The organism is Nitrosomonas sp. Nm58, from assembly GCF_900107335.1.
GTDB lineage: Bacteria > Pseudomonadota > Gammaproteobacteria > Burkholderiales > Nitrosomonadaceae > Nitrosomonas.
Window position 1 is genome coordinate 1 of sequence record NZ_FNPQ01000024.1, and the last position, 45,332, is coordinate 45,332.

General features: G+C 45.4%; 42 protein-coding genes and 2 pseudogenes. 21 read left to right on the forward strand and 23 right to left on the reverse strand.

Annotated features, from left to right (window positions below):
- A pseudogene (locus BLW34_RS15625) lies at positions 1-83 on the reverse strand (IS5/IS1182 family transposase); the annotation flags it as partial.
- Between the two features lie 139 nt (positions 84-222).
- Here BLW34_RS15625 and BLW34_RS09940 point away from each other — a divergent pair.
- Positions 223-540 carry a hypothetical protein gene (locus BLW34_RS09940; protein ID WP_090578953.1) on the forward strand — a complete coding sequence of 106 codons (318 nt, stop codon included), beginning with the start codon at positions 223-225 and terminating at the stop codon, positions 538-540.
- 45 nt (positions 541-585) lie between these two features.
- Here BLW34_RS09940 and BLW34_RS16135 read toward each other — a convergent pair whose 3' ends face one another.
- Positions 586-741 (reverse strand): PIN domain-containing protein, encoded by a 156-nt coding sequence (locus BLW34_RS16135; protein WP_177166010.1) that lies wholly within the window; start codon positions 739-741, stop codon positions 586-588.
- A gap of 3 nt (positions 742-744) precedes the next feature.
- Positions 745-2,181 carry a DEAD/DEAH box helicase gene (locus tag BLW34_RS09945; protein WP_090579046.1) on the reverse strand — a complete coding sequence of 479 codons (1,437 nt, stop codon included), beginning with the start codon at positions 2,179-2,181 and terminating at the stop codon, positions 745-747.
- A gap of 512 nt (positions 2,182-2,693) precedes the next feature.
- Between BLW34_RS09945 and BLW34_RS09950 the strand changes: the two genes are divergently transcribed.
- Positions 2,694-3,818: a hypothetical protein gene (locus BLW34_RS09950; RefSeq protein WP_090578956.1), complete on the forward strand. Its 1,125-nt coding sequence runs from the start codon at positions 2,694-2,696 to the stop codon at positions 3,816-3,818.
- Between the two features lie 363 nt (positions 3,819-4,181).
- Positions 4,182-6,650 (forward strand): NAD-dependent epimerase/dehydratase family protein, encoded by a 2,469-nt coding sequence (locus tag BLW34_RS09955; protein ID WP_256203731.1) that lies wholly within the window; start codon positions 4,182-4,184, stop codon positions 6,648-6,650.
- A 572-nt stretch (positions 6,651-7,222) separates the two neighbouring features.
- Here the strand turns inward: BLW34_RS09955 and BLW34_RS09965 are convergent.
- From BLW34_RS09965 to BLW34_RS10015, 13 genes and pseudogenes are all read right to left on the reverse strand, one after another.
- Positions 7,223-8,389, reverse strand: coding sequence for an N-acylneuraminate cytidylyltransferase (locus tag BLW34_RS09965; protein WP_090578964.1), 1,167 nt, complete (start codon positions 8,387-8,389; stop codon positions 7,223-7,225).
- Entirely contained in the window at positions 8,389-9,267 is an 879-nt protein-coding gene (locus tag BLW34_RS09970) for an N-acetylneuraminate synthase family protein (RefSeq protein WP_090542811.1), read from the reverse strand. Before BLW34_RS09970 ends, BLW34_RS09965 begins: the two co-directional genes overlap by 1 nt.
- 133 nt (positions 9,268-9,400) lie before the next feature.
- Positions 9,401-10,801 carry a surface carbohydrate biosynthesis protein gene (locus BLW34_RS09975; RefSeq protein WP_090578967.1) on the reverse strand — a complete coding sequence of 467 codons (1,401 nt, stop codon included), beginning with the start codon at positions 10,799-10,801 and terminating at the stop codon, positions 9,401-9,403.
- A 17-nt stretch (positions 10,802-10,818) separates the two neighbouring features.
- Entirely contained in the window at positions 10,819-11,916 is a 1,098-nt protein-coding gene (locus BLW34_RS09980) for a phospholipase D-like domain-containing protein (RefSeq protein WP_090578969.1), read from the reverse strand.
- Complete coding sequence (locus tag BLW34_RS16940; RefSeq protein ID WP_256203732.1) at positions 11,907-12,404, reverse strand: sugar-transfer associated ATP-grasp domain-containing protein; 498 nt, start codon at positions 12,402-12,404, stop codon at positions 11,907-11,909. Before BLW34_RS16940 ends, BLW34_RS09980 begins: the two co-directional genes overlap by 10 nt.
- Positions 12,391-12,846 (reverse strand): hypothetical protein, encoded by a 456-nt coding sequence (locus BLW34_RS16945; RefSeq protein ID WP_256203733.1) that lies wholly within the window; start codon positions 12,844-12,846, stop codon positions 12,391-12,393. Before BLW34_RS16945 ends, BLW34_RS16940 begins: the two co-directional genes overlap by 14 nt.
- Before the next feature lie 11 nt (positions 12,847-12,857).
- On the reverse strand, positions 12,858-13,121 hold the full coding sequence (locus BLW34_RS16950; protein ID WP_256203734.1) for a hypothetical protein: 264 nt from the start codon (positions 13,119-13,121) through the stop codon (positions 12,858-12,860).
- A gap of 673 nt (positions 13,122-13,794) precedes the next feature.
- On the reverse strand, positions 13,795-15,084 hold the full coding sequence (locus BLW34_RS09990) for a hypothetical protein (RefSeq protein WP_090578972.1): 1,290 nt from the start codon (positions 15,082-15,084) through the stop codon (positions 13,795-13,797).
- Between the two features lie 187 nt (positions 15,085-15,271).
- The gene (locus tag BLW34_RS09995; RefSeq protein ID WP_090578975.1) at positions 15,272-15,463 is read right to left on the reverse strand and encodes a transposase; all 192 of its coding nucleotides are present in this window, start codon (positions 15,461-15,463) and stop codon (positions 15,272-15,274) included.
- Positions 15,464-15,550: 87 nt separating this feature from the next.
- Positions 15,551-15,682, reverse strand: a pseudogene (locus tag BLW34_RS17410) (winged helix-turn-helix domain-containing protein); the annotation flags it as partial.
- 76 nt (positions 15,683-15,758) lie between these two features.
- The gene (locus BLW34_RS10005; protein WP_218138827.1) at positions 15,759-16,334 is read right to left on the reverse strand and encodes a nitroreductase family protein; all 576 of its coding nucleotides are present in this window, start codon (positions 16,332-16,334) and stop codon (positions 15,759-15,761) included.
- Between the two features lie 139 nt (positions 16,335-16,473).
- Positions 16,474-17,091, reverse strand: coding sequence for a response regulator transcription factor (locus tag BLW34_RS10010; protein ID WP_090578978.1), 618 nt, complete (start codon positions 17,089-17,091; stop codon positions 16,474-16,476).
- Complete coding sequence (locus BLW34_RS10015; protein ID WP_090578981.1) at positions 17,088-18,599, reverse strand: PAS domain S-box protein; 1,512 nt, start codon at positions 18,597-18,599, stop codon at positions 17,088-17,090. The genes BLW34_RS10010 and BLW34_RS10015 overlap by 4 nt, the downstream gene beginning before the upstream one ends.
- A 488-nt stretch (positions 18,600-19,087) precedes the next feature.
- Between BLW34_RS10015 and BLW34_RS10020 the strand changes: the two genes are divergently transcribed.
- Positions 19,088-19,537 (forward strand): CBS domain-containing protein, encoded by a 450-nt coding sequence (locus BLW34_RS10020; RefSeq protein WP_090542824.1) that lies wholly within the window; start codon positions 19,088-19,090, stop codon positions 19,535-19,537.
- Positions 19,538-19,574: 37 nt separating this feature from the next.
- Positions 19,575-20,123: a ribosome hibernation-promoting factor, HPF/YfiA family gene (hpf, locus tag BLW34_RS10025; RefSeq protein WP_090578984.1), complete on the forward strand. Its 549-nt coding sequence runs from the start codon at positions 19,575-19,577 to the stop codon at positions 20,121-20,123.
- Between the two features lie 256 nt (positions 20,124-20,379).
- Here hpf and BLW34_RS10030 read toward each other — a convergent pair whose 3' ends face one another.
- Positions 20,380-22,695 carry a cation-translocating P-type ATPase gene (locus BLW34_RS10030; protein WP_177166011.1) on the reverse strand — a complete coding sequence of 772 codons (2,316 nt, stop codon included), beginning with the start codon at positions 22,693-22,695 and terminating at the stop codon, positions 20,380-20,382.
- Between the two features lie 251 nt (positions 22,696-22,946).
- On the opposite strand from BLW34_RS10030, the gene BLW34_RS16440 reads away from it, so the two are divergent.
- The 6 genes from BLW34_RS16440 to BLW34_RS10060 all read left to right on the forward strand — a co-directional run bounded on the left by BLW34_RS16440 (position 22,947) and on the right by BLW34_RS10060 (position 27,588).
- Positions 22,947-23,153, forward strand: a complete 207-nt coding sequence (locus BLW34_RS16440) for a DUF2934 domain-containing protein (RefSeq protein ID WP_218138828.1) — start codon at positions 22,947-22,949, stop codon at positions 23,151-23,153.
- Positions 23,150-23,548, forward strand: coding sequence for a nitrogen regulation protein NR(II) (locus BLW34_RS10040; protein WP_090578994.1), 399 nt, complete (start codon positions 23,150-23,152; stop codon positions 23,546-23,548). The genes BLW34_RS16440 and BLW34_RS10040 overlap by 4 nt, the downstream gene beginning before the upstream one ends.
- Positions 23,549-23,587: 39 nt before the next feature.
- Positions 23,588-24,100, forward strand: a complete 513-nt coding sequence (locus BLW34_RS10045; protein ID WP_090578997.1) for an Hsp20/alpha crystallin family protein — start codon at positions 23,588-23,590, stop codon at positions 24,098-24,100.
- Positions 24,101-24,675: 575 nt separating this feature from the next.
- Positions 24,676-25,176 (forward strand): hypothetical protein, encoded by a 501-nt coding sequence (locus tag BLW34_RS10050; protein ID WP_090578999.1) that lies wholly within the window; start codon positions 24,676-24,678, stop codon positions 25,174-25,176.
- 250 nt (positions 25,177-25,426) lie between these two features.
- Positions 25,427-25,873, forward strand: a complete 447-nt coding sequence (locus tag BLW34_RS10055) for a hypothetical protein (protein WP_090579001.1) — start codon at positions 25,427-25,429, stop codon at positions 25,871-25,873.
- A 404-nt stretch (positions 25,874-26,277) separates the two neighbouring features.
- The gene (locus BLW34_RS10060) at positions 26,278-27,588 is read left to right on the forward strand and encodes an MFS transporter (protein ID WP_256203735.1); all 1,311 of its coding nucleotides are present in this window, start codon (positions 26,278-26,280) and stop codon (positions 27,586-27,588) included.
- Between the two features lie 206 nt (positions 27,589-27,794).
- On the opposite strand, the gene BLW34_RS10065 is transcribed toward BLW34_RS10060, so the two are convergent.
- Positions 27,795-28,175, reverse strand: a complete 381-nt coding sequence (locus BLW34_RS10065) for an exosortase system-associated protein, TIGR04073 family (RefSeq protein ID WP_090579004.1) — start codon at positions 28,173-28,175, stop codon at positions 27,795-27,797.
- A 267-nt stretch (positions 28,176-28,442) separates the two neighbouring features.
- On the opposite strand from BLW34_RS10065, the gene BLW34_RS10070 reads away from it, so the two are divergent.
- From BLW34_RS10070 to BLW34_RS10085, 4 genes are all read left to right on the forward strand, one after another.
- Positions 28,443-29,786 carry a hypothetical protein gene (locus BLW34_RS10070; protein WP_090579008.1) on the forward strand — a complete coding sequence of 448 codons (1,344 nt, stop codon included), beginning with the start codon at positions 28,443-28,445 and terminating at the stop codon, positions 29,784-29,786.
- Between the two features lie 214 nt (positions 29,787-30,000).
- Complete coding sequence (locus tag BLW34_RS10075) at positions 30,001-31,032, forward strand: cytochrome-c peroxidase (RefSeq protein WP_090579011.1); 1,032 nt, start codon at positions 30,001-30,003, stop codon at positions 31,030-31,032.
- Between the two features lie 1,081 nt (positions 31,033-32,113).
- Entirely contained in the window at positions 32,114-32,623 is a 510-nt protein-coding gene (locus BLW34_RS10080) for a DUF1269 domain-containing protein (RefSeq protein WP_090579014.1), read from the forward strand.
- Positions 32,624-32,737: 114 nt separating this feature from the next.
- Positions 32,738-33,013, forward strand: a complete 276-nt coding sequence (locus tag BLW34_RS10085; RefSeq protein ID WP_143037905.1) for a hypothetical protein — start codon at positions 32,738-32,740, stop codon at positions 33,011-33,013.
- 399 nt (positions 33,014-33,412) lie between these two features.
- Here BLW34_RS10085 and BLW34_RS10090 read toward each other — a convergent pair whose 3' ends face one another.
- Together BLW34_RS10090 and BLW34_RS10095 are read right to left on the reverse strand one after the other, a co-directional pair.
- Positions 33,413-35,599 carry a primosomal protein N' gene (locus BLW34_RS10090; RefSeq protein WP_090579019.1) on the reverse strand — a complete coding sequence of 729 codons (2,187 nt, stop codon included), beginning with the start codon at positions 35,597-35,599 and terminating at the stop codon, positions 33,413-33,415.
- A 129-nt stretch (positions 35,600-35,728) separates the two neighbouring features.
- Positions 35,729-36,856 (reverse strand): adhesin, encoded by a 1,128-nt coding sequence (locus BLW34_RS10095; protein ID WP_256203736.1) that lies wholly within the window; start codon positions 36,854-36,856, stop codon positions 35,729-35,731.
- A gap of 544 nt (positions 36,857-37,400) precedes the next feature.
- Here BLW34_RS10095 and BLW34_RS10100 point away from each other — a divergent pair.
- The 5 genes from BLW34_RS10100 to BLW34_RS10120 all read left to right on the forward strand — a co-directional run bounded on the left by BLW34_RS10100 (position 37,401) and on the right by BLW34_RS10120 (position 40,736).
- Entirely contained in the window at positions 37,401-38,507 is a 1,107-nt protein-coding gene (locus tag BLW34_RS10100; protein WP_090579024.1) for an aromatic ring-hydroxylating oxygenase subunit alpha, read from the forward strand.
- A gap of 39 nt (positions 38,508-38,546) precedes the next feature.
- Complete coding sequence (locus BLW34_RS10105; RefSeq protein ID WP_090579027.1) at positions 38,547-39,398, forward strand: DMT family transporter; 852 nt, start codon at positions 38,547-38,549, stop codon at positions 39,396-39,398.
- A gap of 67 nt (positions 39,399-39,465) precedes the next feature.
- Entirely contained in the window at positions 39,466-39,813 is a 348-nt protein-coding gene (locus tag BLW34_RS10110) for a SpoIIAA family protein (RefSeq protein ID WP_090543994.1), read from the forward strand.
- 57 nt (positions 39,814-39,870) lie between these two features.
- Entirely contained in the window at positions 39,871-40,356 is a 486-nt protein-coding gene (locus BLW34_RS10115) for a hypothetical protein (RefSeq protein ID WP_090579029.1), read from the forward strand.
- A complete protein-coding gene (locus BLW34_RS10120; protein ID WP_090579032.1) occupies positions 40,356-40,736 on the forward strand; it encodes a SirB2 family protein in 381 nt (126 codons plus the stop codon). Before BLW34_RS10115 ends, BLW34_RS10120 begins: the two co-directional genes overlap by 1 nt.
- Positions 40,737-40,795: 59 nt before the next feature.
- Here the strand turns inward: BLW34_RS10120 and BLW34_RS10125 are convergent, their stop codons facing one another.
- The 3 genes from BLW34_RS10125 to BLW34_RS10135 all read right to left on the reverse strand — a co-directional run bounded on the left by BLW34_RS10125 (position 40,796) and on the right by BLW34_RS10135 (position 43,860).
- Positions 40,796-42,871 (reverse strand): TonB-dependent receptor, encoded by a 2,076-nt coding sequence (locus BLW34_RS10125; protein WP_090579034.1) that lies wholly within the window; start codon positions 42,869-42,871, stop codon positions 40,796-40,798.
- Between the two features lie 146 nt (positions 42,872-43,017).
- On the reverse strand, positions 43,018-43,380 hold the full coding sequence (locus BLW34_RS10130) for a hypothetical protein (protein WP_143037906.1): 363 nt from the start codon (positions 43,378-43,380) through the stop codon (positions 43,018-43,020).
- Between the two features lie 54 nt (positions 43,381-43,434).
- Positions 43,435-43,860 carry a Fur family transcriptional regulator gene (locus tag BLW34_RS10135; protein WP_090579040.1) on the reverse strand — a complete coding sequence of 142 codons (426 nt, stop codon included), beginning with the start codon at positions 43,858-43,860 and terminating at the stop codon, positions 43,435-43,437.
- A 440-nt stretch (positions 43,861-44,300) separates the two neighbouring features.
- Here BLW34_RS10135 and BLW34_RS10140 point away from each other — a divergent pair, with 440 nt between their 5' ends.
- Positions 44,301-45,062: a hypothetical protein gene (locus tag BLW34_RS10140; protein WP_090579043.1), complete on the forward strand. Its 762-nt coding sequence runs from the start codon at positions 44,301-44,303 to the stop codon at positions 45,060-45,062.
- Positions 45,063-45,332: the final 270 nt, after the last annotated feature.

Here is a 45,332-nt window from a genome sequence, read left to right on the forward strand (position 1 = left end):
GTCTTCTTGCGCGCACTTTCCAGCAGTGGGCGGATCTGCTCGAACTGTTCGCGACTGATATCACTTGGATAACTTGTTCTCATCCTGCAAATATCACACTTTTTCTGTCAAACGAAAAGACTTTGAACAGGTTCTAAGAACGGTGGGCTTAGTATAGTTCTGATGAGCTTTGCCGTAATAGAATTAAATACACTTAGTATTTAATTTAATAGGGAGTTGAAAATGGATGACGCGGGATACTACATAGCGCAGCAAAAAGAAGAAGTGCAGTTTAATCAAGCATACGGATACGGAGCATTTAACTGCAATGAAAAATTCTTTCTCTGCTGGGTAGATGGAGTTAAGTATGAAAAAGAAATAGGGGGTTGGGAGTCCCGAAGCAAGCTACTTGAAATTTTTTCCAAGTTCCATAGCAAGGGACAGATCGACAGCGATTACTTTTTGGCCAGGAGTATTCCAATCGAAGATGATGATGATGATGATGATTGGGATGACGAATCTGAATATCTGCCTAAAATTGATAATCTCAAGTGTATTTAGTTTCAATGCGATCTTCTTATCCGTCACATCAAAGCCTATCGGTACCTACAGAGACTCGATGATGTAGAGTGAAGGCGGCAGAACGCGCAGGAGTTTGCTGGTGGCAACCAGCATGGTCACAATCTGTGTGCGTTCTACCGTACAGAACAAAATTTTCTTGATGGCGATGGGGGAAGCATATGCATCTACCCCTCTCTTCATCGATTAGCGCCCGCGATTACCTGAATGGTGACTTGATTTTGGCGAAAACCAGCTTGTCTGTGGCATGGCCTGATGGCGTGCAGCTTCAGACATTTTCTTGGCAGGTTGTTTTTTAGATGAGTTTGGCGCATTGCCTGATAGCTGCTTGCCTGCCGATTTTGATTGGAGTGCACGATTGGGATTGTGTTGTTCTAGGCGCCCATTTTCCGTGCGACCATTTACTGGTGGGGGGGAGCGTTTCCCAGCCTTCCTATCGATCTGGTTTGGTTTCTTGCTTTGGCTAGCGGTGCGGCGTTGTGGTTGTCTGGGCAGTTTTGGCGTTTCGGGTTCTATTTTGATAGGCGCAATAAATCCTTCGACGATTGTTTTGGGAATCTCGCGTCTAATCAAGCGCTCTATGTCACGCAGGTATTTCATTTCTTCGTGATCCACCAGCGATATCGCCGCGCCCGGGCTGCCTGCTCGGCCCGTGCGACCGATGCGATGCACATAATCTTCGGGGATATTTGGCAGCTCGAAATTCACCACTTGCGGCAGTTGGTCGATATCCAGCCCACGTGCGGCGATATCGGTCGCTACCAGCACGCGTACCGATCCCTCCTTGAACTCAGATAATGCTTTGGTGCGGGCTCCCTGGCTCTTGTTGCCATGAATTGCGGCGGCTTTGATGCCATCTTTGATCAGCTTTTCTGCCAGGCGATTGGCGCCATGTTTGGTGCGGGTAAAAACCAGCACCTGTTGCCAGTTATGATGCGTGATCAGATGACTCATCAGATCACGTTTATGACTTTGATCCACTAAATGCACCGTTTGTTCGACCAATTCCGATGCGGTATTGCGGCGTGCGACTTCAACAAAACCCGGGTTATGTAACAGAGCAGTGGCCAGCGCCCTGATTTCGTCAGCGAATGTGGCTGAAAAGAGCAGGCTTTGTCTTTGTTCAGGCAGCAGTGCAAGAATTTTTTTAATATCGTGGATAAAGCCCATATCCAGCATACGATCGGCCTCATCCAGCACGAGGATCTCGATACCGGATAAATCCAGCGTTTTCTGGCCAGCGTGGTCGAGCAAGCGGCCAGGAGTGGCCACCAGGATATCCAGTGGTTTGCACAAGCGCGTGATTTGCGGGTTGATATTGACTCCACCGAATATCACAGCAGAAGTCAGCGGTAGATATTTGCCATAGGTTCTGACTGCTTCTTCTATTTGCGCAGCGAGCTCGCGTGTGGGCGTCAATATTAGACAGCGTGGGCGGCCTTTTGTATTGCTGGCAGCTTTTTTCTGACTCAGTAGTTGCAGAATGGGTAATGTGAAGCCGGCCGTTTTGCCGGTACCCGTTTGTGCGCCAGCAAGCAGATCGCCGCCGCTCAATATTTGTGGGATAGCCTTGACCTGGATAGGCGTGGGTGTGATGTAGCCGGCATCAGCAATGGCGTGCATGATGGGCTGACTTAATCCTAGTGTAGCGAAGTCAGGGGTGGTAAGGGTTGTTTCTAAGGTTTTTAGTTCAACAGACAAGATAATACTCCTGCGACGGCCTGCCACTCATGAGTAGCACCAATCGAGGCAGACGAATAAAAGATCAGTAGTGATCGACACCAGAAGAATATCGAACTGATCGGATGAAAAGAAAGTCGCTGCACTGATTGGTTGGGTGCAGGGATTTCGCATTATAGGGGCTTGCAGGATAAAAAAATGAATATTTATCAGACCAGTTCAATGCGGGAAGACGAGCAGAAGTTTTTTATGGTGGTCAATTCTACAATGATTGCATATTTGTTTCCACTGAGTGGAGAAGGCACAAAATATCCTTGTTTATAAGCATAGGTAAATGGGAGGGATTGATTTGTCGATTCAATTATAAGGTATTGACAAAAGTCAATACTTTCCAGGCATGTTTCTCTTATCCTTAGCGATGCTAAAGTGATCAGCTCAGTGAAAGGGCAAGGAAGATGGGCCATTATCTCAATACTGAAAATTTCCCATGTGCAACAGTGGAAGAGAAGCAAGCGCTGGCCGGCGCTGTGGAAACCATTATCGCCAATGATTTCAAGGGAGAGATGCTTCCCATGCTGGCTGGCTACCGGAAAATTCTGGAAGACAATCGACGACGTGAAGAATGGAATGGCATCCATGAGAAACTGATGACGCTGTTTAAATGTGGAAAAAGTACGCTTCTGGATGGCCCGATGATCGGTGTTCCAATTTCCATTCGTGACAGCGATTATTTCAAGGAGACAGCTAAAAAATACGACCATAGTAGATCTATGCGGTCTCACATCGAGTGGATGGCGACGCTCTGGAATGCTGCTTACGCGAGCACGGGACTTTGGATGGGAAAAACCTTTGAGCCCGTTTCCAGAGAAGTCTTCGCTGCTAAATGTGACAATAATCCGGTGATGATGGAAAGATACGATCCAACCGTCACTAGAATAGGTCGCAATTTTTTCCGTGAACCTCATCAACCCAATTTCCTGCAAAGCTTTGGTTTACCTGTTCTCACGCAGTTCTGGGAGCTGAAGGACCGCCCTCTGGATCCGAGTGCATGGGGTTTCGACAGCCCATTACTCGCGATAAATCTCGATAAGGAAAAAGCTATTCCTTATGTCAAGACAGGAGGAGTTTTCCTGGCGTTACCAGGTAATTCGGTAGTCGAGGAAATGAACGGCAAGGCAGTGTATCAACTGAATTATCGTTGGCCCGAACTCCATCCGGCTTTCCCGATGACCCGGTTGGTCAATGAACTGGTACAGATTGATGAAGGGGTTTACCTGGGTCAACTGGTGATGGCGACGCATCATTACAGCTTGGGAACCTTGCGGTTACCCTTGTCCGGAGAGTCACCTCGAGAATGGGAATTGGGTGAGGCCTATGCTGGAAACACGCAAATCGATTATGGCTATCAGAACAATGGCTTCTTTCTGATGATCGATACTTCTAGGGCCAGGCAGGTATTTGCTGATGAAGCTTTTCCAAACCTGCGGCCACGGCCCGGTGAGATTGGATGGAAGGAATTGGGTTATGACAAGTCGTCCTCTATAAAACTGGTAGTTTCTACCTCTGAAGGTGCGGACTGAAGTTGAGATTTCCATACTTACCAAGAAGAAAGACCGGTCCTTTTATTTTCTGTGCGTGACAGGATAGGAAGTGTTGCTGGCAAAAAACAACATCTTATCCTCTGCGCCCCCATAAGGATAAGCAAAACAAGTGCCGTGAAACTCACTCAAGAGTTAATATTCTAATAAGATAATCTATGTATGATGTGTAAGGATGATTATCGGTACTGAAATCAATGTGGTGAAGAGCGTTGAGAATAAAAGGCAGTCTTCTACGTTTTTTCGTGTTTTTCTTCTGGTCAGAAAGTAAATATTCTGCCTTGTGGAGGTATACAAAATGATTCTGAAAAATAAAAATCCCCATTTTGGGTGAGAATGTTGAACATGGATACTCAACAAAAACAGATTGTTGTTATAACAGGCGCTTCGGGAAATATCGGTAGTGCGCTCTGCGAAGCCTTGAGAAAAAATTATTACGTGGTTGGGCTTGATACCAATTCGTGTGATAAAGCAGATACCAGTATTGCTTGCAATCTGACGTCTGAAGATTCCGTAAAATCAGCATTTAACAAAATACGTATACAGTATGGACAGAAAATCGCTGCTGTTATTCATCTAGCGGCATATTTTGATTTTACTGGCGAACCCAATCCACTTTATCAAAGTGTCACTATTGAAGGTACCCGGCGTTTACTTAAAATTATGCAGGATTTTGAGATCGAGCGTCTCATCTATTCCAGCACAATGCTAGTTCACGAGCCAAGCGTGCCAGGCCAAAAAATCAATGAAGATATGCCCCTTAGACCTAGTTGGGTGTATCCACAATCCAAAGCCGAAGCAGAAAAAATCATCAAGCAACAACACGGCAATATCCCTTTTACTATTTTGCGATTAGCCGGCGTTTATGATAACGATAGCGCGGTACCCACATTATCTCACCAGATTGCCCGAATTTATGAACGCGACCTCAAAAGCCATCTTTATGCGGGTGATCTGATGGCCGGTCAGGCCTTTATCCATAAAGAAGACATGGTGGATCTGTTCACACGTGTAGTGGATCGCCGCAAGAAACTGCCGAAAGCCAATATCCTGCTTGCTGGCGAGAGTGAGGTGATGGGCTATCGGGAATTGCAAAACCGGATTGGTAACCTGATTTTCGGCAAGAAGGAGTGGCAAACGATAGATATTCCGGAATTTGTCGCCAAGTCGGGCGCATGGCTGGAGGAACAAGCCGAGCCCATTATTCCTGATGCCATTGATCAAGGCAAGAAACCTTTTATCAAACCATTCATGATTGACCTGGCTTCCGATCATTACGATCTCGATATCAGCCGGGCGCGAGAATTACTGGATTGGCAGCCGAAGCATAATATTTATGATGGCTTAAAAGATCTCGTTGCCAGTCTGAAGAAAGACCCTGCCAGCTGGTATAAAAGGAACGGCATTCTGCTGCCGGACTGGGTGCAAACAGCGAAAGAAAAACATAGGAACGCTGATCAGATCAGGCGCAAGCATGAAACAGAATACCGCCGCCAGCATAATGAAAATATTTGGGCGCATTTCCTCAATATGGGTCTAGCCTTTTGGCTCATAACCGCCCCGTTTATGATGGAATACGAATCGCAAGCCTTGGTCTGGAGCGATATTATTTCAGGAGGGGTGCTTCTCGTTTTATCATTCATATCCTTATCCTGGCGTTTTGGTCTGGTTCGCTGGCTGTGTGGTGCAGTAGGATTCTGGCTATTGAGTGCGCCATTGATCTTCTGGGCGCCAAGCGCAACGGCTTATCTCAACGACACGATTATTGGTATGCTGGTCATGGGTTTTGCAGTTTTAACTCCTCCGGTACCAGGTGTTTCAGCAGTGGCGGCACAAACCGGACCGACCATACCACCAGGTTGGTCCTACTCGCCTTCTAGCTGGTTTCAGCGCTTGCCGATCATCATATTGGCATTTGTCGGCTTCTTTATATCCCGCTATCTGTGCGCTTATCAGCTTGGTCATATCGATGGTGTATGGGAGCCATTTTTTGCAGGCTCCTTGCAGGATCCACAAAATGGAACCGAAGAAATTATCACTTCATCTATTTCCAAGGCCTGGCCGGTGCCAGATGCCGGGCTGGGGGCAATGACTTATGCACTCGAAATTCTGACAGGTATTATCGGTTCTGCAAGACGTTGGCGCACGATGCCCTGGCTGGTGATATTATTCGGTATCATGATTGTGCCATTGGGCATCGTTTCCATTTTCTTTATCATCATTCAACCTATCCTGATCGGGACATGGTGCACCTTATGTTTGATTGCTGCAGCGGCCATGCTGATACAAATTCCCTATTCCATCGATGAATTGATCGCAACTGGTCAATTTCTTTACCGTAGAAAGAAGCAGGGACGCTCGCTTTTACGCGTTTTCTTCCAGGGAGATACCGATGAGGGAAAATGGGAGTTAATTGAAGAGGATTTTGTACAAAGACCATCAAAAATTCTCAAGGAAATACTGGGGGGGGGCGTGACGTTACCCTGGAATTTGGTGTTGTGTATCCCCATTGGGATTTGGCTGATGTTTACGCGTGCCACGCTGGATGCAGGAACAAGTATGGCCAATGCAGATCATTTAATTGGCTCACTGGTACTGACTGTGGCCATCACTGCTCTGGCCGAGTCGGGTCGTGCCAGCCGATTCTTTATCATACCACTTGGCACCGCTTTATTAGTCACCCCTTTCTTTTATGACACAAGTATGACGTCATTGATTTCCAGTATATTATGTGGATTGCTTTTAATCGCATTCAGTTTGCCGCGTGGGGCAATATACAACCGTTACGGAAAGTGGGACCGGTTCATTGTTTGAGGGGATCGTAGATCACTCCAGGTGCGCGAATTAGAACTATCCCAGATTTTCCATTAGAAAATTTCCCTAATGGAAATGAATACAATACTGGAATCACACCGAATAATGACGGTGCAATGCTAAGCAGGCTCTGATTCTTGTTTTATAGAGCAGAAAAATTAATAGCCTGAATTTATTTTCTTTATCGCTGTTTGTGCTTGCCAAGTAGATCATCAGTATGACTCCAATCAAGCGGTCTTTGTTCAAAAGAGATAAAAAAGGAATGAAACCAGGAAGGCAAAATACCTTCTCCATTTTAGATACGCCGACAAGGGTAGTTTCTCCAAAGAATTCCAAGCGTAAGCACAGTGCATAAAAATAGTATTGCTAGTACCAAAGGCTCTTTAATCATTTGGCCTAGCCTGCTAAAACCGCCATCTAGAACCTACATTAAGGTCAAAAGGATACCGATAAGCAGGCTTAACCATTTGCTCCACATATCATATAAAAGCTTTGCGCCAGATCGGATGAGTTGGCTAGTTTCTCATGCATCTGACCCTCCACACTCGATCTTGAGTCAACCTGCAGAATTGTCATTTTGAAATGATAGTCCTTGGCTTTATTCTGAGAATCAGATCACAGGCTTCACGGACGGCGCCATGCCCACCCGGACGGGTACACACGTAATGAGCTCGCTGCAGAATTTCCGGAACGGCGTCTGCTGGACAAAGGGCAACACCTGCCTGGCTTAGGCACTCTAAATCACAGAGATCGTCTCCCATATAGGCAATATCTTGTAAAGAAATACCCCATAACTTAATCTTGCGCTCGAGTGCTGCCAATTTATTTCTTATTCCAGGATAGTATTCAGCAATATTGAGTTTTTTCATTCTCGCGGCCACAGCAGGGCTGTCTTCAGAGCTGAAGACACAAACCCTGATGCCATTTTCACGTAGCAATTGCAAACCATGCGCATCGCGAGTATTAAACTTTTTTAGCGCCTCGCCATCCGCTCCATAATACATGCCCCCATCGGTCAGAGTACCGTCCACATCCAGTATGAATGCCTTAATCTGTGAAGCACCCATCTGGATTGAGGCCAATTTCTGCCTGAGCAAAAGTTGTTCCACCACAATCCAGTCAGCTTCATCGTCTATCTCGATTGCAGTTTCAGCAGGCATCTCATGAATACCAATGCGTCCCCCTAAACGGCTCCCTGTTTCTTCCAATACTTTTGCTCGAGTCAGATAAAAGGCACCATTTTCCATTAGCCATCCTTCAAAATCCTGCCGTCTTGGACGTTTGGCAGGATGGTAGTTAAGGGGTGTTCCTGATTGAGTCCAGAAAAAACGTTTCGATGATACCGCAGTCAGCAGAGAGTCGAGATTTTCTGCAACAAATTTATGCCTGGCAGCATGGAAATCGTCTGCCTGGGTAAGCGGTGAAGTTGCCTGAATCAGACCTACCACATCAAACGATATTCGTTGTTGAAACTCAAGCAGTGCACTTTCTGTACTGGCTGTGTCTGTGCACGTTTCAGCTGAGCGATCCAGTACCGTCACACCGGAAGAAAATTCATCCAGTACCATTCTGCGGATTCTTGATGAATCAGTGGCAACGTAAATTTCGTTGAAACACTGTGAGACGATTGCCTGTTCCAGACTCCAGGCAAATAACGGCCGGCCTGCGATGGAGCGGATGTTCTTATCAGGAATCGATTTTGAATTCGCGCGCAAGGGCATGAAAGCGACCCAACGCATCAGTTGAAATGAACTCCTTTAAAACGTTTGAGCTTGTTGCGCTGTGGCAGCTCGATTTCCAGTATGGACTGATCCTTAAATGTCAATGCATTGGATACGGCGCGCACATCCCGAACCAGCTTGCGTAATCCATCCGGCTCCAATGAGGCGGCATGATCGGTTCCCTTCCAGGTTCGATCCAGAGTAAAGTGCCGTTCAATCCAGGAGGCGCCCAATGCCACGGCTGCAGAATCAACAGCTATACCGAGATGATGCCCTGAGAAGCCAATTTCCTTAATGCGTGAGCCAAATCGGTCCTGTATCGATCGTAGCTCCAGCAAGCAGACTTGTTCAAAAGGAACAGGGTAGCCTGAAGTACAGGCATACAAGACAACCCGATGGGCGGCGTCAGATGCTTCCATCAAAGCTACAATCTGTTCCAGCTCAGAGGGGGTGGTCATACCTGCGGAGATATGGATGTCACCGCGATAATTGCGAGCAAGAAATTCCAGCATGGTGAAATTGAGATTGCACGCTGACGGTATCTTGATGAATTCTGGACTGAGACTTGCAATTTCCATTGCTGAGGTAATATCCCAGACTGAGGTCGAATAACCAACGCCATATGCTTGGCACCACTGCTTCAACTGTTGATGCTGCTCGATATCAAATTCTAGAAATTCACGATGAGCACCGTAGGTTCTCCCATAGCTATTTTGAGAATTGGGGTGGGGTGCATGGTATTCTTCTGGCGTGAGCAATTCCTTATTCGATCGTTTCTGGAACTTGACGAAATCACATTTAGTGAAGCTCGCAGCGACCCTTATCATCTCCCGAGCAATCTCAATGTCACCTTTATGGTTACAGCCTATTTCAGCAACAACTTTGGGTGTTTTCATAGATAGATAATGTTGAGTGAGTCATTCAATCCTACAGACAAACAAATTTTTATTACAAATTTACTGTACTATATTCCAACTATCAGCCAAATGATATTTTCAATTTAATGGCCCCCTCCAAGAAATAGGAACTTTAGGCGCTAATCCTAAACACATGCTTTGCATAAGGTTCAACTTTGATCGTATTAAAGCGCTTCAATAACTCACCAAAACGTCCAATTTTCTGCTCTATTTCTACCACTGAGAGTTCAGGAAAACGGTGATCATGATATGCCTGCCGGTTAGGACCTGAGCGGCGCATATATAGACTCGTCAAAGCAGCCTTTAGCTTGGCAAATAGCTGCCCTTGAAGATAGGTGCCGAGTGGTTTGGCTGGCGGCTGTTTTTCATTGTAGCCACTGGCTTCCAGAACATCAATAATCCGCTCACAAGCGAATGGCCCGTCTCGTGCAGCCAGATAGTAATCGATGAGATCTTGGCGTTCCTGACTCTCCGCTGCTCCCAGATCACCCCTAAGAATCTGAGACAAAGTCTCCGCCAGCTCTTGAAAATTAAAACATTGATAACTGAGCTTGGTAGGCAAGCCCTGAAAGTCATAGTCATAATATTTGTTCAGTGTCGCTAAATAGGAGATAGCAGGAGCCCCTAGAACATAAGCCTCCAGGCCAGTCGTGCACCCATTGTGTACCATTGCTTTTGCAGCGAGTAACCAGGGAATAACATTGCCCTGATTCGTTATAATGACTCGCGGGCATTTTGCAGCAATCTCGTGGTAAAGCTGATAGCTTTCACTCGGGTGAGGCCGGACAACGATGGTTAGCTCAGGAAAGGCTTGCTCGAGCATGGGAATGAGCTGCTTGAAGTCTCCCAGAATTGCCAGCTTATGATCTCGCAGTCCTTCAGCAAATTCCCTGCTCATTCCCATGCCAGCTTGACCAAGACGTGCCGGCTTCAGGTGATTTTTTGTTGGCAGAAACAAACCCACATGCGGAATATAGGGGTTTACATCGCTAAAGTTGGTGTTGATAAGAATAAAATCTCCATAAAGATTACGCAACCTTTCAACCTCGGTAGCAAAGTAAGGGCGAATTTCTGATCGCAGCATGTCACCGCGCGGATTTCCGGTAATATGGATAGGCAGATTTTCAGGCAGCGCAGGGTACTGCCGAAGCAGATCAACATTTTCCTGACCCCAGGCAAATACATGGGATACATTTTGGATAGTCAGGGGAGACAGGCGGAGAGAAAAATAGGTGGCTGCTGGCGGATGGACCAGTGCCTCTTCTTCCCATGCAATAATCTCATGACCCAGTTGGCGTAGGATCTTAAACATCGAGTTGCTCAGGCTACGCATACTTTTCGCTAAGTAAATGCCCCTTGGAATCGAGGCCGCCTGGAAATGAGTGAAGGCCCGGGAACCGATGATGACCGGAAAACCACGCTCGGCTGCGACACAGGACAAAAGAATTTTCGCATCCAGTTCGCGAACTTGGCTTTCGACAGGGATGATAAGCGTTGAGGCTTGATTTTTCATATGAAATAGCGTCTGAATTAAACAGTCATTGGATAAAGCCGCTTAGTTGTCACGGATGTGATGGCTTTTTCATTCTCCAGCATCCTCCATCGATCGGAAAAAGCGTTGAAAATCTGGGGATTATTTGAAATAGCAATAATTTCGTGATTCAACCAGAAGGAAGGTTTCGTCCAATTAAAACTGCCAAAAATCGACCAGTTCTGACCACGGTCTTCCACTAACACAAACTTAAGATGCATGGGTAGGCCATCAAATTGCCTACACCGCCTAAAATGAATTCCGGCAGCGATCAGACGGTGTTCTACAGTCGGAGTGACACGCCGGAGCGTTGGCTCCGCAATGACTTCCACCATTGCACCGCGGTTAGCAAGCTCGATCATCACACTAGCAGCGCGCTTTGTTCTGATGTGCGATGCCGCGATGCGGACATGCGCACCTTTACCCACCTGCTGCAGGAATTGCATGACTGGATGGGGACGCATGCTGGGTAAAAAATGAATAGTGGTATCAATACCCTTGATGGCATAGTTTGCGTGAGCAGAAAATCGATAAAGTAATCCAGGTGGGGTCTGGTGCAACTGTCGGGCATGCTTTACCAGTTGCTCGACGAGCAGCGGCTCATGAAATCCAATGAGCATATTATGGCCCTGATTCTGATCGCCAATCTCCCGAATGAGATCCGGCCGCTCTTCCAGCCGGTTTCCTGATGGATTAAAAGAGCCGATGAAAGCGACGGGCTCGGGATGCGAAAAGCAGTACAACTTTTCATGTAATTGAGGTCTCCATGACCTCCTTCGAGGGGAAGGTATTCCTGGAAGTGTTATTGTACGAAACCTGTCACCCAGACCTTCTGGTCCCGAAAGCATGGCAATCACATTATCATTGGCATCGGAAACACGAGGTTTGCCTGCCAGGCACACCGTAACCCTGACTCCTCGCCTGTGGGCCTGAATGAGGGCTCTGGCCACCTCTAAATCACGAAAATAATAAGTAACCCAATCGATAGAGCCGCCCGCCGGAACAGCTGCGATATGCTGTGTCAACAGATTACGAAGATAACCTGATGATCGGTCTGGTCCACCAAAATAAACCTCGTAAGCTGATTTCATTTGCATAATGAATGCACCTCCAAGGGAACATACTTGGCAATAACGGTTCGTCTCAGATTAAACGCCAGCAGTTTACCGAGTCGGTCATTACCAACGGGACCGCTCTTGGCACGCTGGACGATATCTAAATCGGGCGCCTTATTGGTCTTGATTAAACAAGGACCCGTGACAAGTATAGCGATATCCCAGCCGATTACCACCTGATCTGAGAAGAGACGACTATGGACATGCTGTACAAAATGGATCAATTCAGGCCAGCACGGAAGCTTGCGGTGCAAGATTGGCACATTCGTCTCAGGATGTCTTTCGTACCCTCCGTCTGTCACTGTTCCCCAGGCCCCACGAGTGCCTCTTCCTGATACACCCGTCTGGATATCGACATTCGCTGCAATTCCTCCGGCATGGTAATTGTCGACGACCGAAGCGGTACTGCGCGCCATACGAAAGACCGCGTTGGTCACTTCATAGTCATCTGACTCATTATGACAGCTCATAACACGGATGGTGGCCAGCGTACCATTGGCAAGATCGATTATTTCTCGGTGGTTTATGAAGCTGTGACTGGACAAGATAGGTCTTGTGCTCTGAGGCTTTCTGCAAGCGTCCAAGTATTTCGTCTCCCGTCATGATCTTGCCATCGCTACATCGAAATTGCCCTGAACCCCAATAATTCCAACGCGAAGTACCTCCTCCACCTTGCTCAGCCAATGATTTCACGAAAAGATCCATTTCAGGCAGATCTTCTGTACCCTGCCCATCGATTTTGATGATTTGCCCTTTCTCAATAATCCAAAGGATAGGTGTTGTTGCAATGCCATTATCATTACAGCGAGTCTTGAGGTGTGCCTTGCCCTTGATGCATCCTGCACTGCGTTCGGCAGGGATAGGAAGCCCTCCATTGTAATATCGCAATAACTTGTAGAGACCCGCTTTCATTTCGAAGTGATTCAGGTATTCACCAGCATGTGCTTTCTTACTGTCATCGTGCAGTTCAAAAATGTAGTGCCGGGTGGTAGGATTGCAAATCGGTTAGCGAGTCCGATTTGCTCGTAGGCTTGCCGGGCAATTCCCTTGCCCGTTTGTTTTTTGATGAAGCGTCCATTGAGCGTAGTGAAGACTGTGGCCAGCAAGGCTGCCACAAATGGTACCAATGGGAGTGCTGCATACATTATGAAGCGATCAACCAAGCCTGGTTTCGTTCCATATTTCACGCTGGAAGTACCGATGGATTGAAGTTGCTACCGTACCATCATCGGGTAGCTCGGAGAAGATCAAGAATGCCCCACTCAAATCAATTTTTTTCATTGCTGTGATTCCTCCCAATTTGCATCAGGCAGATACATGATGAGTTGAATTAGCTTTCCACACTCCCTTATTCCTAATCCAGGAGGCACAGCTCCATCCTGTACTTATTACCAGTTTGAGTTACAAATTATCGTAAAACAGGAGATGAGTGAATACGTGCAAATACGTAGGAATAATCTTCATGTTGCACGAAAGAGATCGGCTATAGAAGTGCTAGCAGGAATATTAAGAGTTGCTGAGAAAGCACAGATAAATGCAGCATGCATCTGCCTTCTCTGGTCGTTCATCGCACTGACAAATTACTTGGAAAGTAATCTGGCTGGGTAATCTTGTGTCGTCGTCTTTTTAAGCGATAGCATCTTTATTTCCAACCTAAACTAAACGCCACGGCCCCAAAGTGTTGGTGAAACACGCAACAGAAGAGGAATGCCGGGCATCATCCATATGCTTGAGACACGCCTGTCTGCACGTCACCAGTCACGAAGGATGATCCTGTTCACCGCACCCAGGCGTAGTGGTTGGCTATTCATCTGCAGGCACAGCAAGGTGGGAGGATACTGGGGGAGTGCCAACTTATTATCAGACTTGATCTTTCTTTGCTGATCTCTGCTGAGCCTGCGCTTCTAGCAAACTCACATAACGTGGCAATACATCTGCATCGGAACCATCAATTATTTCCTTGATAAAGCGCTGCCGATGTTTCTCTCTATACAGAGAATCACAGCCATTGGAAAGAAATTCATTGATTCTTTGATAGACGTCATCACGACAGCGTAGTTCTGTTTCGGGCATGAACTCAGCGACTACAGAGCGACCAGCATGCAGGTAGTCGGCTGCCAGCACCGGTTTTCTTGCTTTGATTGCTTCAAATACGACCGAAGTAGCGAGATCAATAATGATATCCGCCCAGTTCATCAAATGAATCGAGTGAATACCGTCTCCCGCGATGCTCACATTCGACAATCGGTGCAGTGAAGCATCCTTGGTCAAGGATTGTTTCCCGCCGCCACGGGTATGGGGTTTGATCACCAATACTATTCCCGGAAAAGCAGCAATCATTCGCACCACCTCGCTAACCTCTTCCCAGAAAATTGTAAAATCACTCTTTCTCAGGAACATCACGATTTTGAACTGATTGCCGGAGCTTGCCAGCGGTGAAGGGGGTAGCAATTCTTCCAATTTGGCTAACCATTCGTCGCAGTAGCGCGGCGAGCCCAGTACTGTTAGCACCTGATCATCCATAAACGGGCGAAAGCGTTTAGCGCATAGTTCGTTGGGCACGACCAGCTTATCGAATATTCGACCCGCGGAATAGAGGTTATCCGGCTGAAGGCGCCATTCTCCATGCCGTATCAGCTGACTGGCATGAGGACTGTCTCCATGAGGAAGCGATACCGCTCCCAGACCCATGGCGTGCGCCATGGATACAACCATTTCGACCCACTCCAGGGAAACTGGCGAATCTCTTGTGATCCAGTCGAATACCACCACACCATTGCTCAGGTTGACAAAACTATGCATTAGCAGGTGATGGGTCGTGGTTCTCCAGATTCGCTCACGTTTGCCCGCATCGAAAATCCGACTCAAGGCAACAACAAGTGGACCCGTGAGCGAGTGCCGTAAACCCCGGCTCAACAGCAGCGTTTGCAGTCGCCATCCGGCATATTGAAGCACTGGCAACAACTCACGGATATGAGCGACACGTACGCCATCCAGTTTATTCAGATATTGAATACGGTAATCATTCCGAAACTTCGGGTTACCTATCAGAATGATGTCGCAAACATGGTCGGATTCAATCCATTTGGAAATGACCGGAGTAATATGATCGATATCATTATAATGACGAAGAAAGAAAAGCGCTTTCATTCAATTTCTTAGAAAGTATCCATCCAAGATGGAATGGAGAAGTAAATTAGCTCCGGCAAAACTGGGCGGTGTCCTAAATTTTGTGTAAACGGAGTTTAAATTAATGATTAAGTATTCGCTCCTCAAACAAAATCGTAAATCGGTTCAAAACAGCTTCACAAGCGGTGAGGAATTAAACCAGAAGAGATTAAAACTTCATCAATCGTTTCTCAGCATCCCTCATCGTAGCGGTAAGATAGATGGCACGTAGATCAGCAGCGACTGTCTTGCGCAGTTTCCAGCTAACAAAACTCAAGCTATAGCGTATCAGATATACGATACAAAGCTGGAAATTTATATCAGTGTATTTGACCACCAATTCTGCCGCCAGTACAGTCATCCTCGATGGAAAAGCATGTTTATTTAATAGCCTAACACTGAAAACTGGAAACACGTCCACAAAGCGGGCTTCATCCTGAGTGAGCCCGTCTGCTTTGGGATAGCACTTGTCAGGAGCCAGCTTACGCCAGCCATGGCGGTGGAGTAAGTTGTAGGTAGCTGCTGGCGATGTTTTGCGCTTTAACCGTGCATCAAGTGCTTGCTTGATTTCGGCTATGATCGCTCAAATTCGATGAGCTCCTGGATTCATAAGGGAGTAGAGATAGATTACATTAGTCTACAATAAGCCCAATCAGCTAGCTGGTTAGAGTTAGAATAAGAGGTTTCCTTCTCGGACTGGGTGGTGTGTCGCCACTTGGGTAACCCAGGATAATCGGTACAATGATGGAAAATTCTTCCGGAATATTTAATTTGACTTTGATGTTTGGCGTATTCAAAGCAGTCAATGCAGCGCCGATCACACAGCTTCCCAGTTCCATGGCACATGCTGCCAGCATCAGATTTTCAGCTGCTAGCCAGCAATCTGCTGCTACGAAATGCCCTGTTTGTTTCGAGCAAATCAGAACCAGCGTGCTCGCTCCGTAGAAAATGTCGAAATTGGGTTCCGTAAAGCGGCCAGGGGCGCGGCCTGTCCTTTGGAGTTCCTGGACAAACAGGGGTTTGGCGCGATCTGAAATGTCTTTTAATAGCTGCTTATCACGGATAATAGCAAATGCCCATGGCTCCTCATGCAGTGCCGTGGGTGCATGGACAGCTGCTTCAAGTAGTATGTGAATAGCGTTCAGACTGACTGCCTGCGCGGTATAGCTACGAACACATCGTCTGGCCAAAATAGCTTCAAAAACAGTCATCTCAACATGGGTCTCTAGCATAGCAGACTCCTATTTATAGGTTGATTCGTAAGTACTACCGTATCAGGAATCGTTGCGACAGACTATCCGTATAAATACGTATATATCTTCCTGCTTGCTGGAGAGGGGACATTGTGCCTATAAGGAGGCAGGATAATGTTTATGAGCCTAATCCACTTTCATAGGCAATACGTGCAAGATCAAGTAAATTGATTGCACCGGTTTTGTGCATGATATTGGATCGGTGAATTTCTACCGTGCGGAAGCTAATGCCGAGACGGGAGGCGATTTCCTTATTGTGATATCCCTGAATAGCAAGTTCCATAACTTCGCGCTCACGTTTGGTGAGGCTTGTCAGGCGCGATATGGCGTCCTGATTATGTTGGTTCGCTTCTAGCAGTTTTTTATTTTCAAGAAAAGCTGATTGGATAGAGTCAAGGAGTTTTGCGCGGGTAATCGGTTTAGTTAGAAAATTGGCTGCACCAGCCTTGATTGCCCTGACACTCATGGGGATATCACCATGCCCAGTCAGAAAGATAATGGGCATCATACAGTTGCAATGAGACAGTTTTTCCTGAAGCTGCATGCCATCTATTCCAGGCATGCGTACATCAAGGATAATGCAGCCTTTGCAATCAGGTTGATAAGCGCTCAGAAAGGTTTCTGCATTCTCAAAAGTTTGTACACTGATTCCTTCCTGCTTGAGCAGGAGTGTCAAGGAATCCCTTACTGCCGGGTCGTCATCCACGATAAAAACGATGGGCTGTTGAGAAATCATGAGGCAAAAGGTAGCGTGAAGTGAAATGTGGCGCCATTGCTGACATCCGGATCAACCCAGAGTTGCCCGCCATTTGCTTCGATGAGCGCGCGGCTGATCGACAATCCCATGCCAATCCCCGTTTTTTTTGTTGTGAAGAAGGAATCGAAAATATAACTGACTATTTCTTGGTCAATCCCAGGACCAGTATCAAGTACCGATACTATAACCAAGTTTTTTTCTTTCAAGGTTTTTACAGCAATAGTAATCGCTGGAAGCGATACATTCGCTGCGCGCATTGATTCCACGGCATTTCTTAATAGGTTTACAAGGGTTTTCTGTATGTGTAAACGATTGGCAAGTACCACGGGAAGGTTGGGTTCCAATTGCAGTATTTGATGAAAATCGCTATAGCCATCGCTATGTACAATTTTCAAAGCATCCATTACCACTGCATTCAGGTTCAGTTCTTCAGTAACCATTTCGCCCTTTTGCAGAAAGGTAACCAGCTCGTGCAGCCTATGGCCGGCACGTTGAGTTTGTTTAACACAGTTTTCAAGCGCGTGTTTTACTTCGTTAGTGTTGAAAGTGCCACCTTCCATCGCGCATAACACGACTTCACTATAGGCAGAAATTGCAGTAAGCGGTTGATTAAGCTCATGAGCAATGGCGGAAGCCGTATGAATCGCTATTTGCTGCTTAAAAAGTATTTCTGTTTCAGCGCGATGGATTTGAAGTTCTTTTTCGAGCGTTTTGCGCTTGGTAATGTCTCGTACCGTCCCTACAAGTCGGCTTGCGCGCGCACTTTCAAAGTGAACTTGCCCAGCGATGACTACCCAGCGCTCAGTTCCATCAACAGGATTGATGATACGAAACTCTGCATGGTATTCACCATTTCCAGCGGAATTGATAGCACTATTGAAAGCAGCTTGGTGGATTGCGCGGTCACTAGGATGAATTGCAGCGAGGAATTTCTCATGAGTCATGATTTCATCTGGGCTGCTGCCCCAAAGCTCATGCATTCGTTCATCACAGTGAACCATATTGTGTTTGAAATCGAAATCAAGAACACCCAATGCCGCGGCCTGTTTGGCCAGCCACAACCGCTCTTCGCTGGCTAGCAACGCTTTCTCTGCCTGACGACGCCGATCGATGACTGTCAATGTGACCAGAACATAGAGCCCTTTTTCCATAACTATTGGACTCAGAGCAATATCTACCTTTAACTCCTGACCACTGCGATTCAAAATGACAAGATCCCTGCCATTACCCATGGCGCGTTTACGTGGCTTGCTGAAATAAACTTCCCGATAGTGCTGATGATGTTCCTGGTAGCGGGATGGCATGAGTTGTTCGACTTTCATGCCGCGTAACTCATTTTCCACATAGCCAAACAAATTCTGTGCAACTGGATTCGACAACATGACGTGGCCAGCATCATCTATCAAAAGCATGGCTTCTGGTATCGCATGGAACAGTGTTTGTGAGCTTAGGTATGTAAATGAATCAGTCACAGTATGTTTAATCATTAGATTCGTGCTCTGAATATGTTGCAGTCTACGATAAAAAAATAGTCTGCGTCCATTATCTGGCGATAGTCAGTACCAGCCAACGATGTATCCATACGTATCTGTACGTATTTAATCCCTTCTTTTTTTGCGGTAGATTATCATTGGCAGTTGACGTCAAAGGCATAAAGTCACTAAAGTAGAAATATAATATGTGAGTGCAGATTAAATGTGTGATAGCTGCAGCAATCGCGGCTAAATCACTTTTTAGGGGGTTCCATTCGTTATAAAGGAGATTAGAAATGGAATATCCATTTGGTGTGGCGGCCTTTGTATCGCTGGCTTTTACCGTTTGTAGCGACCCAAAGCCAGAGCAACATTTCCCTGGTGATCCAGCAACGCTTCATGTTAAATAAACAGCGTGTATTGGTGTATTGATAAAATAGCCGAAGGGTGACTATTGTACCAATCCAATCTTGACAATTAATTACAGATAGGAGGCAAGTAACATGTCTATCGGTGAAATCTGCAAGCGTGAGGTTGTCATTGTCCAACGTGAGGATGCCGTATTGCAAGCGGCTAAGCTGATGCGTCAGCACCATGTCGGAGATGTGGTCGTCGTCGATGATAGAGACGGGAAGCGGGTGCCGGTCGGTATCGTGACCGATCGTGATTTGGTCGTGGAAGTTATTGCACCGGAACTCAATCCTAACACTATCACGGTGGGCGATATCATGGTGTCTGATTTTGCTACCATAAGGGAAAGTGCCGGTGTGTTTGAATCAATCCAGTATATGCGTATCAAAGGCGTACGCCGTATGCCAGTAGTGGATGATGATAGCAATCTGATCGGCATTGTTACGCTCGATGACTTGCTGGCGTTGTTGTCGGAGGAACTCGATGCGCTCGTTAAGCTCATGGCACACGAACAGCAAAAGGAGGCGGGCACTCGCCGCTAGCATTTAAGGGAAGCACAATAACAGGAGAACCATTATCATGCAAAGCCCACTACAAATCACTATACGCGATATATCTGCATCCGATGCACTGGAAGCGCACATTCGCGACAAAGTGGAAAAGCTCGAAAGCTATTTTGATCGCCTTGTTTCCTGCCATGTCGTAGTAGAAATGCCGCATAAGCACCATCAACAGGGGAAAGAGTTCAATGTGCGTATCAATATCGGCGTGCCCGGTAGCGATATTGTTGTTAACCGTGATCATCACGAAGATCCCTATGTAGCCTTGCGTGATGCTTTCGATGCGGCTAAGCGTCAGCTCGAGGATTATGCACGTCGTATGCAGCTTAAAACCAAGACTCACGTTATTGATCATATTGGACAAGTTACGCGAATCTTTTATGAAGAAGGCTATGGTTTCATCACGGGGCAGGATAGTGTTGAACGTTATTTTCATCGTGACAATGTGATTGATCCAAGCTTTGATCGATTACAGGAAGGTGATGAAGTCAAATTTATCGAGGAAATGGGGGCCGAGGGTCCGCAAGCAAAGCGGGTGAGTGCTGGTAAGCATCATCTGCCAGAATGAGCGCATGAGAACAAATCTGCTGCACACGCTCTGGTGATTGCGTTGGGTGGTGCTCGCGCTTCGTCTATCTGCCTGATTTCTAATTGATTCTGTTCCGGATGGAAAATAGAATGATGGGCGAGGCGACGCAGAGGAAACCACCCATTGCGGCAATTAACCAATCATTCAGATGAAGTGGTTGAAGCGAAAGATAGGAAGCAAGCCAAGGGAGTTGTACCAGCAATACTGAGAATACCAACGTTAAGCATGTAATCAGTCAGGCACTGAAGGTGCGTAGTCCACTTAACAGGGCAGTAGCAGAAGCGCTGGCGCAGCTGAGCGCAATAATCGCCATGGTGCGGGCGTGTTCGATATCCTGACCCGGAAACAGACTGCGGTCATAGCTCCATAGAATGAGGAGTGTGAGCAGTATGTCAATAATTGCAACCAGACTCCATTCAGCACACGAAAAGAAACGAGCAGCTTGACGCTTACGGATGGGTTTCAATGGACCGTGGGTTGGCAATTCCTGAAATACCAGCAGTGCGCTGGGATGAATAATGGTTTCATACCATACGATGTGAATAGGTAAATACAGGATGGGATAACCCATCAATGGAATGAGAATTGCCGTGAGCACCAGAGGAATGTGCATCAGCAGGATATATTGGAAACTGAGCTGGAGATTGTGGAAGAGCTGCCGGCCTTCGGCGATGGCGCGCACGATAATGTTAAAGTTATCCTGAAGCAGAACGATGGAGGCAACCTCCCGTGCGCTGCGAGTACTGCGTTCACCCATAGCGATACCAATATCAGCAGACTGGAGTGCGGGAACGTCGTTTACACCGTCTCCCGTCACGGCGACAATTTCTCCTTTTGCCTTGAGGGCCTGAACTAGCGACAGTTTCTGCATCGGCATCGCGCGTGCCACGACGGATAGCTGTTCAAGAATAGCTGTATTGCCCTGTTCGAGTTGCATAACCAGTTCATCACCTAGCACTACGCCATCTGACTGGTTAATCAAACCGATTTCGCGTGCGACACTCGCGGCTGTGATAGGGTGATCTCCGGTGACCATGATGACTCGAATGCCCGCTTCGCGACATTGGCGTACCGCATCGGTGACTCCCGGCCGAACTGGATCTTCACAGGCAAGCAGACCGACGAAAAAACCACTCTGGTCAGGCTCTCCTCCTGCCCAGAATTCCCCTATATCCCAGCGCAGGCAGGCCAGTACTTTGTGACTTGCTGAAGCCAGTCGGTTAACCTGAGCTAGCCAGACAGATCGCTGGCCAGGAGTGAGGCTGGACATTTCAAGCAGAATTTCGGGAGATCCCTTGCTCACGGCAGTGATATGCTCATTCAAACGGATGATTGTCGTTTCGCGTCGCCGCTGTTCAGTATAGGGATAGGTAGCCAGAACAATTCCCGGTGTAATGGCGCGAGGCTGCTCACTGAAGCGCTCAAGGATAGCCATGTCCATAGGATCACCCGTTTCCTTGCGGGAGGCCAGGCTGACCCAATACAACAGGTCCTGTTCGGCAATGTCTTCAGCAGGAACCAGATGCTCCAATCGCAAGCGCCCCTCGGTGAGCGTGCCAGTCTTGTCTGAACACACGCAAGTAACCCTGCCGATGTTTTCAACCGATACACTACGGCGAACCAATACTTTCTGGCGGGCTAGTCGATATACCCCCACCCCCAGAAAGACCGTGAATACCACTGGAAATTCTTCTGGCAATGCGGCCACTGCCAGCGTGGCTGCACTGATCAACGCATCGATCCAGCCATAACCTTGGTGTAACCGGACTGCAGCAAGGATGAAGCACATAATCCCGGCACTGACCATCAATAAGGCAACCAGGCTGGCAATGGCATGCTGCAGAGGAGTTTTCTCCTGTTTTCCAGTCAGCGTAGCTTGCACAATTTCACCATAGAGTGTCTGTTTGCCGGTAAACGCCACTCTTAGCTCGGTTGTGCCAGTGAGAAGGCGAGTGCCCGCAAGTCCCCAGTGATCGCTCTCAATCCAGATAATGTGCTCATGGCTGTCTGGAATGCTGGGTAGCGCTGACAATGGGCGTTTTATTACCGGCATGGCTTCGCCGGTCAAGGCCGATTCATCTACCTGAAGATCATCTCCCCGCAAAATAAGGCCATCCGCCGGGAATGATTCGCCTGCAGCCACGCGCACCAGATCACCAGGAACCAAGTTAGTAGCACTAATATTTAGCACTACACCGTCTCGCAGCACCCGGGCATTTTGTGCGAGTTGTCTGCTCAGACCTTCAGTTGAGGCCTGGGTCCTGCGATGGAGAAAAGCATCCATACTGATCAGGGGTACGATTGCAATCAGTAATGTGATTGCTTCGGTGTAGCTACCCAGTACGGCATAGATAAGGCCGGTAGCAATAAGAAACCAGATCATCGGATCTTTGCAAGTATTCCTGGCCAATGCAAACCAGAGATTAATCCCGCTCTCGATGATATCGTTCAGACCATATTGCTTCTGACGCTCAAGGTGATCCAGGCGAGTTAATCCCTGATTACTTTCTGGCAGGCTCTTGAAACGGGAAAGAAGAATATCTCGGTGCATCAGAAATAGCTTCTTTAATAGGTATGAAGCATTGTATCTCTTTGCCGGTGATTCCTGATTTATTGTTAGTTTATTTACTGATTGGCAGCTTGTTGTATGGAATATAAGAATAATCACTACGTGTTTGCACGTATTTAATTGCTTTCTGTTTTTCGATAAATTGTCAAATATGGTCAGTAGCATAGTGATGTAAGACCACATTTATCTTTTGTCCAAATAATTGAGTTGTTTTACTAAACAAGGAGGCAGGATTGGAACCTACTAAACTACTTACCAAGGGTACTAGGAGAAAAACATTGGTTACGGGCAGCGGATCTGGATCCAATAGCGAGCAAATGGAGGAGGATCGTTTCTCTCGTGTTGCTGTTTCGGCTTATTACAAAGCACAAGCCAGAGGATTTCAACCGGGACATGAGCTGGATGATTGGCTGGCTGCAGAAGCGGAGGAACAACAATGAGTATGTTGGCCGGTAAAATCCTGGTAAAAAATCATTCCAACTCGAGGGCTAATACCAATGAGGGTGAGTTTGCGGTTCTGATACTTTCTGAGGATGGCTTGATTCGTGATTGCAACGAGGCGGGTGCGAATTTATTGGGTGGTTTACCCAAGAATCTGCCAAGACTACATATCTCCAGGTTATTACCAAAGCTAGCGAAAATCGATCTGATAAAAGGAGAGCGGACTAACCCCTATTTGCGCTTTCTTTCACGCATGGGACACCCTTTTGAAGTAGTGAGTATGAGTGGGGTACATTTTGCAGGAAAAATTTTTTTCAGCGATGTGGAAGATTGCGGTTTGCACCGGCTGATTGTCATGATCCAGCCGATCTATCAAGAAAATACCTTACATTAAAAAATCAGAAGTTTCTTAATTTGAGAAAGGAGAGCTATCATGCCAGAAGAAAATAAAGAAAATGTTCCTGTCACAACGACTAAAGAAGAAGCAAAGACTAAAGTAGCTGCCATCCAACCCATCACTGAAATGGAGCGCGCTTTTGATCGCTTTTTCAGGCGTGGCTGGCCTTCGTTATGGCGATGGGGCGACATGCCGATGCCGGATAATTTGTTTGAATGGGAAGGCCAACGCTCACCAAATTTGGATGTGATTGATCGTGATAACGAAATCCTGGTTCGCGCTGAAATCCCTGGTATAGAGAAGAAAGACCTGAATATCTCTCTCACCGGCAATCTGCTGACGATTAAAGGTCAATCCACCAGTGAAGTGAAAGAAGAAAAAGGTGACTACCACAAGCGCGAGATTTCCAATTTTTCATTCTCTCGTTCAGTAGTGCTGGCCGGCGCAGTAGACACTTCTAAAACGACAGCGTCATTGAAGAAGGGCATTCTGGAAATTACCTTGCCGAAAGTTGAATCTTCAAAGCGGCGCACCATCACCGTGGAGTAATGATTTCGGGATGCTTGCATCCCGAAATATCGGGTGTGAGCTTATACAATTTGCTGCATTGGTATTCTTAAAGGAGTCGATGGTAAAACAAAGAATATAGAATCCATCTGCTGTGATAAGTGTTCTATTTTTCCCTGCTGGATTCTTGATGCTGTGGGTCAATCCAGTCCAATCCCAGGAAAGAATTCGCGCCCAAGACCAAGAACACATCTATGGGGGGGGCAGCTTATGACACAGCAGCAACGTCTTCGCAGAGAGCATCGCAAGCGCATGAAAGCACAGGCAATGGAGCGTAAGCATCAACCTTCCCGATGAGCCTCCTCCTAGAGGGAGTGTGGTATGGGCCCAGGCGGTGGAATGGGGCAAGGAGGTGGGGGGTATGGAGTCGGGTGATGGAGGACACAGGGTTATTGATGCTGGACTTTACTCAAAAGAGTGTACAACGACGGAAAATTGCTCGATCTTCCACAAGAAATAGTGCATGTGTTCGTATTGATATGGTTTTAAACAGCGATAATGTCTATGATAGGCATGCTGTTTATTAGAGTTTTTACTCTTGCTAAAAGGAAAATAGCATGATCCGTAATCCCATTGATGTTGCTACCCGAGTTAGCCCCAATTTGTCCGCGCTGATTGAAAGCCGGCTCAATGATGCAGACATTGATCAGCCTATAACACTTGCTACAATTCGTACTTTTGTCATTGGTTTGTTGCCTGCAGCCTTTACTGAAACAGAGCAGTTGCATCATTTTGATGTCAATGAATCGTTACTTGATGAGTTAGACGGATTAATTGATGAGTTTGGTGAAACAGCCTTGGCTATAGACTTCGTCCAGGATGTCGCCAGTGAACCGCTTTCCCGAGTGATTGAGGCTGTCATGTACGATGAAAACCGGCAGGCTCCACCCACATTGGGTGCTATAAAAGAAGCCATTTTTTCAGGCCTGCTAGCCAGGCTGGTGGGTGAGGGCGCATTGGATGAAGATGAAGACGACGGGCTGCTTGCAGAGATTGATACGTTAATTGAACGATATGGTGAAGAGGCGCTGGCAGAAAATTTCTTACGTTACGAGTAATGAGCAGCTTGAAAATCTGCTACATAGCCGCATTGCAGCGTCGCATTCTTGCTGGTTCCTCGTCTAGCAGCAGGGTATGTCAGAGGATTCGCTGCACGGAGTCTTGTGCTCCAGTCGCTTGCGATAGTGCCTCAAGATACTTTAGCAGATTATTTTCTTTTTATGAGCAACACCTTTTTCAATAAAAAATGAACCTTAGTAAAAATTTCTAATCGGATAATTGATTAGTGACGGTTTATTTTTTCTGAAAATGTATATCGATAAAATTCATTTACTGAAAACAGGTGTTAGTCTTGAGATTTCAACAATAGCCCTGCGTGACCTGGTTAGCGATGTCATGGCCGGCCAGCGAATTCCTGAACTTGCTAAGATTGGCAGTACGATAGATCTTTATGATTATCTTTCCGTTGTCGTTCATAAAGGTGCTGAAGGTTTGATCAGCAGGCGTCATGCTTGGATTGATGAAATCAAGAGTGAGCTGCTTGCGGGACGGCCCGTTTCTTACAGGAGCTTCGATAATCTCTTCTGGCGCAGTCTCGATGAAGAAGATCCTGATGGCGATGAATGGTACCGGCTGACTTCTGGGGAGGAATTTCGCTCTCAAATGATCTGTTTGCTGGGTATCCTACGCTCAGCTAATCGAAGGTTGCATCAGCATGCTGATGTTTTACCGGATCTGAATATCGGGTGGGCCTAGGAGGCTATCGGGTTTGAGATAAGCTATAGCGCAGCGGGAATAGTGGCTCATATTCCCCCCTATTTTTAGTTATCCCGCTATGCGCCTCAAAATCGTGAAAATTTGCTTCCGTTATCCCCCATGGTTTATACGATCGCTCAAATTCGGCAGGCTTACGAAACCTCACCGTTAGCATACCAGCATTTAGCGGGATAGAAGGGGATCAATGTTGATTGGGTCGGCAGAGAATAATCTTCTTAGCTCTTGTTATTCCTGAAGTTTAAAATTTCTAAGGATTCATGCCCGTGCCAAATTTTGCGATAATGCAATAGCGTGCAGGTGAGATTGTCGTCTTGTAATCAATTTTCAGCCGATAATGGGCGCATGCAAAAATTCTTGCAAGAAAAAATCTATATCGTTTTTACATGACTCCGAAAAAAGAATCACAATATCTCGCTGAAGGTGTAAGTCGGCGCGAAGTCTGGTCCTGGGCAATGTTCGACTTTGCTAATTCTGGCTATACCACTGTCGTTATCACTGCTATTTTCAACGCCTATTTTGTGGCGGTTGTGGCGGGTAATCAGAATTGGGGAACATTTGCATGGACAGCGTCATTGGCAGTCTCTTATATCCTCATTATTCTGAGCGCGCCAGCACTAGGCGCATATGCCGATGCTTACGCTACGAAGAAACGCTTGCTTCTCCTGACAACGGTTGGCTGTGTTCTGTTTACAGCATTACTTTACTTTGCTGGACCAGGTGATTTGTGGTTAGCAATCATACTCATTATTCTTACTAACTTTTTCTTTGGTAGTGGTGAAAATCTGATAGCTGCCTTTCTGCCCGAGTTGGCGCAAAGCAAGGCATTGGGGAAAGTATCTGGGTGGGGATGGAGTCTAGGTTATATAGGCGGTTTATTCAGTCTCGGGTGCTCGCTGGCTTATGTGACATGGGCGCAAGATCAAGGACAAGAGGCAAGTCAATTCGTACCGGTCACGATGTTGATAACTGCAGTCATTTTTGCCATGGCTTGTATCCCTACCTTTCTTTACCTGAAAGAACGAGCGTCGCCGCAGCCGCATCTTGTCGGTAATCTTGTCATAAAGGAGGCTTTTGCACGATTGGGCGACACACTCAAACATGTCCACTATTACCAGGATCTGGCGCGCTTTCTGGCCTGCCTCATTTTCTACCAGGCAGGTATTCAGGCAGTGATCGCATTAGCAGCAATCTATGCTCAGCAAGCGATGGGATTTAACACGAGTGACACGATATTGCTAGTCCTATTAATCAACATTACCGCTGCGCTGGGCGCATTTGTCTTTGGCAACCTGCAGGATAAATTAGGTCATATCCCTACTATCGGACTAACACTCATTGGTTGGATTATTATGATTTTGCTGGCTTGGATGGCTGAGAGTTCTGCTATGTTCTGGCTAGCCGCGAATATCGCTGGTTTGTGCCTAGGCGCCTCCCAATCTGCTGGGCGGGCATTGGTCGGATTATTCAGCCCTTCTTCCCGACGCGGGGAATTCTTCGGACTGTGGGGATTGGCGGTAAAGGCATCATCTATCTTGGGCCCAATTACCTATGGCTTAGTCAGTTGGATATCACACGGCGATCATCGTCTCGCTATGCTGATAACAGGTAGCTATTTTCTTATTGGCTTGGTGATTCTAACGCAGGTGAACGTGCAGCGGGGACAAGAGGCTGCATTGCATGGTCCTGAGAAATAGGGAAATAATGATTCTTTAGGGGCTTTTATTTTGGGATCTTGAATAATTGATCAGAATTATTCAAGATTGATAAATGCTTTCATGAGGAGAAGCTGGAAGTATTTTCAATCTTCTATTTTCTCACACATCACAGGTCGTAAAAACGGTCGCGATGGACTTATTCTCTTCGTTTCAACGACCTGTGAAGCTGTTAATCAGCTTGATACTCAGCCATAAGTCGTTTCTCTATCAAAATCTTGCCAGATATAGGGTGGGTAAACGGTTGGGCGCGTAGGAATGAAAAACGTTGCAGCATCCAATGCGCCCAATACTGTACGGCCAACTGTATGTATAAGACCAGTGAGCAGTCCCACCGTTAAACCATAGGGCACACCATCGCGTTGGCTGGTCAGGATCATCGTTTTGGGAAGCTCCACAAAACCAGTCGCTGCATTAACGATACCATTCATGAGTTTTTCACCCGCCATGGTTGGATAACTCTGTTCCATTCTCTCACCATACATGGTATAGCTTTGCGCTATGGCCGATTGAGATGATAGAAAGAATAATGCAGAGAGTAACAGAAGCAGTCTTGCTAATTTTTTCATTGCTTTCTCCTGTGATGTGTGGTGTTAAGTGTGTTGTTAGGGATTCATGCTGATTTTAATTCTTATCAAGAAGATATGTACACTAGAAATGTGCAATCAATCTAGCGTCTTTTCATTACATTGAAAATCTTAACGTAAGTTAAGACTGCTTCTTTACTCGGGCTTCTTATAGAATCTTTGTATAACAATACATTACTGATTGCACCGTATCTGTGTTACTTGCAAAATGCTAAATTTGAGTCGATAGCCACACGCATCACATCATCCATGAAACAGCTAATATGTCGCTTACATTTGTGTGTCTTATTTATTTTTGCACTTTCCGGTTGTTTATCACCCATCACGCTCAACCGCGCGGTGATGGCTTATGATGAAGCTGTTGTCAATACGGATGCCAAGCAGTTACTCGTCAATATTGCCCGCGCCCAGCATCATCAACCTCTCCATTTCACCAGAGTATCGGCTATTGCGGCTACTTTCAATTTCAGTGCAAATGCGGGTGCTACGCCTGCCCTAACAGGGGATAGAGGGGGCATGCTGGTCCCGATATTTGGCGGTAGTATTTCTGAAAACCCTACTTTCAGTATTGATCCAATCTCAGGTGAAGAATTTACTCGACGACTCCTCACTCCATTCGACCAGCACAAACTAACGTTGTTGCTTCGACAACAATTTGATGTGGACATGATGCTGCGGATGATGGCGCAGGAAGTAAGGCTACAGCATCCAGAGCAGCCTATCAATGCTCACGCTACTCACAACAAGAATGCTGAGGAACGACCAGGTTATCGTTACCACTTCCATCGCGATGCAGAGCGTCAGGCTGACTATAACAATACGCCAGCTCCAGATAATAAGGAACAGGAGCGCCGTCTCCGTCTGCGGCAACAAATCACCTATCATAACAACCCGTCGGATCGAGCTGACTACGAGATGTTCCGTCGCGTCGTGCTCCATCTCTCAGCGATTCAGGATCAGAAGCAACTGTATGCGGAACCGTTGATATTTGAGCGTAGCTGGACTATCCCAGCAAGTGCTGTTTCAGCAGAAGGCTTTCAGTCTTTAGAAAAGGAATTTACTGTCCGCTACAGCCAGGAGGAAGGTACTTATACGCTTAGCAAACAAGCGTTGGGGCCTATTCTCATCACTAACTATGATCCTAATACTCTGTGTTGTGAAGAACGTACAGATTTATATGATTTGACCAATCCTTGGGTTGAAAATGATGTTGCTTTTGATATTCGTCCGGGGTACCCAGGAGGAGAGTGGCCGATCAGAGGTGTTTTTCGTTTGAGGAGCTTTCATGCCATTCTCAATTTTCTCAGCCATGCGCTTGGGGAAGAGCCGGAATACCATGTCGAGAAAGATCCGCGCACACCGCTTATTGTTAGGGATGAGAATCCATTCAATACGTTGGAATTAATCATTTCAGGCACGCAGCCTCCCAAAAACGTGCTGTCAGCATACTCGCATGGTCAGTTTTATGCAGTAAACATGGTGGGGCCAAACGCTCACTGGAATATGAATGCTTTCCAGTTACTCTACATTTTATTCCGTATGACAGTTACTGATGCAAAACCCCTTGGCTTACCCATCACCATTGCCAAGTAATTATTTTGATCAGATCTTTTGAACGTGCTTGTTGGAGATGTAAGAAATATGGGTTGGGTATACAATGAAGTGACCAATCTTGCCATTGGATCAAATAAGCAACGGCCAGCTTTCTAATGATTTTCCTGAGATATAAGTTTGCCGCTTACTTATTCGGTAATGATGGCTGGTATTCTATCTACCTACTTACCTACTCATAATAAATGGAGGTTATATGAAACTGATCTTATTTCTGGCACTTGTTTTAAGTACCCATGTATACGCCCAAGGTGGACAGGGTCATCAAGGTAAAATGCACGATGGTAGTCATCATGAAGGAATGCACTATGGCGGTATGCATGGTAATAGCCACGGGTTGGATGCAACCACCCTGAAGCAATTTTTTGAGCCACTGCCTGCCTCGATTATCGACGAGAAAAAGAATGCAACTTTGATCAAACTCGGCAGGATGCTTTACATGGATCCGAGGCTTTCAGTCAATGATAAGATTGCTTGTAACTCTTGTCATCAGCTCAATAAGTTCGGTGTGGATAATGAGCCGACATCGCCAGGTCATGAAGGTAAACGCGGCGGCAGGAATTCTCCAACCACACTTAATGCAGCGCTACATATCGCCCAGTTCTGGGATGGGCGCGCGAAGGATGTCGAAGAACAAGCGCTTGGCCCAATATTGAATCCAGTTGAAATGGGTATGCCGAATGAAGCAGCCGTTATCAACAAATTGAAGAAAATCGATGAATATAAAGATCTCTTTCCACAAGCTTTTAAAGATGAGAAGGATCCCTTCCAGCACAAAAATGTGGGTAAGGCAATTGGGGCCTTTGAGCGAACACTGCTCACGCCTTCCCGGTTTGATGATTTTCTTAAGGGTGACGAAAATGCACTGAAGGAGGATGAGAAAAGAGGTCTGAAAAAGTTCATCCATATGGGGTGTATCAATTGCCACAATGGCGCCGTTATTGGCGGTAACTCATTCAAGAAATTGGGTCTTGTCGAATCTTATGAAACGGCTGATATGGGGCGGTATGAGGTTACCGGGATCGAGAGTGACAAAAAAGTATTTAAAGTGCCCAGCCTTAGAAATATTACTAAAACAGCCCCTTATTTTCATGATGGTTCCATTGAAACACTCGATGAAGTGATTCGATTGATGGCAAAGCATCAACTTGGTCAACAAGTTGGCGATGGGTTTATTAGAGATGTGAAAGCATTTTTAGGATCCTTGACCGATAAAGATAAGGATTAAATCTGGAAAATTGGGTTGGATGATATGCGGAGCAGAAGAGGGGGTATATAGCATGGCTTGTTACAAGGCGCGCTAATTTATGTCAGGTTTTAATAACTGGCAACATCGCTATTTAGCGTAGTAATCGGCCTTCGACCGCAAGGCGTTTGGAAGAAACATGATGAAGTTGGTAAAATGGATAATTTTTATATCTCGTATAATCAGTCACTTACAGTTGTTTCTTGAAAGGACGGTGTTATATACTACTCTTCCTCTGCCAACAAATAGTACGAGAAACTACCCATATAGCTGAAATTACCTGAGCCGTCGCCATATGTCGCTCTTGTTGTCTCCGATAAATTGCAGCGAGGTAGCAGCTCTTTTGCTTTTTCAAAGAAACCTTCCTATTGATCTGGCTAGGCCAGGCTTATTTTTGTTAATCTCTTAAAAGAGTAATAAGCTAGTACTGCCTAAAAGTGACAGCATATTATATTTAAACATGAGCTGGCCATAATGTTTGTTGGCTTTCTCTTGATGCGGAATCTATCCTTAGAGACCTTTGCAAAACCCTATTTTCAAAAATCTAATATTAATAAAAACGATGAATTAGTAACCAAGAAAAGGACTTTTGCAAAGGTCTCCCTTAGATTATTTACTTAACTAATCCTACCATCGATATACAAAAGTCAAATAACCAAAAGTTATCACTTGTAAAACTTTTGATTTCCGAAAAATCGATATTGTGCCTTTCCTCCATTCAATTCTTTCAGATCTTGGTCAAGCAAAAAGAATCGAAGCAGCCGCTTCACATGGGCTGTTTTTTTGATGTTTTTGCCACTGAGAGATAAAAATTGTATGCATTTGCATTATTGCCTGCTTATCTGTTATCTCTTAGCATTCTAATGCAAGGGAGCGGAATTGATTTGATCCTTTGTTTTTGCTCCGCTTCAGATACCGATCAGCTTTGTTTTGCTTATTGAACTGGTCGGGTAAAGATTGAATTAACTATTTGTTATGAATGAAATTATTACCTGAAAGTAGGTGGCGAATAATGCAATTAAACACGAGTAGTATTGATTAACCTAAATTTTAGGAGGTTATCATGCGACGAATCTATTTTCTTGTTCCCAGCATTGGTGTGACTAGGCGTGTCGTTGACGAACTGCTCTTGGCGCGAGTCGAAGAGAAACACATTCATGTAATTGCCAAGCGCGGCACTCCGCTCGAGGAGCTGCCTGAAGCCAGCCTCTTGCAGAAGAGTGATTTTATTCCGGCGGTGCAGCAAGGAATGGCGCTTGGTGGATCGACAGGTGTGCTTGCTGGACTGGTTGCCGTCGTTCTTCCTCCTGCTTCAACAGTGGTTGCAGGTGGTATCTTGCTTGCAACTGCGCTTGCAGGTGCGGGTATTGGTGCATGGGTAAGTGGCTTAGTAGGAATGAGTGTGGGCAACAGACGAATTAAAGAGTTCGAAGACGCGATAGAAGCAGGCCATTTCTTGGTATTAGCTGATGTGCCATCCGATCGAGTGGATGAGATCGAGGAGCGTGTAAAACAACATCTGCCCGAGGTGGAAATCGAAAGTACAGAACCCAAAATACCTGCATTTCCTTAAAGTAATAATCAAGAGGAGCATTATCTGATTGCGAAAATCATCTGAGATCTAATATCAAAGGAGCCAAATAGAGCTTTGATTCCAGTAACGCTTATTGACACATAAAAGGAGGCGATGATGAGTTTGATCAATGATGATCTTAATCATGACGTTAACGATGATTCATCCAATAGTGAGGGCCATAAGGCTTTCCAGCTGGATATTGAAAATGACCAGGTAACTACTGTTTTTGGACTCAATACTGGAGCCACTCTCAAACTTACCGAGATGCTCAGATTTTCTCCCACGAGTGGTGATGATTTTATCGTGGTACGTAAAGGGGAAGATTGCCGTACGAGTGGTGATGATTTTATCATTGTACGGGAAGGGGGAGATTGTCGTGGTGGATAAGAGGAAAATATGTTGTTTTCCATGAAGCTGAACATTTGTGTATTGAAGATTCTAGCTTGCTGGAGGGAGATTTGTTGGTATTCGATATACTGACCTTGGCTTAATGTCAAAGGGGCATCTGGTTAGTTTTATTACAGATATCCTTATTGAAGGTGAGGATTTTGTCATCAACATCAACTTTGGTGCTCAATGTATCGATTACGCTAGCAGGAGGTACAACCTGACCAGATTGGCTGGGATAATGTCAGTGTACTGAGTGAATTAAATGTCAAATTAACAATGAGGGGATGCTTCTATCCTCTCATAATTTTAGAAGGTTTTCTAAGGTTATTGGTCTAGTAATCTTTTCTGATGATCATTTTTAATGATTTGAGTATGTCAAATCGAGCCTGATTTCACTCAAAATTCTGTTGGATCAACATCCAAAGTCCAGCGTACTTTACGGTTGGGGAATTTGCAGAGTTTTATATACCAGTCGCTGAGAAATGCCTGCAATCTCTTGCGAGAGTGGGACTGTATGAGTAGGTGTGCACGCTCTAGCCCTTTTAGCCGTGCCATTTGCGCAGGAACCGGATCGAATATTTCTATTTGCTCCGTAGGTTTGATGAGTGTGATCGCCAGTGTGAGGAAGTCCATGGCGGTGTCAATTTGGGGTGCTTCGGCATTAAGGAGCGCTTGATAGGAATAGGGAGGAAAATGAGTGATTTCCCTTTCTTTTAGCAGTATTTGTGCATGAGCATCGTAATCGTGATGTCTTAGTGCATGGTATAGAGGGTGATCGGGAAACTCGGTCTGAATGAGGACCTCTCCAGCAGTTTCCGCACGGCCTGCTCGTCCGGCAACTTGCATCAGTTGCGCAAACAACCGTTCTTCTGCACGAAAATCGGTGCTATATAAGGAAGCATCAGCATTTAGCACACCTACCAAGGACAGATTAGGAAAATCATGCCCTTTCGCCAGAAGTTGGGTGCCTATCAAAATATCTACCCGTTGTTCATGGATCGCAGCTAATATGGATTGCCAGGCTTCTTTGCGACGGATGTTGTCACGATCGACGCGAAGAATGCGTGCTTCAGGAAAAAATTTTGCCAATGCAGCTTCAATCCGTTGAGTACCATGACCAAACGACATGAGATCCTGGTCACCACATTGAGGGCAGGCGGGTGGAAGGTGTTCCTTATGACCACAGTAATGGCAGCGTAAGCTTTTTTGTGTCAAGTGTACAACGAGACGACTGGAGCAGCGCGAACAGGTCGCAAGCCATGCGCAGGATTTGCATAATAATACCGGTGCATAACCGCGGCGATTGATAAAAACCATGCTTTGCTGTTTTTGGGTTAAGCAGTTTTCCAGTGCAATGAGCAGTGGCTCAGATAGCCCTTCTTTGAGCTGAATAGCGTTGGTATTGATATAACGTATGGTTGGGAGTGTGGCGTTCTTCGCTGCGCGGGTATATAAACGCAACCTGCGATATCGACCGATCATGGCGTTGTAATAGCTTTCCAGTGAAGGTGTGGCAGAGCCCAAGATGACGGGGATATTGGCTTGTTTTGCACGAAAAACCGCGACATCACGTGCTGAGTAGCGTAATCCATCCTGCTGCTTAAATGAATGATCGTGCTCCTCATCTACGATAATTAAACCTAACCTGGGCAATGGCGTAAAGATGGCTAAGCGTGTTCCAAGGATAATGCCTGCTTCACCTCGTTGTGCCTGTAGCCAGCCACTTATGCGCTCGGAAGGATTGAGTTTGCTGTGTAGGCTGACCAGATGCGTAGCGGGGAAGCGTGACCGGAAAATTGCTTCTAGTTGCGGAGTAAGGTTGATCTCAGGAACCAGGATGAGTACCTGCTGTCCTTGTTTTAGCAGCATTGAAGTTACTTGTAGATAAATCTCGGTCTTGCCGCTGCCTGTGGCGCCATGGAGTAACCAGGTGTTGAATGTGCCTATTTCCGCTTGAATAGCATTGATTGCTGTGATTTGTTCGGTTGTGAGCTGGAGAGTAGAAGGAGCATTTAATGTGAATTCCAGTTCCACTAGAACCTTTTCTACCCATCCTTGAACTAAAAATTCTTGCAATAACTTCAAAGCACGCGGAGAGAGCCGCTTTGCTTCTTCACTACCGATGTTGTCCACTTCTTTAAGTCGAGCAAGCAGGCGCTGTTTAATTTTATTTCGGCCAGAGATGCAAGAAAGTGCTGTTGCTTGGCCTGTATCAGTTAAACGGAATAGGAATGATGGCTTGATAGATCGTTGTGGGAGGGGCTTAATGCTGCGCAATCGTGTGGGCAATCCGTTCATGATGACCATTCCGATCGGATGATGGTAATAATGATTACAGAACTCAAATAATTCCATGAGTGCAGCAGGCAAGGGAGGAATATCCCGCAAAATAGCTTCAGCTTGCTTCAGTTTGTCATGCGGAACTTGGGTATCATTGGATAGGGCCATGATGATGCCTATCATGATTTTTTTACCAAAAGGAACGCGCACGCGTAAACCGATATCTTGTTGCGTTGCATCTGGAGCGATGTAATCAAACAGGCTATCGATTGGAATATCGAGTGCGACACGGATGATCATCATTTGATGAATTCCTCAGACATGGGTGATGATGTTGTAGGCCTGAGAAAGCGGCGAGAGTTGCGTTCACACTCTCGCCGACTAATGCAAGTTTTAGAAGTTTGCTTTTCTTTTAAATGGGGGCTTGCGAAATTAGTTTGATGCCCTGTACAAGATCACAGGGGCTTCGCCTTGCGTGGTTAGGGTTGCGGTATTACCATCCGAGCTAATGTCAAATGAAATCGATTTATCAGAACTATCTGAGAAGCCAACGCAACCGTTGGTATCATAAATAAAGCTTGATATTTTCAAGGCTTTCGTGCTGGAATCAAAAGCATACGAAGCAAACTCAACACCTGGCGTTCCGCATTTTGATTCCTCGGATTGATAAGTTTGTCCTGTAGGATCGATTAGCATAAATCTGCTATTAGGAAAGAACAGAAATAATTTTGATTTTACAGTATCTTTGTTCAATCCCCATGCGCCAACAATCCCATTAGTTACATTATCCATTTTGGCATATCGTTTTTCCTTGATCTCAGTTGGAATGGGCTCATCATCTGAGCTGAGCTCGATTGGGCGTGAAATGTGAAAGAGCTCGCCGAAGAGGCCGCTTTGCTGCCTTTCCCTTTGTGCAACTATGATATCCGAAATGATGAGTTCATCACCATTAGTATGGATTCTCCAGGTAGGGCGCGGATGCGATAAACCAGCTCGTAGGTTGGTATCGATTGAAGGTGATCCAGTAAGCTTAAATCCTCTGGTATCGAATTCCTCGGCGCGTGTGATCCCATATTCCACCCCAGCTTTGATAATGGTGCTACCACCACATATGCGATTTTCATCACAAGAGTCATCTGCTGTGGCCTCGCCCTGCAAGTATTCACCACTTCCATTTTCAGCGATATGTATGATGCTTGCGCTTTGATTGTCGTATTTTACCCAGATGTGGCTGCTAAGCAGGGTAACTCCTTGAGAGAGGAAGTATTCACTTGCTTCTTCCACAGATTTAATCTCACCAGGTATACCCGCAGATTCTCGAGCAGCTTGGAGCGTAGCAGTGTCAGCAAATGTGGCTGGATCAGCTTCGAGATTGAGTGTGGACTTAACAGCAGAGGCTGCTTCTGCCGGAATGGAAATTCCATTTGCTGGGTTGTCATCTGAATCGAGGGATTGCAGCAGGATAAGCAGATTTTTTAGTTTGTTCTCATTACCTGCAGCCAGTTCTATAGGCGTAACGATAGCCGATGCTTCAATATCACCGATGACCAGTTCACCCAACTTGAATTTAACATTATCGCCATGATTGTAACGAAAAACACCTTGCGCATCAGTGATACCAGTCGAACCAGAGGAGGCAATATAGGAAACACCTGCAACGGGTGCAGTGTTGGTGAGTATCCCGGTGGTAGGTCCTTTAAGCGTAGTTTTACTTTTGACGTTTACAGATTCCTGGCTGCTATCGCAGGAGGTAAGACTGATAATGAATGCACTTGCTAGAAGCATGCAAGTTTTTTTTGTTTGTTGATTGAATTTCATTGAGATGACTCTTCCAAATTATGTTTAATCAATTCATGCGATTTCCGCATAACCCCAAGATTGTAATCTTATGGAATAAGTGGATAATGTAGATTTAAGTCTCAGAGATGTAAGGCCTTATTACAATCACAATCCTCAAGGCGAAACCTATTAGCGATCCGCCTATTATAGTAGTGTAAGTATAGACGCAATTTTCTGTTTTACTGATTTTTTTGAATTTCTGAGTATTTGATTTGTCAATTGGGCATCAAACTCTGTTTAACGTTACATTAATAAATGATTTCATATGTTTAGTCTAGCGCAAGTATCACAATTGACTGAGAAGCCCCAACAACTTCCTGTTGACTGGTATTTTAGCCCACATATTTTTGAATTGGAAAAACAGCGATTGTTTGATCGAGGTCCTGGTTACATTGGGCATGAATTGATGGTGCCTAATGTTGGGGATTACCATGTTATGGAATGGATGAGTGATGCCAAGGTATTGGTTCGCAATGAGAATGGAATCGAGCTGCTATCAAATGTGTGCCGCCATCGTCAGTCGCTCTTGCTGAAAGGACGTGGGAATGCCAGAAATATTGTTTGTCCTATCCATCGCTGGACTTATGCGATGGATGGCAAGCTGTTGGGAGCGCCGCACTTTAACAAAAATCCTTGTCTTGATTTAGGTAGAACAACCTTGCAAACCTGGAACGGTCTGTTGTTTGCTGGTGAGCGCAATGTTATGCATGATATGACGCATCTAAGTGTACTTAAAGATTTTGATTTTTCCAATCATGTGTTGGATCGCGTACAAATAGATCGTTACACATGTAATTGGAAAACGTTTATTGAAGTTTATTTAGAGGACTATCATGTTGAGCCCTATCATCCTGGTTTGGGGCATTTTGTCGACACAAATAAACTTGATTGGGAATTTGGTGATTGGTATAACGTTCAGGTAGTGGGGGTGAACCCTGAGTTCAATCGGGCGGGCACACCTGTTTATGACAGGTGGCACAAGCAGGTGCTGCAGTATGATGATAATCGACTCCCGTCTTATGGTGCTATTTGGCTACTCTATTATCCTAATGTAATGCTTGAGTGGTACCCCCATACACTTGTCATTAGTACCATTTTGCCGACTGGGGTGGAGAGCTGTATGAATGTTATTGAATTTTATTACCCGGAAGAAATTGCTTTGTTTGAACGAGAATTCATTGAGACAGAGCAAGCTGCTTATTGTGAAACAGCAATAGAAGATGAAGAAATTTGCAGGTTGATGACGGACGGTCGCCGTGCACTTTATCAGCAGAATATCAATGAATTTGGTCCATATCAAATGCCGATGGAAGCAGGCATGGCGCATTTTCACAATTTCCTGCAAAGGGAGATAGGATCCTACTTACGCTAGCTGTAGTTCTGATTTGCATTTCTCATTGGTTAATGACTGATGGACTCGCTTTGGATGCTCGTGGCAGGTTTCATGTTTGCTTGCATGGGTCTGCTGGTAAAGTTGGGTGCTGCACATTTTTCGAGTATCGAACTAGTATTTTATCGTTCTTTGTTTGGCCTGCTATTAACATATTTAGCTATGCGCGCCAGCCGTGTTTCATTGGCGACTGAACATTGGAAAATCCATTGCTGGCGTGGGTTATTCGGCCTTGGTGGGTTGTTGTTGTTTTTTTATTGCATTACGCAACTTCCATTGGCAACTGCGGTGTCACTGAATAATACTTGGCCGTTATTTCTCGCGCTGTTAGCGACGATTATTTTAAAAGAGCACTTGCATTGGGCGTTGGTTATGGCGGTCGTGCTCGGGTTTATAGGAGTGGTTTTATTGCTACGTCCCTCTTTGCATGAAGATCAGTGGCAGGCGGGATTAGTCGGTTTGATCTCGGGTATTTTGGCAAGCGTTGCACATCTTAATTTGAAGCAGCTTGGTAAGCTAGGTGAGTCTGAATGGCTGGTGGTTTTTTATTTTACCTTGATTTGTACGGTGATTACTGGTATGTGGTTATCGTTAACTAACTTTAGTGCTATTACATCCAGTAACGTATGGCTGTTAGTCGGGATTGGCATAACAGCTACACTTGCACAACTGGCGCTCACACGGGCTTATCGTGTCGGTAGAACGATGGTGGTCGGTGCGCTTGCATATAGTACGGTATTATTTGCGGGGTTGTGGGATGCTTTTTTCTGGAATGAAATTCTGCCAATTTCTGCTTGGATGGGGATGGGGATGATTGTGTTAGGTGGCTTGCTAAGCCTAAGAATTGCACCAGTTAGCGTTCGTAGTCAATAGAAATAGGCTATTCACATATTGAAAATCAATTATTTATAATAGATACATTATATCGGGGAATACGCACATGATTACTATTCAAAAAATCAATAATCTGATGATCGTAGCTGTAATCGGGGAATTTACCTTGAGCGACTATAAAGAATTTGAAGACCAGGTGCTATATCGGGCACATTCTGAGGATCAGTTAAATCTGTTATTTGATTGGCGGGATATGGTGAATTACACGGTAGATGTCGCATGGGAAGAAATCAAGTTCATGCGCGAGCATGGTAGCGAATTTAATCGGGTTGCGGTAGTCACTGATAACCAATGGCAGGCATGGAGTGCTTGGGTGTCAAACTTGTTCATCGATGCAGATGTGGTTGTTTTTTCTGATTATGATGAAGCAAAGGAATGGACTTCTGGCGAATAAATTTTAAGCTACTGCCTGCATTTTTACGTGAAAAAGCTCAAGCAAGCATGATTCAGTATGGATGAGTTTGTATTAGCCAGGGTATTGCATGTATTGGGGGTAGTGCTTTGGATTGGAGGCGTCGCCATGGTGACGACAGTTTTGCTTCCTGCGGTAGCAAAAATGAAATCAGCTGAAGAACGTGTCGATTTCTTTGAGCATATTGAAAGTCGTTTTGCTGCTCAGGCGCGCTTCACCACATTGCTGGTAGGGCTGAGCGGTTTTTACATGATGTATATCCTCGATGGCTGGAATCGTTTTGCTGAATTCCATTTCTGGTGGATGCATGCCATGGTATTGGTATGGGTTGTTTTTACGCTGATGTTGTTTGTGCTGGAGCCATGGATACTCCATAAATGGTTTAAGGCCAGAGCGCAAAGCAAGCCGGAAAAGACGTTTGCACTGATTCTGCGTTTGCACTGGTTTTTATTGAGTATTAGTGTTATTACAGTTGCGGGTGCAGTTGCAGGCAGCCATGGTTGGTTTTTCCTAGAGAAATGGTGATGAGTTATACCCTATTAAAGTTGGTTCATATATCCAGCGTCATGCTGAGTTATTTGTTATTTCTGACTCGGGGTATATGGATGATGCGTGCATCAGCTCAATTGCAGCAGCGCTGGGTAAAAATAATGCCGCATGTCATTGATACGGTGCTGCTCTCCAGCGCAATCATGCTGGCTATCCTGATACAACAGAATCCGCTTGTGGATTCTTGGCTAACTGCAAAAGTTGTAGGGCTGCTTATTTATATTGGACTGGGCATGGTCGCACTGAGATTTGGTAAGACCCGCATAGTTAAGGTGAGTGCATGGATCATGGCTCAGCTAATATTCTTCTATATTGTGCTGGTTGCGCTAACTAAGAATCCTGCAATATTCCTATAATTGAGCTTTATGTGACATCTTGAGTCTCTTTGCAAGAATCTTTCGATATTGAGTAATGTCTAGAAATCACCTCTTATTCCCGCTACTAGAGCTCTTCCAGGTTGTGGTGCAAAGTTCTTTAAAAATGAGGTATGAATGCGTATTTCCTCATCAAGCAAATTTCTACCTTGAACAAAGAGTCTGATACCGTTTGATTGAGTTTCTTTTATTCGGTAACTAGCTTCAAGATTGAGTAGCGTATAGGCCGGAGTGCTGCTTTCAAGTTCTGCGCGTTTGTTTTGGCGTAGAACGTGTATCGTAGTTAGATTCGCGGTCCAGGGGCCGATTTGGTAGTTTAGTTCTAATCCGAAACGTTGTGGTGTCGTGCGAGGTACATTCCCGTTCTTTTTATCTAATTTACCACGCACATAATCTGTAAACAGGCGCAAGTCTAGGTTATCAGGTTTGAGAGTAAAAATGACCTCCGCTTCTGCTCCATAAAATGTGGCATCGGTCTGAGCTATATCTAGTGCTTGAAATTCACCTTGTGAATCTAATCCCCCATCTTCATCAACACGATCAGCAATGCCATCACCATCAGTATCGATGTTTCTAAAAAAAATATAGTTATTAAACCGGTTATAAAAGGCGTTAACCTTCCATTTCACAAATCCGGAAGGTTTGCTAAGGGATAAATCAAAATTGTTGGTCGCTTCTTTGCGTAAGGCATTATCACCAATCTGGAATGTGCCTGTGGCATGATGAGCGCCATTCACATAGAGCTCTTCTATTGCTGGCGCGCGTTGACCGTGTGTGGCCGTTAATCCTAGCTTATAGTCTTTTATAAAATTCCAGGAAGTGCCTGCGGAGCCATTAAAAAGACTGAATGTGCGCGATTGGTCGATATCATTTTGTGGATCGCGGGTGGCATATTCATATCGTCCACCAAATTCGAATCGAAAATTATCCCAGTTGCGTTCTTCGATAAGAAAAAGTCCGGTAGAGCGCGATTTTGTAACAGGTACGATCGCTTCTTCACCCAAAGCAGAAAATGTACGATCCTGAAATTGTATGCCGAATAACCCTTTTAAATTTGCAATGGGTGAATGCAGAAACTCAGCCCGGCTTTCCAGTTCTCGATTTTTAAAGCGAGTACCTAACTCATTATTATTTTCAAGTTCATCATGTTTGTAGTCATTGTAGCCCATACGTACTTTGAGCCTCTCAAAACCAGTGAAAGGGCTGTCTAGTTCGCCAGCCAGGTTATAACGGGCTTGTGTTAAGTCAATACTGGATCTTTCGGGGGTCGGGATACCATACTTACTTTCCAGCAATGAGATAGATCCACCGAAAAATCCTCTCTCGCCGACGTATGAGCCGCCGACAGACAGGCCTTGAGAATCAACCGCACTGTTTCTAACAACATTCTTCTCGTTATGAACGCTCTGATTAATATTTGCTTGCCCAGGAATATGATAATCACCTGTTTTACGCTTGAAACCACCGATACTCCATGATGTTTGACCAAAACTCCTATTAACATTAAAAGATCCCGTTCTTTCTTCAGTGGTAGTATTTCCACGGACTTCAAAATTACCCTTTAACGATTTGAACAATTGACCGGGAATGCGACCAGTTACAGCATTCACTATGCCACCTGTTGCGCCGCCACCATAAAGCAGTGTTGCTGGACCCCGCAGAATTTCAATTTGTGAAGCATTGAGTGTTTCGATAGTGACAGCATGATCCGGGCTCAGGGAGGAGAGATCCAGCGTGCCAACACTGTTTTCCAGCACTCGAATGCGTGGCCCATCTAAGGCGCGAATAATAGGTCGGCCAGCACCCGGTCCAAATGAGCTTGAGGCTACACCAAGTTCAGTGGATAAAGTATCACCAAGACTTACCTCACGCTTTCGACGGAGGTTGTCTCCATGTAAAACAGCGGTAGGTTGAGCCATATTTAGCTCACTACGGTCTTGAAATGGTGTCGAGGTTATGACGATTTCGGGGAGTTGGGTTGTTTTATTGACCTCTTCCGCTTGAGCAATAGCATTGTTGAAGCTAAAGATAGCTAAACCAATAATAGCTAACCTAAATTGCACTCTTTGGTTGTCTGTGTATGGGGTCCTATTTTTTATAAATTTATAAGATAACATACTGATAAAACATGATCTATGGTTAAGCATTAGAAGAATTGCTGAGCCCAATAATGCAACCAGGTTGCATTATTGGGGACGATGGCCCTGTTAGTTTTTTGTTAGGTAATGATTTTACGAATCGAGAATGCTTTGTTTAATCAGGCTCAGCGCTGGATTAAGGCTACATGATCAAAATACTGGTAAAGTTTGAAAATCAAAGGGGGGGCACGGGTATGGTAAACAGAGGTAACGTTATAATAGTCGAGTTTGTTGATATAACCAGGTAGTGGCTGGCTAGTAAATTTTTGGGAAAAAAGAAAACTCAGAAAAAGCAAAAAAGGCCCCAATGCTTTTAGAACTAAACAATCAAAGCAGTGGTGATTAATACCATCATCAATTTCATCTAGGCTGTTTATGATTGTTTCAACTTGTGATACCTCGAAGTGCGCCAGCAAATGCCCAGCTTGTAAGATGGGTATGGAAAATAATAATAATGAAAAAATTAGAATGCTAGTTTTATGAGGCATGAGGGCGATCATTTTGCAGAGAAATGTTGTTATTCCATTTTTTGAATAGTTAATCTAATAAGCGCATTCAGCACATAATCCTTTAATCGTTAATTCAATTTCATGGAGTAAATAGCCAAGTGGTAAGGAGGGCCCAGGTTTAATCTTGAGATCGTCTAGGCATGTTACCTTGGTGCATCGTGTACATATGAAATGAGCGTGTTGATGCGTGTGTAATTCCGTATTGACGCGGAAGCGCCATACACGATCATCTCCTGCTATTTTGTGTACTAAATTTTTCTTGCTCATCCATTCAAGAACTCGGTAAAGCGTTACGCGATCCAGCTGTTGTTTCACGTTTAATCGCTCTTCAATTTCACGATGAGTAAGCGCATGCTGCTCTGCCAATAGAGTGGCAAGTGTTCGGATTCTGTGATGAGTGGCGCGATCACCAGTATGTCTAACCAACTCTTTGGCTTTTTCATGGAAATTGTTTGGCATAGAGAGCGTATTTGCAACTTAGTTGCATTTAAGTATAGTCCAATTAAATCAATTTATGCAATGGCAATTTGCCGGTCATGAGGTTCGTTCAAAAAATCAAATCCTTATGTATCTCATTTTTTCCTAATCTCTAGGTGCATAAGAAATATTTTGTTTTGTTGGACAGAATTTTTTATCTCTGGCGATTGATATTTTGCTTCTTAAAAAATTTTGAATATAAGTGGCTATTCACTATTGCTATAGATTGGGTAGCATTCATTCTAAATTTTATCTGTTTGATGTGTATGGCTAATTATATGTGCTGCGCGTCCTGTTGCATTCTTGCTGACGCACTTATTCAGACTTTCCTTAATTTTTTGTTATACAATCACAAGCAAATATGCTGGGCAATGTCGCTGAGCAGATTACATATTGATTAAGATTAAGAATCTGGAGAAAGTATGAGAAAGGCTTCACGTAATAGATGGGCTATGCAATTATGCGTAGCAGTAGTATTGTCATTAGCAGCATTTTCACTTTATGCGCAGCTGATGCTCGCACATGAAGGGCATCATGCTGGGCATGGAGGGTGTCAGGTTGAGACGGGAGATTTTCCTGTAACTGTCAGCGTTTATGAGGTGCCAGAGGGTAATATTCCTCCTATGCATTCATATTGCGATCATGTGCCAAATATTGGAAAGGTAAATGTGACGATTGAGTTGCCTGCCAATGCTCGTGAGATACCGCTTGCCGTGCGTCTAGTAAAGGCGGGGCATGAAGGACATGGGGAAGCTCGCGGCGATGTGGCTGCGCCTGGCAATGCTAGCAAAGAGAAAGATCATGAAATGGAACATGATGAGCATAATAGCCACGATGGGCATGATGTAGAAAAACATAAGGAGCACAAAGCTGTATCACATGGTGCTGGTGAACATCATGGTTTTTATATGCCACCCGAGACGTATCCTTCGGGAATTATTGTTGTTGCGACAGAGCTGAAAGAGCTTGGTCAATATGTAATATTACTGGAAAAGGTGGAAGGTGATACTGTTCGTCCTGTCGTCCGCGTTCCGCTGCATGTTGGAGGAGATGGGGGGCATGGTGGTCATGGCTCCGGTTTTGGTATGTTGGAGATCATGCTTTTGCTTGGCGTAGCAGGGGGGCTAACTTTCTTCTTTTTACAACGCAAAAGCCCAAGCAAAGAGACGGTTGGGAAATCATAATTTCATATCTAAGTAATAAATTCTTACCCAAAATTCTTGACATAGCTGTGGTTGAGAAAGTAGGCTTGCTGAGTTTCAGTACAGGAATAAGAGGTAGTGGTTTTATGCTCAGGCTATCGAGAGGGATGGGTAGCGCGTATTTGCAAGGGCGTAAATGGATAACAATATAAGATAAGAAGGAGAGAGGAATGGATGCCCGAGGATGGCTGAAGGGGTTAGTAGTGGCATGTGGGGTAATGTTTGCAGGGTCATTGCATGCGAACATATCGA

Bases quoted from the DNA above. Each gene is read 5' to 3' on its own strand.
- BLW34_RS09940 (WP_090578953.1), top strand. From the start codon at position 223: ATGGATGACGCGGGATACTACATAGCGCAGCAAAAAGAAGAAGTGCAG.
- BLW34_RS10020 (WP_090542824.1), top strand. From the start codon at position 19,088: ATGTCTATCGGTGAAATCTGCAAGCGTGAGGTTGTCATTGTCCAACGT.
- BLW34_RS10040 (WP_090578994.1), top strand. From the start codon at position 23,150: ATGAGTATGTTGGCCGGTAAAATCCTGGTAAAAAATCATTCCAACTCG.
- BLW34_RS09955 (WP_256203731.1), top strand. From the start codon at position 4,182: ATGGATACTCAACAAAAACAGATTGTTGTTATAACAGGCGCTTCGGGA.
- BLW34_RS10015 (WP_090578981.1), bottom strand. From the start codon at position 18,599: ATGATTAAACATACTGTGACTGATTCATTTACATACCTAAGCTCACAA.
- BLW34_RS10100 (WP_090579024.1), top strand. From the start codon at position 37,401: ATGTTTAGTCTAGCGCAAGTATCACAATTGACTGAGAAGCCCCAACAA.
- BLW34_RS10105 (WP_090579027.1), top strand. From the start codon at position 38,547: ATGGACTCGCTTTGGATGCTCGTGGCAGGTTTCATGTTTGCTTGCATG.
- BLW34_RS09965 (WP_090578964.1), bottom strand. From the start codon at position 8,389: ATGCGTTGGGTCGCTTTCATGCCCTTGCGCGCGAATTCAAAATCGATT.
- BLW34_RS16135 (WP_177166010.1), bottom strand. From the start codon at position 741: ATGAAGAGAGGGGTAGATGCATATGCTTCCCCCATCGCCATCAAGAAA.
- BLW34_RS10120 (WP_090579032.1), top strand. From the start codon at position 40,356: ATGAGTTATACCCTATTAAAGTTGGTTCATATATCCAGCGTCATGCTG.
- BLW34_RS10115 (WP_090579029.1), top strand. From the start codon at position 39,871: ATGGATGAGTTTGTATTAGCCAGGGTATTGCATGTATTGGGGGTAGTG.
- BLW34_RS10050 (WP_090578999.1), top strand. From the start codon at position 24,676: ATGATCCGTAATCCCATTGATGTTGCTACCCGAGTTAGCCCCAATTTG.
- BLW34_RS10060 (WP_256203735.1), top strand. From the start codon at position 26,278: ATGACTCCGAAAAAAGAATCACAATATCTCGCTGAAGGTGTAAGTCGG.
- BLW34_RS10005 (WP_218138827.1), bottom strand. From the start codon at position 16,334: ATGCTAGAGACCCATGTTGAGATGACTGTTTTTGAAGCTATTTTGGCC.
- BLW34_RS09975 (WP_090578967.1), bottom strand. From the start codon at position 10,801: ATGAAAAATCAAGCCTCAACGCTTATCATCCCTGTCGAAAGCCAAGTT.
- BLW34_RS10065 (WP_090579004.1), bottom strand. From the start codon at position 28,175: ATGAAAAAATTAGCAAGACTGCTTCTGTTACTCTCTGCATTATTCTTT.
- BLW34_RS09990 (WP_090578972.1), bottom strand. From the start codon at position 15,084: ATGAAAGCGCTTTTCTTTCTTCGTCATTATAATGATATCGATCATATT.
- BLW34_RS10080 (WP_090579014.1), top strand. From the start codon at position 32,114: ATGCGACGAATCTATTTTCTTGTTCCCAGCATTGGTGTGACTAGGCGT.
- BLW34_RS10135 (WP_090579040.1), bottom strand. From the start codon at position 43,860: ATGCCAAACAATTTCCATGAAAAAGCCAAAGAGTTGGTTAGACATACT.
- BLW34_RS10085 (WP_143037905.1), top strand. From the start codon at position 32,738: ATGATGAGTTTGATCAATGATGATCTTAATCATGACGTTAACGATGAT.
- BLW34_RS10125 (WP_090579034.1), bottom strand. From the start codon at position 42,871: ATGTTATCTTATAAATTTATAAAAAATAGGACCCCATACACAGACAAC.
- hpf (WP_090578984.1), top strand. From the start codon at position 19,575: ATGCAAAGCCCACTACAAATCACTATACGCGATATATCTGCATCCGAT.
- BLW34_RS10010 (WP_090578978.1), bottom strand. From the start codon at position 17,091: ATGATTTCTCAACAGCCCATCGTTTTTATCGTGGATGACGACCCGGCA.
- BLW34_RS10030 (WP_177166011.1), bottom strand. From the start codon at position 22,695: ATGCACCGAGATATTCTTCTTTCCCGTTTCAAGAGCCTGCCAGAAAGT.
- BLW34_RS10130 (WP_143037906.1), bottom strand. From the start codon at position 43,380: ATGCCTCATAAAACTAGCATTCTAATTTTTTCATTATTATTATTTTCC.
- BLW34_RS10070 (WP_090579008.1), top strand. From the start codon at position 28,443: ATGAAACAGCTAATATGTCGCTTACATTTGTGTGTCTTATTTATTTTT.
- BLW34_RS09980 (WP_090578969.1), bottom strand. From the start codon at position 11,916: ATGCAAATGAAATCAGCTTACGAGGTTTATTTTGGTGGACCAGACCGA.
- BLW34_RS10140 (WP_090579043.1), top strand. From the start codon at position 44,301: ATGAGAAAGGCTTCACGTAATAGATGGGCTATGCAATTATGCGTAGCA.
- BLW34_RS10075 (WP_090579011.1), top strand. From the start codon at position 30,001: ATGAAACTGATCTTATTTCTGGCACTTGTTTTAAGTACCCATGTATAC.
- BLW34_RS10055 (WP_090579001.1), top strand. From the start codon at position 25,427: ATGTATATCGATAAAATTCATTTACTGAAAACAGGTGTTAGTCTTGAG.
- BLW34_RS09970 (WP_090542811.1), bottom strand. From the start codon at position 9,267: ATGAAAACACCCAAAGTTGTTGCTGAAATAGGCTGTAACCATAAAGGT.
- BLW34_RS09950 (WP_090578956.1), top strand. From the start codon at position 2,694: ATGGGCCATTATCTCAATACTGAAAATTTCCCATGTGCAACAGTGGAA.
- BLW34_RS10045 (WP_090578997.1), top strand. From the start codon at position 23,588: ATGCCAGAAGAAAATAAAGAAAATGTTCCTGTCACAACGACTAAAGAA.
- BLW34_RS09995 (WP_090578975.1), bottom strand. From the start codon at position 15,463: ATGACTGTACTGGCGGCAGAATTGGTGGTCAAATACACTGATATAAAT.
- BLW34_RS10090 (WP_090579019.1), bottom strand. From the start codon at position 35,599: ATGATGATCATCCGTGTCGCACTCGATATTCCAATCGATAGCCTGTTT.
- BLW34_RS09945 (WP_090579046.1), bottom strand. From the start codon at position 2,181: ATGCACGCCATTGCTGATGCCGGCTACATCACACCCACGCCTATCCAG.
- BLW34_RS10110 (WP_090543994.1), top strand. From the start codon at position 39,466: ATGATTACTATTCAAAAAATCAATAATCTGATGATCGTAGCTGTAATC.
- BLW34_RS16945 (WP_256203733.1), bottom strand. From the start codon at position 12,846: ATGAAAGCGGGTCTCTACAAGTTATTGCGATATTACAATGGAGGGCTT.
- BLW34_RS16940 (WP_256203732.1), bottom strand. From the start codon at position 12,404: ATGAGCTGTCATAATGAGTCAGATGACTATGAAGTGACCAACGCGGTC.